The organism is uncultured Pontibacter sp. (genome assembly GCF_947502515.1).
Taxonomy (GTDB): domain Bacteria; phylum Bacteroidota; class Bacteroidia; order Cytophagales; family Hymenobacteraceae; genus Pontibacter.
Map to the genome: position 1 here is coordinate 1 of NZ_CANNAI010000008.1, position 57,671 is coordinate 57,671.

General features: G+C 52.7%; 47 protein-coding genes (1 of these 47 running past the window's edge). 27 read left to right on the forward strand and 20 right to left on the reverse strand.

Going from position 1 to position 57,671, the window contains the following annotated elements; translation table 11 throughout:
- Positions 1 to 4,049: InlB B-repeat-containing protein (locus Q1A54_RS17510; protein WP_299990705.1), on the reverse strand; the 4,049-nt coding region annotated here is incomplete at its 3' end.
- 799 nt (positions 4,050 to 4,848) lie between these two features.
- On the opposite strand from Q1A54_RS17510, the gene Q1A54_RS17515 reads away from it, so the two are divergent.
- Together Q1A54_RS17515 and dacB are read left to right on the forward strand one after the other, a co-directional pair.
- On the forward strand, positions 4,849 to 5,598 hold the full coding sequence (locus Q1A54_RS17515) for a hypothetical protein (protein WP_299990707.1): 750 nt from the start codon (positions 4,849 to 4,851) through the stop codon (positions 5,596 to 5,598).
- Positions 5,599 to 5,722: 124 nt separating this feature from the next.
- Complete coding sequence (gene dacB, locus Q1A54_RS17520; RefSeq protein ID WP_299990709.1) at positions 5,723 to 7,117, forward strand: D-alanyl-D-alanine carboxypeptidase/D-alanyl-D-alanine-endopeptidase; 1,395 nt, start codon at positions 5,723 to 5,725, stop codon at positions 7,115 to 7,117.
- Positions 7,118 to 7,211: 94 nt separating this feature from the next.
- On the opposite strand, the gene Q1A54_RS17525 is transcribed toward dacB, so the two are convergent.
- The gene (locus Q1A54_RS17525; RefSeq protein ID WP_007660316.1) at positions 7,212 to 7,550 is read right to left on the reverse strand and encodes a hypothetical protein; all 339 of its coding nucleotides are present in this window, start codon (positions 7,548 to 7,550) and stop codon (positions 7,212 to 7,214) included.
- A gap of 232 nt (positions 7,551 to 7,782) precedes the next feature.
- Here Q1A54_RS17525 and Q1A54_RS17530 point away from each other — a divergent pair, with 232 nt between their 5' ends.
- Together Q1A54_RS17530 and msrB are read left to right on the forward strand one after the other, a co-directional pair.
- Positions 7,783 to 8,208 (forward strand): DoxX family protein, encoded by a 426-nt coding sequence (locus tag Q1A54_RS17530; protein ID WP_196120428.1) that lies wholly within the window; start codon positions 7,783 to 7,785, stop codon positions 8,206 to 8,208.
- Between the two features lie 49 nt (positions 8,209 to 8,257).
- The gene (gene msrB, locus Q1A54_RS17535) at positions 8,258 to 8,716 is read left to right on the forward strand and encodes a peptide-methionine (R)-S-oxide reductase MsrB (protein ID WP_299990714.1); all 459 of its coding nucleotides are present in this window, start codon (positions 8,258 to 8,260) and stop codon (positions 8,714 to 8,716) included.
- 87 nt (positions 8,717 to 8,803) lie between these two features.
- Here the strand turns inward: msrB and Q1A54_RS17540 are convergent, their stop codons facing one another.
- The 6 genes from Q1A54_RS17540 to Q1A54_RS17565 all read right to left on the reverse strand — a co-directional run bounded on the left by Q1A54_RS17540 (position 8,804) and on the right by Q1A54_RS17565 (position 15,635).
- Positions 8,804 to 9,922, reverse strand: a complete 1,119-nt coding sequence (locus Q1A54_RS17540; protein ID WP_299990716.1) for a tetratricopeptide repeat protein — start codon at positions 9,920 to 9,922, stop codon at positions 8,804 to 8,806.
- Between the two features lie 68 nt (positions 9,923 to 9,990).
- A complete protein-coding gene (locus Q1A54_RS17545) occupies positions 9,991 to 10,452 on the reverse strand; it encodes a tellurite resistance TerB family protein (protein ID WP_299990718.1) in 462 nt (153 codons plus the stop codon).
- 80 nt (positions 10,453 to 10,532) lie between these two features.
- The gene (locus tag Q1A54_RS17550) at positions 10,533 to 11,336 is read right to left on the reverse strand and encodes an alpha/beta fold hydrolase (RefSeq protein ID WP_299990720.1); all 804 of its coding nucleotides are present in this window, start codon (positions 11,334 to 11,336) and stop codon (positions 10,533 to 10,535) included.
- A gap of 27 nt (positions 11,337 to 11,363) precedes the next feature.
- The gene (locus Q1A54_RS17555; protein WP_299990722.1) at positions 11,364 to 14,192 is read right to left on the reverse strand and encodes a cation-transporting P-type ATPase; all 2,829 of its coding nucleotides are present in this window, start codon (positions 14,190 to 14,192) and stop codon (positions 11,364 to 11,366) included.
- Between the two features lie 72 nt (positions 14,193 to 14,264).
- Positions 14,265 to 15,035, reverse strand: coding sequence for a glucose 1-dehydrogenase (locus Q1A54_RS17560; RefSeq protein ID WP_299990724.1), 771 nt, complete (start codon positions 15,033 to 15,035; stop codon positions 14,265 to 14,267).
- Between the two features lie 138 nt (positions 15,036 to 15,173).
- The gene (locus Q1A54_RS17565) at positions 15,174 to 15,635 is read right to left on the reverse strand and encodes a DUF2267 domain-containing protein (RefSeq protein WP_299990726.1); all 462 of its coding nucleotides are present in this window, start codon (positions 15,633 to 15,635) and stop codon (positions 15,174 to 15,176) included.
- 226 nt (positions 15,636 to 15,861) lie between these two features.
- Between Q1A54_RS17565 and yjjX the strand changes: the two genes are divergently transcribed.
- A complete protein-coding gene (yjjX, locus tag Q1A54_RS17570; protein WP_299990728.1) occupies positions 15,862 to 16,422 on the forward strand; it encodes an inosine/xanthosine triphosphatase in 561 nt (186 codons plus the stop codon).
- A gap of 8 nt (positions 16,423 to 16,430) precedes the next feature.
- Here yjjX and Q1A54_RS17575 read toward each other — a convergent pair whose 3' ends face one another.
- Together Q1A54_RS17575 and Q1A54_RS17580 are read right to left on the reverse strand one after the other, a co-directional pair.
- Positions 16,431 to 17,357 (reverse strand): gamma-glutamyl-gamma-aminobutyrate hydrolase family protein, encoded by a 927-nt coding sequence (locus Q1A54_RS17575; protein WP_299990730.1) that lies wholly within the window; start codon positions 17,355 to 17,357, stop codon positions 16,431 to 16,433.
- Positions 17,338 to 18,348 carry an amidoligase family protein gene (locus tag Q1A54_RS17580; RefSeq protein ID WP_299990732.1) on the reverse strand — a complete coding sequence of 337 codons (1,011 nt, stop codon included), beginning with the start codon at positions 18,346 to 18,348 and terminating at the stop codon, positions 17,338 to 17,340. Before Q1A54_RS17580 ends, Q1A54_RS17575 begins: the two co-directional genes overlap by 20 nt.
- A gap of 276 nt (positions 18,349 to 18,624) precedes the next feature.
- Here Q1A54_RS17580 and ggt point away from each other — a divergent pair, with 276 nt between their 5' ends.
- The 7 genes from ggt (at position 18,625) to Q1A54_RS17615 (ending at position 29,276) form a co-directional block, all read left to right on the forward strand.
- Positions 18,625 to 20,217: a gamma-glutamyltransferase gene (ggt, locus tag Q1A54_RS17585; RefSeq protein WP_299991012.1), complete on the forward strand. Its 1,593-nt coding sequence runs from the start codon at positions 18,625 to 18,627 to the stop codon at positions 20,215 to 20,217.
- Between the two features lie 255 nt (positions 20,218 to 20,472).
- Entirely contained in the window at positions 20,473 to 21,549 is a 1,077-nt protein-coding gene (locus tag Q1A54_RS17590; protein ID WP_299990734.1) for an efflux RND transporter periplasmic adaptor subunit, read from the forward strand.
- Between the two features lie 2 nt (positions 21,550 to 21,551).
- Complete coding sequence (locus Q1A54_RS17595) at positions 21,552 to 22,811, forward strand: FtsX-like permease family protein (protein ID WP_299990736.1); 1,260 nt, start codon at positions 21,552 to 21,554, stop codon at positions 22,809 to 22,811.
- 29 nt (positions 22,812 to 22,840) lie between these two features.
- Positions 22,841 to 23,521, forward strand: a complete 681-nt coding sequence (locus Q1A54_RS17600; protein WP_299991014.1) for an ABC transporter ATP-binding protein — start codon at positions 22,841 to 22,843, stop codon at positions 23,519 to 23,521.
- Between the two features lie 147 nt (positions 23,522 to 23,668).
- Complete coding sequence (locus Q1A54_RS17605; RefSeq protein WP_299990738.1) at positions 23,669 to 24,868, forward strand: anhydro-N-acetylmuramic acid kinase; 1,200 nt, start codon at positions 23,669 to 23,671, stop codon at positions 24,866 to 24,868.
- Positions 24,869 to 24,920: 52 nt separating this feature from the next.
- On the forward strand, positions 24,921 to 27,932 hold the full coding sequence (locus tag Q1A54_RS17610; protein ID WP_299990740.1) for a SusC/RagA family TonB-linked outer membrane protein: 3,012 nt from the start codon (positions 24,921 to 24,923) through the stop codon (positions 27,930 to 27,932).
- A 27-nt stretch (positions 27,933 to 27,959) separates the two neighbouring features.
- Complete coding sequence (locus tag Q1A54_RS17615) at positions 27,960 to 29,276, forward strand: RagB/SusD family nutrient uptake outer membrane protein (protein ID WP_299990742.1); 1,317 nt, start codon at positions 27,960 to 27,962, stop codon at positions 29,274 to 29,276.
- 85 nt (positions 29,277 to 29,361) lie between these two features.
- Here Q1A54_RS17615 and Q1A54_RS17620 read toward each other — a convergent pair whose 3' ends face one another.
- The gene (locus Q1A54_RS17620; protein ID WP_299990744.1) at positions 29,362 to 29,883 is read right to left on the reverse strand and encodes a hypothetical protein; all 522 of its coding nucleotides are present in this window, start codon (positions 29,881 to 29,883) and stop codon (positions 29,362 to 29,364) included.
- Between the two features lie 215 nt (positions 29,884 to 30,098).
- Between Q1A54_RS17620 and Q1A54_RS17625 the strand changes: the two genes are divergently transcribed.
- Complete coding sequence (locus tag Q1A54_RS17625) at positions 30,099 to 30,857, forward strand: hypothetical protein (protein ID WP_299990746.1); 759 nt, start codon at positions 30,099 to 30,101, stop codon at positions 30,855 to 30,857.
- Positions 30,858 to 30,869: 12 nt separating this feature from the next.
- Here Q1A54_RS17625 and uvrA read toward each other — a convergent pair whose 3' ends face one another.
- On the reverse strand, positions 30,870 to 33,413 hold the full coding sequence (uvrA, locus tag Q1A54_RS17630; protein ID WP_299990748.1) for an excinuclease ABC subunit UvrA: 2,544 nt from the start codon (positions 33,411 to 33,413) through the stop codon (positions 30,870 to 30,872).
- Between the two features lie 238 nt (positions 33,414 to 33,651).
- Here uvrA and Q1A54_RS17635 point away from each other — a divergent pair, with 238 nt between their 5' ends.
- The 3 genes from Q1A54_RS17635 (at position 33,652) to Q1A54_RS17645 (ending at position 35,736) form a co-directional block, all read left to right on the forward strand.
- Positions 33,652 to 33,831 carry a DUF1059 domain-containing protein gene (locus Q1A54_RS17635; protein ID WP_196120445.1) on the forward strand — a complete coding sequence of 60 codons (180 nt, stop codon included), beginning with the start codon at positions 33,652 to 33,654 and terminating at the stop codon, positions 33,829 to 33,831.
- A gap of 251 nt (positions 33,832 to 34,082) precedes the next feature.
- On the forward strand, positions 34,083 to 35,234 hold the full coding sequence (locus Q1A54_RS17640; protein WP_007654013.1) for a zinc-dependent alcohol dehydrogenase: 1,152 nt from the start codon (positions 34,083 to 34,085) through the stop codon (positions 35,232 to 35,234).
- Positions 35,235 to 35,247: 13 nt separating this feature from the next.
- A complete protein-coding gene (locus Q1A54_RS17645) occupies positions 35,248 to 35,736 on the forward strand; it encodes a hypothetical protein (protein ID WP_299990751.1) in 489 nt (162 codons plus the stop codon).
- Positions 35,737 to 35,798: 62 nt separating this feature from the next.
- Here the strand turns inward: Q1A54_RS17645 and Q1A54_RS17650 are convergent, their stop codons facing one another.
- The 6 genes from Q1A54_RS17650 to Q1A54_RS17675 form a co-directional block, all read right to left on the reverse strand.
- Positions 35,799 to 36,167, reverse strand: a complete 369-nt coding sequence (locus tag Q1A54_RS17650; RefSeq protein ID WP_299990753.1) for a hypothetical protein — start codon at positions 36,165 to 36,167, stop codon at positions 35,799 to 35,801.
- 86 nt (positions 36,168 to 36,253) lie between these two features.
- Positions 36,254 to 37,084: a hypothetical protein gene (locus Q1A54_RS17655; protein WP_299990755.1), complete on the reverse strand. Its 831-nt coding sequence runs from the start codon at positions 37,082 to 37,084 to the stop codon at positions 36,254 to 36,256.
- Positions 37,085 to 37,238: 154 nt separating this feature from the next.
- A complete protein-coding gene (locus Q1A54_RS17660) occupies positions 37,239 to 38,933 on the reverse strand; it encodes a L,D-transpeptidase family protein (RefSeq protein ID WP_299990757.1) in 1,695 nt (564 codons plus the stop codon).
- 57 nt (positions 38,934 to 38,990) lie between these two features.
- Positions 38,991 to 40,409 carry an efflux transporter outer membrane subunit gene (locus Q1A54_RS17665; RefSeq protein WP_299990759.1) on the reverse strand — a complete coding sequence of 473 codons (1,419 nt, stop codon included), beginning with the start codon at positions 40,407 to 40,409 and terminating at the stop codon, positions 38,991 to 38,993.
- Between the two features lie 10 nt (positions 40,410 to 40,419).
- Entirely contained in the window at positions 40,420 to 43,596 is a 3,177-nt protein-coding gene (locus Q1A54_RS17670) for an efflux RND transporter permease subunit (RefSeq protein WP_299990761.1), read from the reverse strand.
- Positions 43,597 to 43,625: 29 nt separating this feature from the next.
- Positions 43,626 to 44,768: an efflux RND transporter periplasmic adaptor subunit gene (locus Q1A54_RS17675; RefSeq protein WP_299990763.1), complete on the reverse strand. Its 1,143-nt coding sequence runs from the start codon at positions 44,766 to 44,768 to the stop codon at positions 43,626 to 43,628.
- A gap of 548 nt (positions 44,769 to 45,316) precedes the next feature.
- Here Q1A54_RS17675 and Q1A54_RS17680 point away from each other — a divergent pair.
- From Q1A54_RS17680 to Q1A54_RS17690, 3 genes are all read left to right on the forward strand, one after another.
- Positions 45,317 to 45,820: a hypothetical protein gene (locus Q1A54_RS17680; protein WP_299990765.1), complete on the forward strand. Its 504-nt coding sequence runs from the start codon at positions 45,317 to 45,319 to the stop codon at positions 45,818 to 45,820.
- 74 nt (positions 45,821 to 45,894) lie between these two features.
- On the forward strand, positions 45,895 to 46,617 hold the full coding sequence (locus Q1A54_RS17685) for a hypothetical protein (RefSeq protein ID WP_299990767.1): 723 nt from the start codon (positions 45,895 to 45,897) through the stop codon (positions 46,615 to 46,617).
- 268 nt (positions 46,618 to 46,885) lie between these two features.
- Complete coding sequence (locus Q1A54_RS17690) at positions 46,886 to 47,341, forward strand: PepSY-like domain-containing protein (protein ID WP_299990769.1); 456 nt, start codon at positions 46,886 to 46,888, stop codon at positions 47,339 to 47,341.
- A gap of 94 nt (positions 47,342 to 47,435) precedes the next feature.
- On the opposite strand, the gene Q1A54_RS17695 is transcribed toward Q1A54_RS17690, so the two are convergent.
- Positions 47,436 to 49,862, reverse strand: coding sequence for an outer membrane beta-barrel family protein (locus tag Q1A54_RS17695; RefSeq protein WP_299990771.1), 2,427 nt, complete (start codon positions 49,860 to 49,862; stop codon positions 47,436 to 47,438).
- Positions 49,863 to 50,174: 312 nt separating this feature from the next.
- Between Q1A54_RS17695 and Q1A54_RS17700 the strand changes: the two genes are divergently transcribed.
- The 8 genes from Q1A54_RS17700 to Q1A54_RS17735 all read left to right on the forward strand — a co-directional run bounded on the left by Q1A54_RS17700 (position 50,175) and on the right by Q1A54_RS17735 (position 57,117).
- The gene (locus tag Q1A54_RS17700; protein WP_299990773.1) at positions 50,175 to 50,651 is read left to right on the forward strand and encodes a DinB family protein; all 477 of its coding nucleotides are present in this window, start codon (positions 50,175 to 50,177) and stop codon (positions 50,649 to 50,651) included.
- A gap of 128 nt (positions 50,652 to 50,779) precedes the next feature.
- Positions 50,780 to 51,547: a DoxX family membrane protein gene (locus tag Q1A54_RS17705; protein ID WP_299990775.1), complete on the forward strand. Its 768-nt coding sequence runs from the start codon at positions 50,780 to 50,782 to the stop codon at positions 51,545 to 51,547.
- 106 nt (positions 51,548 to 51,653) lie between these two features.
- Positions 51,654 to 52,022, forward strand: coding sequence for a hypothetical protein (locus tag Q1A54_RS17710; protein ID WP_299990777.1), 369 nt, complete (start codon positions 51,654 to 51,656; stop codon positions 52,020 to 52,022).
- A gap of 99 nt (positions 52,023 to 52,121) precedes the next feature.
- Positions 52,122 to 53,483: an HTTM domain-containing protein gene (locus Q1A54_RS17715; protein WP_299990779.1), complete on the forward strand. Its 1,362-nt coding sequence runs from the start codon at positions 52,122 to 52,124 to the stop codon at positions 53,481 to 53,483.
- A 116-nt stretch (positions 53,484 to 53,599) separates the two neighbouring features.
- Positions 53,600 to 55,045 carry a S41 family peptidase gene (locus Q1A54_RS17720; RefSeq protein ID WP_299990780.1) on the forward strand — a complete coding sequence of 482 codons (1,446 nt, stop codon included), beginning with the start codon at positions 53,600 to 53,602 and terminating at the stop codon, positions 55,043 to 55,045.
- Between the two features lie 109 nt (positions 55,046 to 55,154).
- On the forward strand, positions 55,155 to 56,012 hold the full coding sequence (locus Q1A54_RS17725) for an alpha/beta hydrolase (protein ID WP_299990782.1): 858 nt from the start codon (positions 55,155 to 55,157) through the stop codon (positions 56,010 to 56,012).
- A gap of 122 nt (positions 56,013 to 56,134) precedes the next feature.
- A complete protein-coding gene (locus tag Q1A54_RS17730; RefSeq protein ID WP_299990784.1) occupies positions 56,135 to 56,752 on the forward strand; it encodes a hypothetical protein in 618 nt (205 codons plus the stop codon).
- Between the two features lie 92 nt (positions 56,753 to 56,844).
- Positions 56,845 to 57,117, forward strand: a complete 273-nt coding sequence (locus Q1A54_RS17735) for a hypothetical protein (RefSeq protein WP_299990786.1) — start codon at positions 56,845 to 56,847, stop codon at positions 57,115 to 57,117.
- 25 nt (positions 57,118 to 57,142) lie between these two features.
- Here the strand turns inward: Q1A54_RS17735 and Q1A54_RS17740 are convergent, their stop codons facing one another.
- On the reverse strand, positions 57,143 to 57,671 hold the 3' portion of the coding sequence (locus tag Q1A54_RS17740) for an NADP-dependent oxidoreductase (protein WP_299990788.1). 422 nt of this gene lie beyond the right edge of the window; the window shows 529 of its 951 coding nt (coding positions 423–951); its start codon lies beyond the right edge, outside the window; the stop codon is at positions 57,143 to 57,145.

Consider the following 57,671-nt stretch of genomic DNA (forward strand, 5'->3'; position numbering starts at 1 on the left):
AGCTGGGAGAGCACGATCGCCGAACCGTCCGCCAGCTGGAAGAGGTCCTGCTCGGTGTGGGCGCTCACCAGCGTGAAACTGGTCACCTGCGGGCCGCTGCCGGTGGCCTCGAAAGTGGCCGTCACCGACTTGCTGCGGTCCATGGTCAGCTGCAGTGGGTTTGTACTGCCGGAGGCGCCCCCGCTCCAGCCGGCGAATCGGAAGCCGGCTTGTGGTGTGGCTGTCAGGGTCACCACCGTCCCGGCCGCGTAGGCGTCCTGCTCTGGTGCTCTGGCCACCGTGCCGCCGCCCACCGTGCTCACCGACAGGGCATACTGCGTGCCAGGGCTCTCCCTGTCGACCACGGTGAAGGTGATGGTCAGGGGTGTTCCGGCCGTTCCGGTGCCGTTGCTTCCTGAGTACGGGGTGGCCCTGAGGGTGTAGGTTCCCGTTGCGGGCGGGTTCCAGTTGCCGTAGTAGTAGTTGCCGCGGCCGTCGTCACCGAAGAGGGCGTAGGGGGCTGCGTTGTCGGTGTAGTTCCTGAACTGGGCACCGGTGAGCTCGACCTTGACGCTGCCCACCGTCGAGGGCGAGGTGTTGGCGCGGATGTTGAGCTTGGTGCTCGAGAGCTGGGAGAGCACGATCGCCGAACCGTCCGCCAGCTGGAAGAGGTCCTGCTCGGTGTGGGCGCTCACCAGCGTGAAGCTGGTCACCTGCGGGCCAGGGGCAGGTATGGCCTCGAATGTAGCCGATACTTCTTTGTTGCTGTCCACGGTCAGTTTTAGGGGGCTTAGTGTGCTCATGGCATCACCCGTCCATCTCACGAAACGATATCCATTAGCTGGTGTTGCAGTGAGCGTGACTATGGTGCCGGCCTCGTAGGTAGCTGCCAAGGGATCAGCTGCAATGGAGCCTCCAGTTGGCTGCGTAATGGTTAAAGCGTACATAATTGGTGGGATGACCTCAAATGTAGCTGATACCGTCTTATCTGCATCCATGGTCACAGTTGTGGAGGTCTCTGTACCTGAAGCATCGCCTGTCCATCCAGTGAAGCGATAACCGCTAGCCGGGGTCGCTGTCAGCGTCACTACAGTGCCTGCTTCATGTGAAGGAGCACTTGGCTCTGCGGCGATGGATCCGTTTTCAGGCTGGGGCAGTGTCAAGGCATACATGGTTGGCGGTATGACTTCAAATGTAGCAGAGACAACCTTGTCAGTGTCCATAGTGACTGTCGTCGTGAGGTTTATGCCCGTAGCATCACCTTTCCAGCCAACGAAGCGGTAACCATCTGCTGGAGAAGCAGTCAGTGTAACCACAGTCCCAGCCACATAAGTAGGCGCGGACGGCACAGCCGAGATGGATCCATTATCAGGTTGGTTGATGCTCAAAGCATACATAATCGGAGGAATAGCCTCAAAAGTAGCCGAGATAGTTTTATGTGCGTCCATAGTTAACTGGAGCGGGTTTACGCTACCAGATGCATCACCGCCCCAACCGGTAAACCTGTAGCCATCTGCTGCCGTGGCCGTGAGCGTGACCACAGTGCCGGCTACATAAGTAGCTGCATTTGGCTCTGCGGCGATGGATCCATTCTCAGATTCAGTGAGTGTTAAGGTATACATAGTCGGCGGTATAAGCTCAAATGTTGCCGATACTGTTTTGTCTGAATCCATGGTCACTGTGGTGGAGAGTTCTGTGCCCGAGGCATCGTCTGACCAACTCACGAATTGATAGCCCTCAGCAGGAGTGGCGGTGAGTGTGACTACAGTACCGTCCTCGTAGGTAGCCGCGGAAGGCTCTGCGGAGATGGTGCCGTTGGCGGTCTGGGTGATGGTCAGGGCGTACATGGTCGGTGGGATGGCCTCGAAAGTAGCTGAGACAGCCTTGTCAGCACCCATGATTAAAGTCGTAGTAGGCTCAGTGCCTGTTGCGTCGCCTGTCCAGCTCACAAAGCGGAAGCCCGGATTTGGGGAAGCAGTGAGTGTAACCACGGTACCGGCCACATAGGTGGCTGCGGAGGGGGCAGCAGCAATCGAACCATTCTCAGGCTGGGTGATGGTCAGAGCAAACATGGTCGGAGGAATAACCTCAAAGGTGGCCGAAACGGTCTTGGCCGCGTCCATGGTCAGCTGCAGGGGGGTATCCGAGCCCTCAGCGTCACCGGTCCACCCGACAAAGCGGAAACCTGAGGCTGGGGTAGCCGTGAGCGTGACGGTGCTGCCGGCCGCGTAGGTGGCCGCAGCAGGCTCGGCGCTGATGGAGCCGTTCTCGGGCTGCGTCAGTGTCAGGGCGTACATGGTTGGCGGGATGGCCTCAAAAGTAGCCGAGACTGTCTTGTCAGCATCCATGGTGACGACAGTGGTAACAGAGTTACCCGAAACTGCGCCGTCCCAACCTACAAAGCGATAGCCGTTCGCTGGAGTTGCCGTCAGTATCACCATCGTGCCGTCTCTGTATTTGCCATCTTCGTTCGGTGCGGGACTCGTACTAATCGTGCCGTTACTAGGTGGTGTGATTGTCAGCGTATAGCTTGGAATCGGCTCAAAAGTAGCGGAGACTGTCTTGCTGGCGTCCATGGTCAGCTGCAGTGGGTTCTGGGTGCCCTCAGCGTCGCCCGTCCAGCTGGCGAATCGGAAGCCGTCGGCCGGCGTGGCAGTGAGTGTCACCACGGTGCCATGCGTGTACTTGCCGTTCAGGTCTGGTGCCGGATTGGCACTGATGGTTCCATTGGTAGGCTGTGTAATTGTAAGTGTGTAAGCATCGCTTACAACTACAGTAATCTCTTCTTCGGCATGCTGCGGAACAGCACCGTTATCAGCTAACCTGATTTTAAATTTATAGGTACCTGGTTCTGATGGCGTCCAGCTGAAAGTGCCGTTTATAGTACTAGTGCTTCTTGTAAAAACGTTTTCAGCTCCAGTATAATCACCCCCTGGTAAAGTCGTTACACTTATTGGTCCCTTATCTGTGGGGGCATCCACCAAAGAAAAAACTCTGGCTTGCTTCATAGGCTGCGAGCCTTGGCCTGCATTATTGATGTCGGTACCGGAAATCGAAAAAATAAGTGGTTCTCCTACAGCTGCCGTCTTGTTCCCAACCGGGCTTAATACAGGTGCAGCATTTACCGTAGTATTGAATACCTTATAATGACCGCTATTTTTATCATCACGGACTGCCATGTTAAAATTAAATCTTCCAACAGTTGCATCAGTAGGGGTCCAAGAGAAGTGGCCTTCCGGTGTAACAGTGGCGCCCGGTGGCACAACCTGTGTGCTAGAGTAGTTTGAAAGAGAGAAGAACAGCTGCTGAGCCGGTAGGTCGGGGTCAGTGGCTGTAGCGGTAAAAGTAAGTTCCTGGCCTACTGCAACAATTTGAGGTGCAGGTTGATTAACAACAGGAGGACGGTTTGCTTCCGTAACATTTATTTTGAATTGAACGGTATCGTCAAGAGCTCCGTCTGACACCCTGGCAGTTAACAGATAAACTCCTGGCCCCTGCTCTTCGGTCGGTGTCCAGGTGAATACTTTGGTGCTGGCATTAAAGACTGCACCTTCAGGTAAGTCTTCCATAGTGTATTGCAAGTTGCCTGCAGGCGTATCTCCATCGGTAGCATCGAAAGTAGCAGCAGGAAGTGTCAATGCTACCATTTCTGCATGGGTTCTATTGGGTATAGGCTTGAGTACTGGTGCACAGGCCACCCCAGGTGTTATGGATGAGGTAACTACTACTTCATCCGTGATGGTACATGAGCCACTGGTTACAGTAAGCACATATGTTCCCGGTACAGTAACAACCGGGTTTTTGGAACTACTGGTATAGCCACTCGGGCCGGTCCATCTAAAAAGCACCCCACTCTGAAAACCAGGGTTACCTATGGTCACGCTTGGAGTGGCGCAGGATAACTCCTTTGGATCTCCAGCTTCAGCATAAGGTATTGTAATATTTCTAAATGTGAAGCCTTTTGATGTTCCATTTCCGAACTCAGTTCTTCCAGCTAATGAAAACTGACCACCCTTCATACCCGGCACTATGCTGATAGTAGTAAGCGTAGGACCTACTATAACACTCATACGCTGACCAGTTGAGCTTATAGAGTCTTTACCGCCGACTATGTAAGAGTCCGTACTTGTTGTACTCAAAATCCACACATAATTCGTCACATCACCTGTCTGTACAGGAACAGAATAGGTGACAGGTGCGGTACCCAGACAAAGAGGCGAAGGGCCGGTGATTGTTTGAGCGAAACTAGTAGAGGGTTGTAATAGAATACTGGTTAATAGAAATAGGAAAATAGGAATCAAACGCCTACGTATTGATTCTAGCACTTGAAAAGTTATTCGTCGTCTGTTCATTTGAAATAATGCCATACCTTGCCGGAGCCCATCATAGTGAGTTCCTTTGGTCCGGACTTGAGAAGTAAATTTGACATTCATAATTTTGGCTTTTGGATTTTAGAAATTAATAATACAATTGACTGTCTAGGTATACTTAGACACAAAGAGCTGTTGAAATAAGCAAGGGAAGCAGTAATATGATTCAACAAATTTATTTTTTAATTTTTCCAATTAAGTCATACGTAGTTTATATGACTTTATCCTTTATGAATTATAAATATTTATATAATTACTGGTGGATGGACCTAAACAGGGGGTAAAAAAAGATGATTTGGAGGTGAGTGAATTAGCAGGAGGAGTGTAGAGTGGTTTCTGTTTAAATTAAATTATTATAAAAATGTGTAATTGAAATATCTGTTAAGTACTATATTTTTGATCATTGCTCAAGGGGTGGGGCGAATAGCTCAACTCTTATAAACATGAAACCGTTTGCTGCGTTATGAGAGGGAGAATTTTTAACCTAAATAATGAAGCAATGAACAGAGACTTTGATCGTAAGGATAACCGACGCAAAAACCACTATGCTGATTTCGACCAGTACGGCAACCCGCGTACCGGCAATACCAACAGCCTGTCCAGACGCGACCCGGAAGGCAGTAGCCGCGACCACAGCAGCGAGCACCGTAGCTATGACAGCCGGGACAGCCGCAGCCGCATGTCGTCCGACGCACGTGCCTACGGCGACTTCAGCGGGGGTACACGCTACGGCGAAGGTGGCAGCACCTACGGCGGAGGATCGGCTTACGGCGATTCGTATTACGGTATGTCGGGAAACGAAGGGCCGCGCTACCGCGATGCCGGCAGAAGTCGCTCAGGAGACGAACGGCACGGCTTCGATGACCGTGACCGGGATGACTACAGCCGCCAGAACTATGGCCGCTCAGGAGGCAACAACTACAGTGGCCGCATGAGCGACGATAGCGACACAGGCTACCGTGGCACAGGCTACATCTACGGCAGCCGTCCCGGCCCTGGCTCCACGTACAGTGACCGCGACCGCGACGATAGAGGCTATGACCGGGGCTACCGCGACTTTGGCAGCACTGGCTACGGCTCTACCGGCTACAACAACCGTGACGAAGACCGCATGCGTAGCATCTCCGGAAACTACAGAAATGAAGCTCGTAGGAACAGCGACTCGGATGACAATCGCCGCTACAACAGGGGAGGACATGACTGGAACTTCGATAGGAGAGACATTAACTACCGTGACTGGAATGACTAAGTCTGTTACCTTCAGGGTATAAACAGGCCATACATATTGCGCAGCCGCTTCTCCTGAGAGAGAAGCGGCTGCTTTATTTTGCAGATTATTGGGGATAGCCACCGAAAATGCTTATTTTTTGGCTATGAAACGTCCGATTACAAAAGCCGCCCTGCTGCTATCCTTTACGCTGGCGCATACCCTGGCCCTGGCCCAGACTACAACTGCTAAACTGACATCCGCCTTCCAGAAGTTTGAAGCCGACCCACAGCTGCAAAACGGCATCGCTTCGCTCTACGTCATCGATGCTAAAACGGGGCAGGTTGTGTTCGACCGCAATAGTAGGTTGGGACTTGCTCCGGCCTCCACTATGAAGATCATCACCAGCATCAGCGCTTACGAACTGCTGGGCAAAGATTACCGCTACGAAACGAAATTTGCCCTTCGCAAAACCGGTGATAACGCTTCGCTATTGATACAGCCAAGCGGCGACCCGACCTTCGGGAGCTGGCGCTGGCCCCTGACCAAAGAGGGTAACGTGCTGAAAGGGATTACACAGGCCCTGCAGCGCACAGGTATAAAATCGGTGGGAGAGGTAGTCGTAAGTAATGAAGGCTGGAACGAAGAAACTGTGCCCGATGGCTGGATGTGGCAGGATATTGCAAATTATTACGGTGCCGGTCCCGCCAAGCTCAACTGGCGCGAGAATCAATATGACGTCATCCTGAGATCAGGAAAGCAGATCGGCGACCCGGTGTCGATCGTGAAGACAGTGCCGAACCTCAATGGCTATACCTTGCGCTCCGAACTAACCTCTGCCGCAGCGGGTACAGGCGACAATGCCTATATCTACTTCCCGGTAGGTACCAGTGCAGCCGCCATCCGGGGAACTATACCTGTCAACGAAAGCAGCTTTAAAATATCCGGCGCATTGCCATCCGGTGCCAATCAGTTTGTGAGCATGCTGGCCGATACGCTCCGAACTTTAGGTATAGGTATGCCACAGCAGGCTGTGCTGCAGCACAACGGCACGCCGCAGCAGGGCTATACCTTGTTTCATACCGTCACTTCACCGCCCCTGGATAGTGTGGTGTACTGGTTCAACCGCAAGAGTGTGAACCTGTATGGCGAAGCGCTTGTGAAAACCATCGCTTACAAGAGCTACGGCACCAGCGATACCCGCAAAGGGCTGGAGCAGATCAGGCAGTACTGGAAAACGCAGGGTATAGTCGAAACCGAACTGGCCATGGTAGACGGCTCAGGCCTGTCGCCGCTCAACCGCGTGACCACTCATGCACAGGTACGGCTGCTGCAGCATGCCCGCCAGCAAAACTGGTACCCTGGTTTCTATGCCTCGTTGCCACAGTTCAACGGCATGAAAATGAAAAGCGGTACCATTCGTGGTGCGAAAGGCTTTACCGGTTACCACAAAGCGAAGGACGGACGCGAATATGTTTTTGCTTTCGTGGTGAATAACTACAACGGCTCGGCCTCAGCGCTGGTCAAAAAGATGTACCATGTGCTGGATGAATTGAAGTAAATGAGTCTGGTTGAAACACCTGAAAAGCAAAAGCCCCGGCACTAGATGCCGGGGCTTTTGCTTTGTGACCATTTAGTCCATTTTTTATTTAAAGCTAGTGTTTTTCGTTTCCGAGGCCTTCGTTGCTCTTGTGCCCCTTCAGGGTGCTGGCATTCGGCTGATTGTTTCGGAACTCCTTGTCGGTGCTGTCAGCACCACGGCTGGTGGTGGTAGGGTTGGCATTAGAGCCTTGCGGGCTGTTTTGCTCGTTCGGATTGTCTTTGCCATGCTTGGCACCTCCACTGCTGCCTTCACGGCTTGGCTTGTTTTCGCCGCGGGTATTGTCCGCTCCGCCTGCCACAGGGCCTGTCTGTTTGCCTTTACCCAGTCCGCTTACGCCTTCACCTTTTCTTGAATTCGGGTCTTCTGAAATATTTCTATTGTTGTCACTCATGGTTTGTTTTCTTTTAGATAGAACATATAAATCGACCGAGCGCCTGGGCTTCGGTCACTTAGTTGTACGAACTAGCCCCCTGAAAAGGTTGAGCAGGATACCTGCTATAGTCATTAAGCAACTCACCGGCAGGCAGGTATATTTTAACATTAAGCCCCAAAACACGTTAGCTCCTTTTGTAAGTGCTTGTTTAACAGCCTGCTAAGAAAGGCAGGTGTAAATCTCAATAACTATGGAAAGATTTCTAGGACCCTACAGCCCGCAGCTGTATGCCATACTGCGCATCGTTTCAGGTCTGATGTTTGCCATGCACGGCACTCAAAAGCTATTTGGCTGGCCAGGCGACGGCAATACAGTGGAGCTGGCTTCGATGATGGGGGTGGCCGGTATAGTCGAACTGGTTGCCGGACTCATGATCGCGTTTGGTTTCCTGACGGGCTGGGCTGCCTTTATTGCCAGTGGTCAGATGGCGGTGGCCTTCTTTACGGCTCACCTGCCCGAAGGCTGGAATCCGCTGCTCAACAACGGCGAAAAAGCCGTGCTTTACTGCTTTCTGTTTCTGTACATGGCTGCCCGTGGTTCGGGTATCTGGAGTATCGACGCTGCCATGGGAAGAGGTACGAGGCGAGATGCCGACAGGAAGCCCAGCTATACCTGACTGGTCAGAAACGGATTCCACTGGTCAGGTATAGCCGCGTATAAAGAACATGCTACGCTGGAAAGACATCATATACTACGCCAAATACGGCAATCCTGAACCTTACGAAAAAGTGGAAAAGACGGAGGAGGAGTGGAGGCAAGAGCTGACGGAAGCACAGTACCAGGTGCTCCGCCAGAAAGCAACCGAACCGCCCTACCGCAATGCCTACTGCCGCTCCTACGAGCCGGGAATCTATACCTGCGCAGGCTGTGGACAAATGCTGTTCAATGCTACAGAAAAGTACCACGCTATTTCCGGCTGGCCCAGTTTCACACAACCGGCCAGGCGGGGAGCTATCCGCTATACCTTCGACGACAGCCATCATATGCAACGCATTGAGGCGATCTGTAATGCGTGCGGAGGCCATCTGGGCCATGTCTTCAACGACGGGCCTGAACCGGGAGGACTGCGCTACTGCATCAACTCAGCGAGTATGGTCAGGCTGCAGGACAGCCGTGAGGAGTAGAAGCTTGCAGACGCTGGAGTATAAGCGGAAGCAGGCAGTGTAGGTATAGCTGGTTTTATGCCATCGCTATACCTGACCAATTATACCTTAATTGCACTTATTGTATTTCATCAGCTCTATGGCGTTGCGGTTGCCCAACTGGTGCGCTTTGGTTAGGTCGGTGCAGGCTTTGGCAGTTTGCTTCAGGGCCATATAGCAATAGCCGCGTCCCAGGTATGCGTCAGGTGATTTTGCATCCAGACTAAGGGCGCGTGTAAAGTCCTTTTCGCCACCGGCATAGTCTTTCACTTTGATTTTCAACTCACCACGTTTCGTATAGAACTCGGCGTTCTTGCTGTTAAGGCTGATTGCCTTGTTATAATCTGCCAGGGCTTCCTGCGTCTGGCCGGTTTGGGTATAAGCCATGGCGCGATTGGCGTAGGCCTCCGAACGGCTTTTATCCAGCGCAATTACTTTCGTCAGATCCTGTATGGCACCCGATGTGTTCCCGCGCATGTGACGGAGCAGGGCCCGGTTGAAGTAGGCATCAGCGTGTGCCGGATCCAGTTTAACTGTGGTGCTATAGTCTGCTTCTGCTGCCGTGTGCTGCGCCAGCTGTTCCAGTGTCAAAGCTCTGTAAAAGTAGGCTTCGGCCGAACCGGCGTTCAGCTGTATGGCCTTGTCAAAGTGCCGTTTAGCTGCTTCAAAGTCTCCGGCAACATCACTCAGCTTGCCCAGCTCAATGTGGGCTGGGGCAGAAGGGGCCAGTTCAATGCTTTTCAACAGGTGCTGTCGGGCGGGTGCTGTTTTGTTGTCGAGGAGCAGGGCCAGGGCGCACTGATAGTAGAGGGCTGCATCCTGGGGCGCGAGCCGGATCGCTTTGCCATAGTCATACTGAGCGCCTTCCATGTCCTTCAGGTGCACCTTCACCAGCGCCCTGTTACTGAAACCGTCTTTGCTCCCTGCATTGAGCAGCAAGGCCCGGTCGAGGTCTGTCAGAGCAGCTTCGTAGTTTTTGAGATTCAGGTATGCCAGTCCCCGGTTGTAAAAAGGCTCAAAAGTGAAGCTGTCACGGGTGATGACGATCGTGTAGGCGGCCACAGCCTCCTGGTAGCGACCGGCGTCAAAGTGCTGGTCTGCTAAAGTAAGCGGTGAGGGGCCCGGATCCTGGGCATTGGCCTGTATAACGGAAAACAGAAGAAAGAAGCTGAGTAGGATTCGTATCATGCACTGCATTTATAGTGCACAAAGTAACGAAAAGTGCCGTCAATTCAGCTGCAATTTTTGAACCTGCTTCAATTGCATTGTTTGTCTTTGTTGAGAACCAGAATCACCCTTACAATTTCCTGCGCTTTCTCCTCATCCAGATCAAGGGCGGAGTAAAGGTATTGTATCAGCTCTTCCTCCTTCTCGGTCACTACGCAGTCTGACAGCACCAGCTGGATGGTATGGGCAAACAGGGTGGGGCGGTTTTCCTCAGTTATAAAGTCCACGGAATTGTCGATCAGTACCTTGCTGCCAACCTGGGCGTGGGCATAGAATACGGATCTGCTGTAAGCCATGATGTCGTGCCCCTCAAACAGCTTTCTGTTGGCCAGGGTATGAGCCATCACATCCAGTTCTTCATCTGCTACATCATCGTCCACGGCTACGCAGGCGTGCATGATGGCGATCCAGGCTTCCTGTTCATTTTGTGGGGTGTAGGTATAGGAGTCGGGTACGTTGGTCCGACCTGTGGTGTTAAATACTCCTTCCATCTATTCTTTTATAGTTCAGTTATTGAGGTACTTGCTTGGTGATGCATTTGTTTTGTGCGGCTCTGTTTTGAGTAGCCAACTCAAGGCAGTTTTGCCAGTATGCGTTCCACCTCCCGTTTGTAGGCGGGATTCTCATTCATGCCATTGTGCCCCTGTCCTTTAAGCAGTACTAATCGGTCCGTTGGCTTCAGGTGTGCCTTCAGCTTTTCAGATGAGCCCGGGTAGATGATCTCGTCTATCATGCCGTGGAAGAGTGCAATAGGGGCCCGGACCTGTTGCACGAAGCGGTACGTATCAAACTTATACTTGAGCAGGAAGGCAGGCACAAAGGGATACAGGCTCTGCATCAGATCACCCAAACTATAATAAGGGGCCTGCAGGATCAGAAGCCGGGGCTTGTTTTCGGCTGCCAGTTTCGCCGCAGCGGCTGTCCCTATTGAATAACCAATTACCACGATCTGCTCTTCACTATACCTGTTTTTAAGGACATCGTAAGCGGCCTGCACGTCTGCATAAAACTGGGATTCACTGCTGATGCTGCCTTCGCTTTTGCCATACCCGCGGTAGTCCAGCACAAACACATCGTAATGCAGGTCAGTGTAAGTTTCATATACCCAGCCCCAGGAGTCCACCGAGCCGGCATTTCCGTGCAGGTAAAATACGAGTCCTTTCGAATCAGGAACTTTAAAAAGCACACCGTGCAGTTTGGTCCCATCACTGGCGGGTATAGTAAGCTCCTCAAACTCCTGCCTGAACCCAAAACGGTAATCAGCGGGTAGTTTTTCCGGAAAGAAGATCAGGTTCTCTTGCTGAAACGATAAAAAGCCCATAAGCAACAGGTATAGCGAAACCAGTAAAATCCCAATGCGAATCAAAGTCTTCAAAGGCTTTGGCTTAGGTATAGCGGCGGCCTATTTACTGGTCACCGCTTTTTCATTTCGTTTGTTGATGCTAAAACGGATGGTCTTCTCGATGGTCACAATGATCAGTAGTACCACACCGGCTCCAAAGATGCGCAGCAATTGCATTGCATCAAGTGGTGCAGAGCCAAACAGGGTGTTCATGATCGGTAGGTAAATGAACAGTGCCTGAAAGAAGAACATCGCCGCGATACCGTAATACACCCACATGTTACTGAAGAAGCCGATCTGGCGCATGGGCCGCACCAGGGAGCGGCAGCTCAGCAGGTAAAAAGACTCCAGCACCACAAACACCGTCGTAGACACAGTGCGGGCCTCTGCTACATCTGTGCCCAGTATACGGCGCTCGTACAGGTACAGGCCAAAGGCGGCGATCAGAAGGAGCGTGCCTACCAGCAAGGTGCGCATGATCAGGTCTTTGGTCAGAATGGGCTCGTTGGTTGGTCGAGGCGGACGGTCCATGATGCCCGGTTCCTTTGGCTCAAAGGCCAGCGTCAGGCCCAACAGTACGGCTGTGGTCATGTTGATCCAGAGCAACTGCACCGGCTGCACTGGCAGCTGCGTACCCAGGATCACAGCGGATAAGATCACAAGACCCTCACCGAGGTTGGTTGGCAGTGTCCAGACTATAAACTTGGTGAGGTTGTCGAATACGCTGCGGCCTTCCTCCACGGCACCTTCTATGGAAGAGAAGTTGTCGTCGGTGAGCACCATGTCCGATGCATCCTTGGCCACGTCGGTTCCGGTGATGCCCATGGCTATACCTATATTCGCCTGCTTCAGGGCCGGCCCGTCGTTCACGCCGTCACCGGTCATGGCCACCACATGGTCGCGGGCCTGCAGGGCTTTCACAAGCCGCAGCTTCTGGTCAGGAGCTACCCGGGCGAATACGGCTGTTTTTTCGGCTATCTCCTCCAGCTCCCGGTCCTCGATCTGCTGCAGTTCCTTTCCGGTGATAGCCTTGAGCCTGCCGTTTTCACGGGTGCCTTCCAACCCGATCTGGCTGGCGATAGCAGAGGCTGTTGCGGCGTGGTCACCGGTGATCATCTTCACGTCTATACCTGCCTGCTGGCAAAGTTTAACTGCCTCCACGGCTTCCTTGCGCGGCGGGTCTATCATACCCTGCAACCCGATAAACACCAGGCCGGAGCGTATGTGATCGTGGTCTATACTGTTAAGTTCTTCTGCTTCAGCCATGCCAAAGGCCAGCACGCGCAGGCCTTCACCAGCCATTTGCTCTACCTGCTTGTTGATGCCTTCCGTGTCCAGGCGACCGGTCTGTCCATCGGGCAGCAGCATGCTTTCGCTTCTTTCCAGCACGGCTTCCACGGAGCCTTTCAGGTAGATGACGCGTCGCTCACCTTCGTGCAGGGTGGCCATATACTGGTGCTCTGATTCAAAAGGGATGGCATCTTTGCGGGGCATTTTCTGCTCCAGTTCGCCTCGCTCAAAGCCGGCTTTCTGCGCGGCTACCACCAGTGCTCCCTCGGTCGGGTCGCCTTCGATGGTCCACTGACCTTCTTTCTCTTTTACTGAACTGTCGTTGCAGAGCAGGCCCGCTATAAGTAGTTGCTCCAGCGCCTTGTTCGTGTTCAGGTCCACCTGCTGTTCTCCTTCCTGTACCTGCCCTTCCGGGCGATAGCCTAGTCCGCTCACGGCGTATACCTTGTCTCCGGCCACGATCTGCTGCACGGTCATTTGGTTTTCAGTGAGCGTGCCGGTCTTGTCGGAGCAGATCACGTTGGTGCTGCCCAGTGTCTCCACCGCCACCAGTTTGCGGATGATCGCCCTTCGTTTGGCCATCTTGGAAACGCCCAGTGCCAGCATGATGGTAACAGCCACAGGCAGGCCTTCGGGTATGGCACCTACTGCGAGTGCCACAGCCACCATAAAGGTATCGCCCCAGTCAGCTCCGCGGGTAGTCTCTACAACAAATACCGCTGCGGCCAGCCCCAGGATAACCCAGAGCAGGAGGTGGCTGAATTCCTTGATCTTCTTGGTGAGCGGCGTTTCCAGGGTTTGCGCACTCGAGATCGACTCCTGTATTTTGCCTACTTCGGTCTTGTCGCCCGTGCTCACCACCACACCGGTTGCCTGCCCATAGGTCACGACTGTGGAGGCGAAGCCCATCGAGAAGCGGTCGCCAAGCACATCATCAACCGCTACAGGTGCTGCGTTCTTTTCAACCGCCACGGATTCTCCGGTCAGTGCTGATTCATCCACTTTGATGTCGCGCACGTGTACCAGCCGCACATCAGCCGGAAACTTGTCGCCGGACTGTACCTGCACGATGTCACCGGGGACCAACTCCTGTGCGTTAATGTTTTGTTTTTTGCCATCGCGGACCACCTGTGCCTTGGCCGTCATGCTGCGGGACAGCGCATCGATGGCAGCAAGCGCCTTGGATTCCTGTATGTACCCAATGATGGCATTGACGAATACAACCCCGAAGATCACAGCTGAGTCTATGTACTCTTCCAGCAGCAGGGTGACTACCGTGGCGACCAGCAGGATGTAGATCAGCGGCTGGTGAAATTGCAGCATAAAGCGCACAAAGGCACTCTGCTGCTTTTTGGGCGTCATTACATTGCGTCCGTATTGCTCCTGCCGCTTCTGTACTTCATTTTCCGTCAGTCCTTTTTTGGGTGATACCTCCAGCAGCTCAAGCGCCTCCTGTGCGCCAAGGCTATGCCAGTCCATATGCTGGTCAGGGTTTAGCGGGCTTTTGCTTACTCTTTTCTGCTCTGTTACACTCATAGTCAGTTTGAAGATCGTGTTGATGCAGCCAGCGGAGGAATTCCTTTTCTCCGCTGGCTGCACGTTTAATTCCAATACAAGGTGAGTATCTGAATTAAAATAACGCTTGCTCTCGCTTTGTTGTCATACGGGGAATTACTGGGTGAGGTAGGCTCCATCCACAGCATAGTAGGCACCTGTCACAAAGGAGGCTTTGTCAGAACTGAGCCAGATCACCAGTTCTGCGACCTCTTCGGGCTCTCCCAGGCGACCGATCGGATGCTTGCCTGCCAGGAACTGTAACACTTCTTCGGTCATACCGGCATCGGTCAGCAGCGGCGTTTTGATGAAGGCAGGTCCGATGGCGTTGATACGTATTCCCTTGGCCGCATACTCAATGCCGCCATTCTTGGTGAGCCCCACTACACCGTGTTTGGCGGCCACGTAGGCGGCGGAGTTTGCAAATCCCACCTGACCCAGGATAGAAGAATTGTTCACAATAGCACCACCGCCCTGCTGCAGCATCTGCCTGATTTGAAAATGCATGCAGTAAAAAACGCTGTTCAGGTTCACATTTATGACTTTGTTCCAGCCTTCGATGCTCATCTCCCCGATTGGGTTGGCCTCACCGCCTATACCTGCGTTGTTGAAGGCAATGTCCAGCCGGCCAAATTTCTCCACGGCCTGCTGGACCATGCTCTCGCAATCTTCCGGCTTCGAAACATCACCCAGCACAAAGATGGCTTCTCCGCCCTGGTCTTCTATCTCCCGCACTACCTGCATGCCCGGTTCTTCGTGAATATCGGACACAACTACTGTGGCCCCTTCCCTGGCGTAGAGGATCGCACTGGATTTGCCGATGCCCGAGGAACCGCCGGTTACAAGGGCTACTTTGCCTGACAATTGTCTTTGTGATGCTGCTGCCATTCTTTTCAGAGTTTTGAGTTTTGATCTTATTGGGTTGAGTACAAAATTCTACATCAGGCCCAAGCAAAAGAATGACCTCGGTCACCATTAAAACCATTAGTTGTCAGTGCTGGGCCCTGTTGATCTAGTAGGTATACCTTAGCCGCGGTGGCGCTCAGGCGCTGCCGGAAACAGCGGCTTTATGTCTTCTGGCATCTGTGTTGCAATATGCTGCAGCTGGCCTTCGGTGAGGTAGCGCATGCTCAGTGAAGTCAGCACCATGGTGATCAGGTCCTCTGTGGACTGTGACCAGTCGAATTCCTGCTCCCCGTGCCTGGCCTGTTCCTGCTTCACGGCATCTTTAAACCCTTCCACGTTCTCGAACTGCAGCGGCTGCTCACGGTACTGCCAGTGTTCTGTGTAGATGGCCTTCAGGAACATCGGCAACTGCGACAGCACATGAAAAGACTCACTGATGGCGATTCTGTCCCGAATCGTGTGCAGGACCGCTCTCAGCAGAATGTAAGTCTGTCCCTTTTCTTCCGGATGCCCCAGGTCTGCGGCCAGCTGGTTGATGTACCCATTACCTTCCTGCGCGAATTTTTCAAAATAGTTTGCCATAGCTGTACATAGTTTTATGGTAGCGAAATAGATTTTGCCGGAGGCCTATGTAATTGCTAACGCGTAGTAAATGAGGATGTTTGGTAGAGAGGAGAACTATGCATTATACCTATATAAAGCTCTTTGAGTAGCGACGGGTGCTGTTAGCCGCTCAGCGAAGAATAGATGATTTTTACTTCTGCATTCACTTCACTTCCTTTGTAGCCGAGCAAGTATCATGTACCTGATGAGCAAAACCGAGCAAACCATTGTCGTCTCTTCACGCAATCCCGTCAAAGTAGAGGCTGCCCTCCGGGGCTTCCGCAAAATGTTTCCAGGTGTGCACTTTGAGGCCATACCTGTGTCGGTGCCCTCTGGTGTCGCAGACCAACCCATGACAGACCAGGAGACCCTGACAGGCGCCCAGAACAGAGTAAACAATGCCTGTGCGGCACACCCGGAAGCTGATTATTGGATAGGTATAGAAGGCGGAGTGGAGGCGCATGAGGACGAACTGGCTGCTTTTGCCTGGGTGGTGGTGCGCTCGGCCACGGGTATAGGTAAGGCCAGGTCCGCTGCTTTTTACCTGCCGGGTATCGTAGCTGATTTGGTAGGGCAGGGGATGGAACTGGGCGTAGCGGATGATCTGGTGTTCAACAAATCCAACTCAAAGCACGCATCCGGGGCCATCGGGCTGCTTACTGACAATGCGGTAGACAGGGCGCAACTCTACGAACAAGCCGTCGCGCTGGCACTGGTACGCTTCAAGAACGAAGCGCTATACCTGCAGAAATCGCTGGAACAATAGCCCTACCGCTAGGGTTGAGTATCATCGCACTGCTGTTCCAACTGCTTTTCGGCTTCCAGGGCAGGCTGTGACATGGCAACCTGCAGATCGTGCTCCTCGATCTGCTGATTAACGAGCCTGGCCTGCTGAACCAGTCCTTTGAATAAACGACGGTGTGAGCGACTCTGCGGCAAGTACTCCGGATGCCATTGCACACCGATCATGAACTCCTGCTCCTGGTGTTCTATACCTTGTACGACCTTGTTGGGCTCACGGGCCACAATATTCACGAATTCTCCCGCTTCTTTTACCGCCTGGTTGTGCAGCGCATTCACGCGAAGTCGCTGCGTCCCCAGCACCTGTGCGAGCTTACTCCCTTCTTTTATGTGCACTTTTTTCACCGGAAACACACTCGCCGGATTGGGCTCTTCGAGGTAAAAGGTGTTGATGTCCTGGTATAGGGTGCCCCGGAAGTAAACGTTCATCAATTGCGCCCCCCGGCAGATGCCCATCACAGGCAGACCCTTTTGAACGGCCTGATCCAGCAACTGCAGTTCCAGTTGGTCGCGGGCACGGTCCAATCCGAAGGAAAGCTTTCGGCTCAGCAGCTTGCGCAGCAGAAAAACGGCCGGATAATAGACCCAACTCACAAAGCGACCCACCCGCTGGAAAATGTTCTTGCGCGGGTGCTGGAGGGTACGCTGCAGGTACTCATCCATCACATGCTCCTGTTCATAGATGGAGGGGTCCACATCAGCGCCTCCGCCTATGATCAGTCCCTGAAGGCCATCAGCGGTGCGGGGCCTGGAAGGCGTGATGCGCACGGGCCGGCCCCCGGCAATAAGTACCGAGAGTGCCGTGAAGAACCAGGCGGCCCCGCCTCCCTTGTCTGGTCCGGTAATGCCAATGGTCGGTCTGCCGCGGTGTATTTTATTTTTAGATTTTAGGATAGCCATTCCGTATTCTTTTGATCCATTTGGTTTCAAAACCTAACAGGGTGTTGGCTTTGAGGTAGCAGTATTCTTTGCTGAGATGCTCTACCATACCCGGGTCGCTTGCCAGTTCCTCCACCCGTACCCAGATGTTCCATTCCTGTGCCAGCGTCCAGTCCGGCTGCGCAATCGAACTGTTAGGCAGTCTATAATGAAAGGCACTGCGGGCCTTTACCTTGCCGAGCCTGGTAAACTGCATCAGCAGGTCCTCTCTGAGGTAGGCCAGCAGCGGGTACAAGTCCAGCGGGCGGTTCCGGTCGGGGTTGTAGGTATGGTAATCTATGATAAACCCATCCAGATCAGGGGCGTAGCCCGGGTTCAGCACAAGGGTCACATATTCGATCGGGTAAGGAGCGATAAAGGGGCTGATCTGCCTTGCCAGGTCGGTCCGGCCTTCTTCCAGCAGCCAGGGGTATAGCAGCAGGAAAGCGCGCAGGTAGGTCAGCAGCGTACCGACATCCTGACGGGGAACCTCCACATTGATGTGAGTGCCGAAGGCGTTGGTGAGGAAAGACTGGGTTCCCTCGGCATGAAGCTGGTAGAGGGCCTCCCGCAGCTTTTCTATTTCCGCGAGCTCTGTGCAGGGAATGGGCGGACAGGCTATCTCGTTCGGAAACACCTTGCCGACCAGGTTACGGAGCGTTTCCTCTACCTCATCTTCCAGGGTACCATTCCCGATTTTGACATCCTCGAGGCGCAGATTGAAGGTCTCAAACACTTTTTTGTAGCGTTTCTCCGTTAGCAGCGTCAGGTCAAACTCAATCGTGAAATCACCGAGTCTTGTGTCAGTTACCTTTTGCCTGAAGCGGTTTTCCTTTTGTATAATCCCCCCATACAGCTCCTGAACTAACTGCGCAGAGTCTTCTATGCTCACATTGGTATACTCCAGCTCAAAGCCCACGGTGCGTAGCGCTCCTTTTTCATTGTGCAGTATGGGAGGATGTTTGAATACCATAAGTAAGATTCCTGATAAGTTAATAAAAACGGCTATACAGGTATACGGTTCGGATGCACCTCTTGCAGCCAGAGATAATCGACCCAAGCAGCCTACAGCCATATCTGCTTCAAAACCCGATGCGATGCAATCAGGTAAAGAATAGGATTCATACACTGAACTAAAGAAAGAGCAGGCTTGACATTCATCAGGATCACCCTAATTCTTGCAATCATCAGTTTCTCGGGCTGCGCTGGCTGGGATACGAACGAAACCGGACTAGTAACTGAAAATGCCATGGTGGTGACAGCGCATCCGCTGGCTTCAGAAGTGGGTGCCGAGATACTGCGGCGTGGCGGCAATGCCGTGGATGCAGCGGTGGCGGTGCAGTTTGCCCTGGCGGTGGTATACCCTGATGCCGGGAACATTGGTGGTGGTGGCTTCCTGGTGCTGCGGCAGCAGGATGGGAGCGTAGCTGCACTGGATTACCGGGAAAAAGCACCCGGCAAAGCACACCGTGACATGTACCTGGATGCGCAGGGAAGAGTCTTAACGGAGCTGAGCTTCAAGGGGCATCTGGCAGCGGGCGTACCCGGCACAGTCGACGGTATGGTGCAGCTGCACCAGAAGTATGGCAGCATGCCTTGGACTGAGCTAGTACAACCGGCGGTGGAGCTGGCCGCCAAAGGCTTTCCCCTGACCCGAAAAGAGGCAAAGAAGCTGAACGACGAACAAAGCGATTTTATAAAGTACAATACCCTGCGGCCGGCATTCATTCTCCAGGATCGCTGGCGGGAGGGGGATACGCTACGGCTCAGAGACCTGGCCTATACCTTAGCGCGCATCCGGGACCAGGGAAGAGCAGGCTTTTATGAAGGCGAAACAGCAGCACTCATTGTGGCAGAAATGGAACGAGGCGGAGGCATCATCTCAAAAGAGGACCTGGCCGCTTACAGTTCCGTCTGGCGGGAGCCGCTGCGTGGTCAGGTGGGCGATTATCAGGTCATCTCGATGCCGCCTCCCTCCAGCGGGGGCATTGCCCTGCTGCAGCTGCTGAACATTGCTCAAAATTACCCACTGAAAGACTGGGGCTGGAACTCTGCTCAGACCGCACACCTGATGGTGGAGGCAGAGCGAAGGGTATACGCTGACCGTGCCCGTCATGTGGGTGACCCGGGCTACTATGATGTTCCGGTGGCAGGCCTGCTGGACTCCGTCTATATCCGAGGCCGGATGCAGGGCATGTCGCTGGGCAGAGCCACCGACAGCGATGCAGTGGCAGCAGGTGCTCTGGCGCCTCCCGAAAGTCCGAACACCACGCACTATTCTATCGTCGATGCGCAAGGCAATGCCATTTCGGTGACCACAACGCTCAACAGCAGCTTTGGCTCCAAGGTGTTTGTGGCTGGCGCTGGCTTTCTGCTCAACAACGAGATGGACGATTTCAGCGTGAAGCCAGGACACCCGAACAGCTACGGCCTGGTGGGAGGGGAGGCAAATGCCATCGCGCCCGGCAAGCGCATGCTTAGCTCCATGACACCCACCATACTCGAAAAGAACGGTCAACTCCACCTGATCATCGGCAGTATGGGCGGCTCCACCATCATCACCACCGTGTACCAGATCATCCTGAACGTGACAGTGCATGACATGCCGATGCAGGGGGCCGTAAACGCCGGTCGCTTTCACCACCAGTGGAAACCCGACTGGATACTCTGTGAGTGGGGAGCACTGGGCTTTGGCACCGGATTGAAGATGTGGTGGAAAGGACACAGAATTGCCCCTAAATCAGGAGGAATAGGCAGGGCGGCAGGTATACTGATGCGCCCGGATGGCAGATTGGAGGGCGGGGCTGACCCCAGAGGGGATGATGCGGCGGCTGGTTTTTGAGTATCCTTATCTGTCAAAAAGAGACGCTAAAAGCAGGGCTGTCAGGAGATGGAGCGGGTAGCAGTTTTTTTGAGATAATTTTGAATTAATCTGGCTGACCGGAGTGCATTGCTCTTCTGAATGCCTTACATTTGAAGCGTAACACGAGCCTGTTAAGATAGGCCGGGGATGCGCTTGCAGCGGTCACTATTCTGCTTTCTGGTGAAGTGTGAGTCCGCCTGCAACTATGTCCGCTACGCACAAAGAATCAAGACAATGAAACGGTACTTTCAACTGGCCTTTCTGTTGGTCTGCCTTGCCTCCTGCGGCGGGGAAAGGGAAACGACTCAGCCCACGGTGGAGGATATTACAGAGTCTGTCTACGCATCGGGTGTGGTGAAGAGCCGCAACCAGTACCAGGTATACCCGGTGGTGAGCGGCATTATTGAAGAGATACTGGTAACCGAGGGAGACACCGTGCAGCAGGGGGAGGTGCTGGTGCGCATCGGCAACGAGGCCGCCCGGCTGAGTACCGAAAACGCCCGCCTGGCCGCCGAGTATGCCCGTGTGAACGCCAATGCTGAAAAACTGGCCGAGCTACAGGAAAATATCGAACTGGCCCGTAGTCGCATGCGCAACGATTCCCTGCTGCTTGTGCGCCAGCGCAACCTGTGGGCCAGCCAGATCGGCACCCGGGTGGAACTGGAGCAACGGGAGCTGGCTTATAAGAACTCTGCTACAGCCTACCGTTCTGCCCGTCTCCGCTACAACGACCTCAAAAGGCAGCTAGATTTTGCTGCGCGTCAGTCACAGAAAAATCTGCAGATCAGTCAGAGCCAAAGCAGCGACTTCACTGTGCGCAGCGAGACCAACGGCAAGGTATACAGCATGCTGCGCGAGAAAGGAGAACTGGTGAGTCCGCAGGTGCCTATTGCCGTGCTGGGCGATGCCGAGGAGTTTATTCTCGAGCTGCAGGTGGATGAATACGACATTGCCCGTGTGAAGCCCGGACAACAGGTGCTGCTCAACCTCGACAGCTACCGCGGGCAGGTGTTTGAGGGGCGTATCACCAAAATAAACCCGGCCATGAACGAGCGCACCCGGTCCTTTACCGTGGAGGCTGAATTTGTGACCATGCCTGATGCGCTCTACCCCAACCTGACCACAGAGGCGAACATCGTCATTCAGGCTAAAAAGGATGCCCTCACCATACCCCGCGACTACCTGGTGGACGGTGCCTATGTGCTGAGAGAAAAAGACGAGCGGGTACCGGTGAAGACCGGCCTGAAAGACTACCAAAAGGTGGAGATAGTAGAAGGGTTGTCAAGAGAAGATGTGATCGTGAAGCCTTAGCGATGAATTTCAGACTGATATTCAGTATTGCAAAATCCATGCTGCTGGCCCGCTGGCGGCAGACGCTGGTGGCTGCCGTGGGTGTGACTTTCAGCATTGCCATGTTTGTGACGCTGCTTGGATTTATGAACGGCCTCAACGACATGCTCGACAGCCTGATCCTGAACCGTACCCCACATGTTCGGCTCTACAACGAGATCAAGCCCAGCGAAAACCAGCCGGTGAATGAAGTCGACCAATACAAGAACTCCTACAACTTTATCAGTTCTGTGAAGGCAGGCATTACCCGGCAGGAGATCTACAACAGCGGCCCTATCCTGCAAACCGTGAAAGCCGATGAGCGGGTACTTGGCGCTACTCCCAAGCTGCTGGCCCAGGTCTTTTACAATGAAGGCACCATTGATATCACCGGCGTGATCAACGGGATAGATGTGGAGGAGGAAAGCCGCCTGTTCAATTTTCAGGAATACGTAACATCCGGCGATGCCATCGATGCAAAAAACGTAGCCAACAGCATCATACTCGGCAAAGGTCTGGCAGAAATACTGGTAGCTGATATAGGTGATGTGGTGCAGGTGACCACGGCACAAGGGGAGCGCTTTCCGCTGAAAGTGGTGGGCTACTTCCAGTCAGGTATACAGGAGATCGACAAGGTGCAGAGCTATGCTTCCATCGCTACGACTCAAAAGCTGCTGGGCAAGCCTGCCAACTACATGACCGACATCCAGGTGAAACTGCATGACCTGGAGCAGGCTCCGGCCGTGGCCCGCGAGTATGCGCAGCTTTTTAGGGTCGATGCTGAGGACATTCAGACGGCCAACGCCCAGTTTGAAACAGGGAGCAACGTACGCTCGCTCATATCCTATGCCGTGGGTGTGACGCTGCTGATCGTGGCGGGCTTCGGCATTTTCAATATTCTCAACATGATGATCTACGAGAAGATGGACTCCATTGCCATACTGAAGGCCACTGGCTTTTCTGGTCGGGATGTGAACCTGGTCTTTCTGGTGATTGCCATGAGCATTGGTTTGTTCGGTGGCATGATGGGACTGCTGTTCGGATTCATATTCTCAGCGATTATCGACAGCATCCCTTTCAACACCTCTGCATTGCCTACCATCACCACATATCCGGTTAATTACGACCTGATTTACTATTTCATTGGTGGGTCCTTTTCGCTCATCACAACATACTTTGCCGGCTTTTTCCCGGCCCGCAAGGCAAGCAAGGTAGACCCGGTTGAGATCATCAGAGGCAAATAGGTATAGGCATGAAAGGCAGAGACGAAAACATGCAGGAAGTCATACTCGAAGCAAGGAATATCAACAAAGCGTTTCATGACCCTGTGACGGTGCAGGTGCTGCGCGATATCACTTTTACGGTAAACAAAGGAGAGTTTGTGTCGGTGATCGGAAAGTCAGGTTGCGGCAAGTCCACACTACTCTACATCCTCTCCACCATGGATACCGACTATACCGGCGAGTTGTACATCGACAATGAACTCATGTCAGGCCGCCCGGACCCTGAGCTGGCTCGTATCCGAAACGAGAAGATCGGCTTTGTTTTCCAGTTTCACTACCTGCTCAACGAGTTCACGGTGCTGCGCAACGTCATGCTGCCCGGCCTGAAGCTGGGTAGGTATAGCGAGCAGGAGGTAGAGCACCGCGCCATGGAGCGGCTTAAAATGCTGGGGATAGACCAACTTGCCAAACAGTCGGCCTACCGCATTTCGGGAGGGGAAAAGCAGCGGGTAGCCATTGCCCGGGCTCTCATCAACGATCCGCACATCATCATGGGCGACGAGCCTACCGGTAACCTCGACAAGCGTAACAGCGACATCGTTTTCAATATTTTCAAGGAACTCACCGAAGAACATAACCAAACCCTGCTCATCGTGACCCACGATCCTGAGTTCGCCGAAAACACGCACCGTATCATTGAAATGGAGGACGGGCGGATTATCCGGAGTTAAGAAAACAGGTCAGAGCAATAGCCTCTTTGTGAACTTCTGCATGATTATGCTGAAATTCGCTCCCATATATATTACCCAAGCCTTATACATTTCGTATGAAGAATCTATGGTTCTTTAGGCTGCTTACACCCTTAGATTAAATTAATTATGAACAAAATGCTGAAGCGGCTTTTCGAAGTTGCTGATAAAGAGAAAAGAACCATTATTGGCCTAATGTCAGGTACTTCCTTGGACGGCCTCGATATTGCACTCTGTGAGTTTGAGGAGAGTGGTACTCAAACCCGCATGAAGCTGCGTGAATTTGTAACCATGCCCTACGATGAAACTTTTAAACGGGAAGTAAAGGCAGTCTTTTCTAAAAGGGAAGTTGACCTGGAGCGGGTTTGCCTGCTGAACGCCTACATCGGGCGCTTCCACGCCGACCTCATCAACAAAAGCCTGCAGACGTGGGGAGTGGAATCTGCTGAGGTAGACGTGATTGCCAGTCACGGACAAACCATTTACCACGCACCGGCTTCGCTACATGGTGTAGCAGGCATGCCAGATGCGACACTTCAGATCGGCGATGGCGATCATATCGCGATGGGCACAGGCATCATCACCCTAAGCGACTTCCGGCAAAAGCATGTGGCGGCAGGAGGAGAGGGCGCCCCACTGGCGGTGTACGGAGACTACCTGCTCTTCTCGGAACAGGACCAGAACCGGATCATGCTCAACATCGGAGGTATAGCCAACTTCACGTTTCTCCCAGGCGACTTGGAAACGAGTCGTATCTTCTCGACCGACGTAGGACCTGGCAACACGCTGATGGACGCCTATGTGCAGCAGCAATTTCCTGGCACCTACTACGATGCCGACTCCGCCATCGCACAGAAAGGTACTTATAACCAGGCGCTGGTGGCATCTCTCCTCTACCATCCCTTCTTTGAGCAGGACTTTCCTAAAACGACCGGCCCCGAACTGTTCAACCTGTCATACCTGGCAGAGGCACAGCGCAGATCCGATACGGAGCACCTGTCCCCGGAAGATGTGATGGCGAGCCTGAACCGGTTTTCGGCAGTGGCCATTAGTGGAGCGCTGACACGTTCACTCGGTGATGCTGATTTTGAAATTTTCCTGAGTGGCGGCGGTATGCACAATCCACTGCTTATACAGAACATTAAGGCGCTGTTGCCAGGTGCTACTGTGCGTGACACAGCCGAGCTGGGCGTATCGCCGGATGCAAAAGAGGCAGTGCTGTTTGCCACCCTGGCCAACGAGTGCCTGGTGGGAGAGCCTATTCAGTTCGGTCCGGGTAAGAGGCGGGTGCCATCTGTGCTGATGGGGAAAATCAGTTTGCCAGAGTAAATTCTGAACATCAATACATCATAATTATACACAGTACAAAATAAGAGGCACTATGAGAAAAATTTACATGATTGGGAGGGCCTCCGGAAAGGCTATCCTACTGTGTTTCCTCCTGTTGGTTGCTGCCTGTCAGCTGGCCATCGCCCAGGGTACACGCTACACCATTACGGGTACCGTAACCGATGCCCGCACCAAGTCACCGCTGCCAGGCGTGGTGGTGAAGTTCCAGAACAACAACATCGCCACGGCCACCGATGCAAACGGGGAGTACAACCTGCCAGCAGCTCTACCCCCGGGTAGTTATCAGCTCACGTTCTCGTTCATAGGTTTCAGACCGGAAGTGCGCCCCATTACCCTTGGCGATCAGCAAACGGTACAGGTAGACGTGCAGATTCGGGAGGATATTGTGGGTTTGGATGAAGTAGTAGTGACAGGAACATCAGTAGCAACCAGCAAAAAACAGTTGGGCAATGCGATTTCCACCGTCTCCGCTGCCTCACTCGAGAATAGCGTAGCCACTTCCGTGGATCAGGCCCTGGCAGGTAAAGTGGCCGGTGCGCAGATCAGTCAGAACTCCGGTAACCCGGCCGGTGGTATTTCCGTGCGTCTGCGGGGTACCAGTACTGTGGTAGGTTCCGGTGACCCGCTTTACATTGTTGACGGGGTGATCATCAACAACAGCTCACCAGAACTGATCGACCTGGGAGGTTATGCTCAGAACAGATTGGTGGATATCAACCCAAATGATATTGAACGCATTGAGATTCTAAAGGGAGCCGCAGCAGCTGCTATTTATGGATCTCGGGCCAGTAACGGGGTGGTGCAGATTTTTACGAAGCGCGGTGTGGAAGGAGCACCTAAAATTGCAGTTTCTACCCAATTTCGGGTGAACAGAGTACGTAAGACACTCGATTACAACCAGTACCCTTTCCGTTTTGTAAACAATATCGCCTCCGATCTTACCCAGGAGCCAGTTACGCGGTATGACTTCCAGGACATGATCTTCCGGACAGCTTTGGGCACTGAGAACAATGTGTCTATTTCAGGAGGCAGTGCAAATACACAGTACTACATGAGTGCGAATTTCCTTAGCAACCAGGGTATAGTCGACAATACTACTTTTAAGCGGGGAGGAGCTCGTTTGCGATTAGATCAAACGATAAATAACTGGGTGTCCGTTTCATTAGGAGCCAATTACATACTCAGTGACAGCGAAGAGATTCCAAACGGTGGCTTGAGCGAAGCATATGGTGCCCTGACAGGGTTCATTTTTAGTAACAACTTCATCAACCCGGAGCCAGTTAATGGTATTTACCCTTCTACAGCGCCTACGGCCATCCTGCGCCGTACCAATCCCCTGGAAGCGATCAACCGCTTTGACTTTGGACAGCGCACCACTCGCTTTATTGGTGACTTTCAGCTAAATCTTACGCCAATCAATGGTTTGAGTATCAACTATGTTGTTGGTTACGACAACTCCACCCAGATTGCAACAGGCTTTATACCAGTTGGCAACACGACCCCTTCCTATGATGCGGGTTACTCACGCCGAGCCGACCGCACTTCTTATCTGCTCAACAATGACCTGAATGTATCATACCGCACTTTCCTGACCGACTGGCTGGAATCCACAACTGGTATAGGAGGTACAGTTCAGACGGAACAGCACTACACGACAGGTATAACAGGTACACAATTAGGTCCTATTACACGCACCAGTACAAGCGGTGCAACTGTGGTTTCGAATGATATCCGAGAGGATATTAATATCATGGGATTTTTCGCCCAGCAGACCTTTGGCTTAGGCGACCGTTTCTTCCTGACGGGTGCAGGCCGTTATGATGTGTCTTCGGTGTTTGGAGAAGAAGACAGGTGGCAGTTCTATCCGAAAATAAGCGGAAGTTACCTCGTTTCGAATGAGAGTTTCTGGCAGGGGCTCAGTGACATTATTCCCATATTCAAATTGCGCGCATCTTACGGTCAAGCTGGAAACCTCACGGCGATCAGAGCCTTTGACCGCTATACCAATTACAACCCTGTTTCATTGCCGGGTCTCCCTGGTGTTGTACCGTCTACCCAATTGGGTAATGCAGGTATAAAACCAGAGCGACAGGTCGAAACAGAATTCGGCGCCGATATGAGTTTTCTGGATGGCAGACTAGGGCTGGAGTTTTCTGTCTATAAAAAAGATGTGAAAGACCTGCTGCTATTCATTGGTTTGACGCCTTCTTCCGGCTTCCTGAACCAATACGCTAACATTGGCACGATGACGAACAGAGGCTTTGAACTGATGCTTACAGGCGCACCTATTCAGACGGAGCGTGTACGCTGGACCTCGACCCTGATCTACTCCCGCAACCGAAACGAAGTGAACGATATACCTGGTGGTGTGTTGCCATTCCCGGGTGGTTTCGGGCAGGTGGCGGCTGTTGACGGTTATCCGCTTGGCTCCTTTTATAGCACCTATTTCGCCCGAAATCCGGATGGTACGCTGCTGCTGACCCCCACCGGTCTGCCACAGCCTGAGCGTGCAGGACGCAACCCCGAAAACGGGCAGCCCATCGGCGCCACAGTTCCTAAAGTGATCGGGGACCCTAACCCCGACTGGACAGGCTCGTGGGTGAACGACATCTCAGTGGGTGAGCGCCTGTCATTCCGCACCCAGTTTGATGCGGTTTACGGTTTCGATGTGTTCAATTTCACGCGCCGCGTGGGTGAGCGCGACCTGTATGGTGGACTCGCCGGTTATGAGCCGGAGCTAAGAGGAGAAGTACCGAAAGGAACCTCTGCTGCGCTGTTCGGGATATTTGAGAATTACATAGAAGACGGCTCCTTTATCAAATTGAGAGAGGTGTCAGTGGCTTACAGCTTCAAGCCAGCCTTCCTGGGAGGTAATAACGTGCGGCTCAGCCTGGCTGGGCGTAACCTGTTCTCGATTGACGACTACAGTGGCTATGACCCGGAAATAAATGCCGCCGGTCAGACCAACGCCGTGAGGGGCTTTGACTTCGTGGAGGTACCGATCCCCAGAACCTATGCACTGGGACTCAACTTTACCTTCTAATTCTTCTTCAACCTAATGAAAAACAACATGAAAAATATAGCTTCATACTTAAAAGCAGGTTTGCTCTCGGGTTGCCTGCTGCTGTCGAGCGGTTGTGAGCTGGATATACCCAATCCCAACGCTGCCAGTGACATCGAAGTACTAAACTCCCGCGAAGGTATTATCGCCCTTAGTGTGGGGATGCGTCAGTTTTACTCAACATCAGGGCTAGAAGCAGCTTTGCTCTACCCGGGTGTGACAGGCCGGGAGATGAAAGGGGTGGCCACTTTTACAAACGTGCTTGAACTGGAGGCTGGCGGATCTGCCCTGCCAACATTCAATGGCAATGTGCTGGGACTCTGGTCACGCATGCAGCGTGTGATGGTTATGAGTGAGCAGATACTGGAGAATGCTCCCAATATACCAACTCTGACAGGAGGGACGCTGAGCGGTGTGATGGCGCATGCGCACCTGTTCAATGCCATGGCGCTCGGCAACCTGATCAACGCATTTGAGCAGGCAAACCTGGAAACCAGCCGAACTGATCGAGTAACTTTCAGCTCGAGAGCTGAGGTATTGGCAGCCGCCATCGCGCACCTGAACGAAGGCATCGCCCTGATAGAGGCCACACCTCCGTCGCCAGAGTTCGCATCACAGGTAACGGGTACTGCTTTCGACTTGCGCAATACCTTGTATGCGTACAATGCAAGGTATAACCTTTATGCCGGTAATTATGATGCGGCCATTTCCAATGCCGATAAAGTAGACCTGTCCAGGCGCTCTGAATTTGTGTACAGCACCTTGAGTCCAAACCCAGTTTACAACACTGTTTTTATACTGGGCTATTTCAGACCACGTGATCAGTTCGGCTTGCCTGATGCGCTGTTTGAAGAAGGAGATGATCGGTACCCGTTTTACATGACAGAGCCGGGTGCTGATGTGTTAGGAGACCGGGTGATGACTCTGGCTGGTTTTTTCAACACGCAAACTTCCAGCATTCCAGCATACCTGCCAGACGAGATGAAATTGATCAAAGCTGAAGCGCTCCTGCGCAACAATGGATCTTTGGACGAAGCGCTTACGCTGATCAACCAGGTGCGTACGCAGACTTCCGGAGACCCCTTTGGTGTGCATGCCGGATTGCCGGCTTACAGTGTTCCGGTGACAAGAGAGGCTTTGCTGTTGGAGGTATACAAGCAGCGCTCGGCAGAGCTATACCTGAGCGGGCAGAAGTGGGAAGACAGCCGGCGTTTCAATCGTCCGGGGCCACCCGATAATTTGTCGGAACGCAACCGCAATTTCTATCCGTATCCGGATCAGGAGCGACGCAACAACCCGAACACACCGGACGACCCTGCTATTTAAAACATGGCGCTATACCTGTTTCTAATAAAACAAAAACCTCTACTGTTGCAGCAGTAGAGGTTTTTTAATTGATTAATGTCTGTATTTAAGACTTATGCTGTTGAACCAACTCCTCCTCAATGGCAGGGCTCAGCACCAGCACGAGGTGTTCGGCAAAGGCAGCATTCTCGATTTGCTTGTCACTCATTAATGCGATCAACCCAACCGGCTCACTGTCCTCTGACAGGAAAATGCTGCCCAGGTAGCTGTCGATATTTAACTCCTGTAGCTCCATGTCGCGCGGAAAGTAGCGCTGCACATTATTGGGATAGTAGCAGAAACGCTGGGTCATGACAGCATCGCAAGGAGAGTATTGCAGGGGGTAGGTGATATTGGGCTGCTGCTCCCCATCTTTGAGAAATACGTTTGTTATGACATGACTGCCATCAAAACTTAAGCTGCCGATCAGTACATACTGTACCTGTGTGTATGCTGCTATAAAGTCTGCGGCCTGCTGCAGGAAAGACTCGTCGCGCGGCTGCGTGGTAAGCGAGATAGCGGATTCCAGTATCCGGTGCTCATCTTCCCCAAGCGCATAATTCCAATGATGCACGAACCTGTATTCCATCGCACAAAGTAAAAAAAGTAATAATTTACAAATTTATACATTTATACGATATCAGTCCAATAGGTTAAATATCAATTTGGTAAGTACTTATGGTGATGTGTGAATAAATTGATCGGATCAAAGCATTAGATTTTTACAATACTATGTATTCGCTCTGTAAACACTAACTTTGCAATCACATTATGATTTTCCAGTAAATCATCACGCAGTCAGGAATGAAAAGAACACTTCTCAATAGATCTGGTAGTAAAGTTATATTTTTCTTTTTCACGCTGGTATTCAGCAGCCAGGCAATGGCGCAGGTAAACTACAAGGGCGGCTCGAATGTGCAGCTACTCTATGGCCGGGATCTGAATCAGTCCGGGCAGCTCGCCACCGTCACACTGGAACACTTTGGTGATCTGGGTGCTTTGGAGCAGTTTGGATTTGCCGATCTCTTCAATAATGCCAGCCTGGCCGCCCCAAACCTATACCTGGAGTGGTATCCTAAACTGAGTCTGAGCCGAGCCTCAGGGCGTAGTATAGGTATAGGCCCGATTAGCGATGTGCTGGTAGGAGGCGGTATCAACGTGCTGTTCGGTGGCGAGGAGGATTTTTTTGTCTACACGGCAGGTCCGGCTTTTAAATTCCGCTTGCCCGGCCAGGGACTGTTGCAACTGGAAACCTACTACTACAAGCAGCACGGAAGTGAGTACAGCGGTACGTACCAATTCACGCCCAGCTGGGACATTCCTATCCCGCTTTCAGAGCGTCTGCGCTTCCGTTTCAGGGGCTTCATGGATTTTATTGGCGACCGCGGTCCGGGCACCACACAGTACCTGACGCAGCCACAGCTTCATGTGGACTTAGGCAATTTCTGGGACAAACCCGGCAAGGTATACGTCGGCTCGGAGTGGCGCTACTGGCGCAATGTAGTAGGTATAGCGGGACTGGATGAGTCGATCCTGCAGGCAAATCTTCTGTTCGCTTTATAAGAGTTCGATTAATTACCGCTTTGACAGCGCCTTCAAAAAGGGCGCTGTTTTGCTTTCCTTTGATTTGGCGATAAGGGCAGGAGGTCCTGCAGCGACAATGTTGCCACCTTCTTCACCGGCACCCGGCCCAATGTCGATCACCCAGTCGCTGGCGGCTACTACCCGCATGTCGTGTTCTACCACAATTACCGTGTTGCCGGCGTCTACCAGATGGTGGAGCTGGGTCATCAGCTTGTCAACATCTGCAGGGTGCAGACCAGTAGTGGGTTCGTCCAGAATGTACAGGGAATTGCCACGCTGAGAGCGCTGCAGTTCGGTGGCCAGTTTGATGCGCTGCGCCTCACCGCCAGACAGCTCAGTGGCTGGCTGCCCGAGTCGCAAATAGCCCAGGCCCACCTCGCGGAGCATGGTGAGTGCACGGTGTACGGCTGGTTCTTCATCAAAAAACTCCCAGGCCGTATCCACTGTCATATCAAGCACTTCGGCGATGTTCTTGTCACGATAGGTCACTTCCAGGGTTTTGGCATTGTAGCGTGCGCCGTGACAAACGGGGCAGGGGGCGTATACGCTCGGCAGAAACAGCAGCTCCACCATCACAAAGCCTTCTCCCTGACAATTCTCGCAGCGACCTTTGGCAACATTAAAGGAAAAACGCCCGGCATCGTAGCGACGCTTTTTGGCCAGCGGCGTGCTGGCGAAAAGCTTACGGACATGATCAAACAAGCCGGTATAAGTAGCCATGTTAGAGCGAGGTGTTCTACCAATGGGCTTCTGGTCTACGGGCACCAGCCGTTTGATCTCCTCCATACCTGCTGTGATGTGGCCTCCGGTCGTAACAGATATGTCACGCTCTAATTCGTTGCCTTCCTCTTCCTCGACAGGGAGTTGATGCCCCAGGTGAGCGGCCACCAGCTCCACCAGTACCTGGCTCACCAGGCTGGACTTGCCTGAGCCCGATACACCGGTCACGGCTGTGAAGACCCCAAGCGGAAATTCAGCAGATAGACTGTGCAGGTTGTTCCGGCTCACATCGCTAAGCTTGAGCCAGCCTTTTGGAACACGCGGATCGGAGTCGAATCCTTTTGCTTCTCCAAATAAATACTCGCCTGTACGGGATGCTTCTATCTGGCGAAGGCCTGCAGTCGGACCGCTGTACAGGATTTCGCCACCTTTCTCTCCGGCAGCAGGGCCCACGTCCACGATCCAGTCGGCATGCCGAATCACGGCCAGGTCGTGCTCGACGATAAAAAGTGAATTGCCTGCTTTTTTGAGTCCGTCGAGCGCCCGGAGTAGTGCTACCTTGTCGGCGGGATGCAGACCGGCGGAAGGTTCGTCGAGCACATAGACCACCCCGAAAAGGTGTGAGTAAAGCTGGGTGGCCAGGCGCAGGCGCTGTAGTTCGCCCGGGGAGAGGGTAGGGGTGCTGCGCTCCAGTGACAAATAGCCCAAACCCAGGTCCAGTAGCACCTCTATGCGGGCGCACAGGTCATCGGCAATGCGCTTGGCTACGATGGCCTGCTCCGGGTGCTCAGCCTCGGTGCGGGCATGCCCAGGCTCGGTGCCCTGCGCAAAAGGTTTCAGCACAGCCTGCACCCGTTTCAGCGGCAGCCGCGAAAGCTCTGTGATATCGTAGCCGGCAAACTTGACGGACAATGACTCCGGCCGCAGGCGCTTGCCCTGGCAGGTGGGGCAGTCGGTGCTCAGCATGTACTGCATTACCCGCTTCTTCATAAGCGGACTGTTGGTGTTGGCGAAGGTATGGAACACGTGCCGGCGGGCGCTGGTAAAGGTGCCCATGTAATTAGGCTCTTCCTTACGCTTGAGGGCGCGGCGTGTCTCTTCGGGGGTATAGCCAGGGTATACCGGCACGACAGGCTGCTCGTCTGTAAACAGGATCCAGTCGCGGTCTTTCTGCGGCAACTCACGCCAGGGCTTGTCCACGTCGAAACCCATCGTTACCAGGATGTCGCGCTGGTTTTGTCCGCCCCAGGCAGTGGGCCAGGCAGCGATCGCCCGCTCCCGAATGGTAAGAGAGTCATCCGGCACCATCGATTTTTCGGTGACATCATACATGCGCCCCAGACCGTGGCAGGTAGGGCAGGCTCCCTCGGCAGTGTTGGGAGAGAACGCTTCGGCATAGATAATGGACTGCCCCTCCGGGTAGTCGCCAGCCCGGGAGTAGAGCATGCGCAGCAGGTTGGAGAGTGTCGTGACGCTGCCGACCGAGGAGCGGGTAGTGGGCGTGCCGCGTTGCTGTTGCAAAGCAACGGCAGGAGGCAGCCCGTCAATGGCATCCACTTCCGGCACGGCCATCTGGTGAAACAGGCGGCGGGCATAAGGCGAGACAGACTCCAGGTAGCGACGCTGCGCTTCGGCATACAGTGTTCCAAAGGCCAGACTCGACTTACCAGAACCTGACACGCCGGTAAACACAACCAGTGCATCTCTGGGTATCGACAGATTGATGTTCTTGAGGTTGTGCTCCCGCGCTCCGCGTACTTCTACAAATCCCTTGAACTGCTCTGTTTTAGTCTGATCTTGTTTTGGTGTAACCATATGCTGTGCTGTAAACTGCCTTGCTGCGAAGGTATAGCATCCCGTCGCAAAACAAAATTGTTGAGTGTACGCACGAATTGGCTTTAGGTAAGATATAGCTACTGCCCAGGCTTTTGATTATAGTCGTATCAAATACCTTTTGTCGGTTATAACTTATTGCAAAACAAGCAGGTATAAACTAATTGAACCATTTAAGGCAGATGCGATCTCAACAGTTCTGACACTAAACCAATACAACATGAAAACACTAAAATGCAGGGATGTCGGCTTCGATTGTGATGCCGAGGTAAGGGCTAACAGCGAGCAGGAAGTGCTGGCTCAGGCCGGAAAACATGCACACGATGTGCACCACGTAGATGTGACACCTGAGATGGCCGAGCAGATCAAAACCAAGATCAGAGACGACGGCAGACAGTAATATTACCCATGTAAGAACGTTTTATTTTCAGTATGGCACAGGCAATCGCTTGTGCCATTTTTGTGGCCGGTTATAATCCATTGCGTTGGTTCTAATTTGATAAGTATAAAAGCATAGGTATATAGGTATTCCTTTTAAAAATCCAATTTTCGTAACCATTAAGGTATAGAGTAGTATTTATTTAAACATCATTCCGAAGCCTGCACAGGCAGAAGAGAAACACAATTTGAATACAAACTGAAAACAAACTTATGCTGGCAATGAACTATCGCGGGCCGCAACGGGTCCGCATTGACGAAAAACCAGAGCCCAAGATTCTGCATCCCCAGGATGCCATCGTGCGTGTGACGCGCTCCTGCATCTGCGGCTCTGACCTCCACCTCTACAATGGCAACGTACCCGATACCCGTGTGGGGATGACCTTCGGACACGAATTTATAGGCGAAGTAACTGAGATAGGCTCTGAAGTGCAGAAGCTGAAAGTAGGCGACATGGTGATCGTGCCCTTTAATATCGCCTGTGGCAAATGTCATTTCTGTAAGCAGGGTCTGTTCGGCAACTGCCACGAATCCAACTCGCAGGCTACCGCTGTTGGCGGTATCTTTGGTTACTCACACACAGCAGGTGGCTATGATGGCGGACAGGCCGAGTATGTGCGCGTACCCTATGCGGATGTAGGACCAACTGTTATACCACCAGGGATGGATCCGGACGATGCCGTGCTGCTGACCGACGTGGTGCCAACCGGTTACCAGGCTGCAGAAATGGGCGGTATTCAGAAAGGCGATACAGTGGTCATCTTTGGCGCTGGCCCTATTGGTATTATGGCGGCACGTTGCTCCTGGCTCTTTGGGGCTGGCCGCGTGATCGTGATCGACAAACTGGAATACCGACTGGAGTTTGTGCGCAACTACGCCAACTGCGAGGCTTACAATTATGAAGAAATGGATGATCCGGTGGTGTTCGTGAAGAAGACCACGGACTGGATGGGGGCGGACGTGTGCATCGATGCCGTAGGTGCCGAAGCAAGCGGTAACCTGATGCAAACCATCACAGGTCGCAAGCTACTGTTACAGGCTGGTTCTGCAACTGCAGTTCACTGGGCTGTGAACTCGCTCAAGAAAGGTGGTATCTTGTCAATTGTCGGGGTGTATGGCCCTACGGATAACCTCGTGCCAATTGGTAATGTGGTGAACAAAGGCATCACGATACGGGCGAACCAGGCCTCTGTGAAACGTCTGCTGCCGAAACTGATCGACCATGTGCAGAATGGCGTTATCAACCCGAAACCACTGATCACACACCGTGTACCACTGGAGGACGTGGCCGATGCTTACCACATTTTCTCAGAGAAACTGGATAATTGCATTAAGCCCGTACTTATTCCACCATCAGCCAGATAGAAAGGAGACAATCATGGAAAATAAGACACCAAAAGACTATTCACATATAAAAGACTGGGGTATCGATGCCGATCCGAAAAACGATCCGACCTACCCCATGAAACACCGTACCGACGCGGAGCAGGAAGGCTACAGCTGGGATCGTCCGACGCAGCAGGACATCAACATTGAAGTGCTGCATTCTAACGAGCGCCCTAACGTGACAGCCGTGTTCGGCACTTCCATGCCACCAAGCGGCCTCAGCGGTATGATCCGGCGCTTTGCTTTCAAGCATAGCGAGAACAGTTACCTGCACTGGCTGCCACTGCTGATGGCAGACCGCGTAAATGTAGTGGAAGGCGTGATCGAGGACTTCTCAAAAGGTACTGTGCCCAACATATTTGCCGAAAAAGGTTGGAAGGCTGACTGGGAACACAATCGCAGTGGCCTGATCCAGAAAGTAGGGGTGCTGGCACTGGTTACTACCGCTGCCGTCGTGCTCCTGACGCGCAAAAAGGATTAGCTGAAGGGTTAGACAATAGCCAAGAAGAAAGGCAGCTACCGCATGGTAGCTGCCTTTCTATTTTAGCCGGTAACCGGAAGCTGTACCTGCCCGAGCGCATCGATGATCTCTGCTGCTTTGTCCGGACTGTACTGACTTCGGATCGCGTCTTCGTTTATGACAAAAGCGGGAGCAGCGGGGTCGCCGTCAATGGTATATACCTTGTCTGTTAGCTGTTCAGCATCATGGTTTGTATCCTGAACGACCTGACTGATAAGTGACTTGGCACGAGAGTCAAAGGCTGTCCAGATGAGGCGCTCCGGATTTTTACCTTCCTTAAATTTGTCTGGAAACCGGCTCTGCGCTTCCTCTTCAATTGCTTGCGGGTCTAATTCATTTATTTCACATACCTGCTCGAACACAGCCATCTCTCTGTTGATCTGATCTTCCATGGTTTTCTTTTATTGATTGGTCTACTTACGTAAAGGAGCCATGGAGAGTCGGAACCAAAGGGTGGAAGGGCACAACAATATACTCCTTAATCCCACTCTACTATGTCGTCATCCTCTTCATCGTCCTCAAGGTATGGCTCATCTGCATCCCAGTCGTCTTCTTCCCAATCATCGGTTACGTATACCTCGTCCACCATGTCGTCGGCTGTATCCTCCGCTTCTTCTGTCTCACTGTAGTCGGCATTATTTTGTAGAAAATCCTGCAGCAAAGGTATAGCCGCAAAACCTGCCTCGGTGAGGCCGATCAGTTCGCCGCGTTGCAGAAAGCGGTTGGCGTCGAGCAGTACCTCGTAAATGGGCGTATGGATGTGTTTCGGGATCTTGAACAGCCTTGGGTCACGCTTGTCGAAAGGGGTGGGTACAGAAGAAGTATACAGGTATGGCAGCAAGGTTTTAGAACAGCTGATGGCGATGCGATCGATGCGGTGCTGCAGAAAATACTCCTGCAGACGGCCATTGATGTTCTCAAAAAACTCGGCGGTTTCCCCCAGCCGCACCCGCGATCCTGCCCGTGATTTGCCTTTTGTTTTGAGGTACTTAATCTGACTTTTGCCCTGTTTCTTGCGCACCATATAGGAGCGAAACACTTTATGGTTGAGACAGCGGCCATTCTCAAAATAACCCATGGCGCAGCTGCCCGACTGGATCAGCAGGATGACGTAGTTTATTTTTACTTCAGGATTTTCTGTGCCTGGAGCGGGCTTGGTGATGGGCAAACGGAAGTAAGCCAATTCATCATTCGTATTGCCCAGCAGGGCCAGCCGGTGCTTTTCCGGATCATAAATCGTCTGGCAGTCCGCGTCCTGTATGATACGGAGCAGTTCGGCGGCTTTATCTTTTGGTATAAATCTGTTCATATCTTGTTGCAGTGGCCAGGTATAATATAGCCGGCGTTAACACGGCAATGCGAGTCGTAAATATAAACCAATATATTTCCAGGCTGCGTGATATTATTTCTGTAGCCTGCAATCATTACTTTCAGTATTGCTTTGATGGATAAGCTGGAGCGTATCAGAAGAGCTGTTGAGCCAGCGCCTTGTCGTGGTTGTACAGGTCATCTCTGAAATGAACTGTGCCATCCTCCTCAACCCATGCTGTGAAATACACCAAGTATACCGGCACATTCTGTTTCAGATTCACATTGATTTCCTCACGTCCATTCATGGCGCTCCGAACGCGGCTTTTGTCCCAGCCAGGGTTATGCTGGAGCAGGTAGGTAGCCAGTTCGGTAGGTTTTTCTACACGCACACAGCCATGGCTGAAATCGCGGTCTGTTTCATCAAACAAATGGTTGGCCGGTGTATCGTGCAGGTATACGGAGTACTCGTTCGGGAACATAAACTTCACGCGGCCCAATGAGTTGTTTGGCCCCGGGCGTTGCCTGATGCGGTACTCAAAGTTGTGACGTGTCATATTCGCCCAGTCCACCCGGGATACAGGTACTCGTCTGGCGTTAGAACCAAAACTGGTGACCATCTCCATGTTCTGTGTCTCCAGCCAATTCCTGTTGCGTAACAGTTTAGGCTTAATGTCGGCTTCTACAATGCTGTTGGGTACATTCCAGTAGGGAGCAAACACCAGGTACTGTATCTCGTGGCTGAACACAGGAGTAGAGTGCATTGTTTTTCCGACTACAGCACGCATGCGCATCACTTCCTCGCCGTCTTCCATGACGTATACCTTAAAGGCCGGAATGTTCACCATCACATAGCGCTGCGGGCCCTCCTCGGGTTCCAGACGTTTCGGTAGCCAACGCCAGCGCTCCATGTTCAGCACGAGCTGGTCAATGCGCTCCTCAATGCCAACATTAAGAGCCTGATAGGTCTGCGGCCCCACAACACCGTCTACCAACAAACCGTGTCGTTTCTGAAATGCCTCCACGGCTTCTTTTAGCTGCTCGTCATACACATACGCAGCGCTATCCTGCGTCCTGATCTGTTGGTCAGGTAAAAGGCGTTTTCGGAGCGATAGGACCACCTCTGCTGTGTCTTGCAGTTGCACCAGGCCCTGCTCTTCAACCTTTGGCCAGCCGCCCTGTTCCTGTATCTGCTGGTACTGTACCAATACCTCCCGCAGCTTCTGATAGCCTTCGTGCAGTGCCTCAAATTCGTAATAAGGGTAGGTGCTTTCTCTTTCCTGCAGGATAGTCTGAAGTGCTTTGTGCAGCTTGATCTTGTTCTTTTCTATTCCCCATTTGATAGCGGAGTGCTTGTGCGGGTTAACCGTTCCTGTATAAAAGTCAGCGGCATAATTAAAGTAAGAGGCCGTTAGTGCCAGGTCAATTTCCTGCTGCTTTCGTGTATCAGGCGAACGCATATCCTGTAATTCTCTATACATCGCCTGCAGGTCCTTCACCTGATAATCACTGGGGTCCAGGCCTTCGCGATGTGTTTTTACGAGCACCTGGATCAGTTTCTCTGCCTGTGGTACCAGTTTATCTCCTTTAAACCAGGCCAGTTTGTAGTCCCGGTCCTGGTAAAACTGCTCTACCAGTTGCAGGTGGTGCCTGAACTCCTCTTCATTGCTGATGTACTCGTTTACAAATGAGCTGTCAAGCCGCGGGATATTGGTGTCAGGTGTATCGGAGGTAAGATGACGGGCAGAGCTTTGAGGCAGCATCTGAGCCGTAGCCAGGATTGGCAGGAATAGCAGTACAAGGTATAGCGTTAATCGTTGTAAAGTGGAATGCATATAAGTGTCTTTCATTTGTTCTTTCTGTATAAGTTCGGTAGCATTGAATACCCCGGCACATCAAATCAAAAATTACTCCCATCCGCCACCCAGGGAGCGGTAGAGGTCGATCACAGCCATAAAAAGCTCTTTTCGGGCATTGGCCTTGCCAAGCTCCGCTTCCAGCACACTGCCCTGCGCCGTGATCACCTCCAGGTAAGAAGCATAGCCGGCCATGAACAGATCGTTGGAGGTGCTGACAGCACTTGTCAGTACCTCTGCTTCCTGCTCCCGCAAGGTATAGGCCTGCCTGTAGTTCTCCAGTTTCTGCAGGTTGGTGACTACTTCCTGGTAGCCGCTCAGGATGCTTTTCTGATAGGCGTGGAAAGCCTCCTGGTTCAGGGCTGCGCTGCGGTCGAAATCGGTGCGGATCTGGCGCTGTTGAAAAATGGGAGCAGTCAGACCACCTAAAAAGCCAAACACCAGTGACTGCGGCGTGTTGAATAGGGAGGGAAGATGCCTGGTATGAAAACCAGCATAAGGCGTAATGGTAAAAGCCGGTAGGAAGGCTGCCCGGGCGGAGGCTACATCAGCTTTGGCGGCCAGCAACTGCAGTTCTGCCTGGCGTATATCGGGCCGACGCAGCAGCAGGTCAGAGGGCACGCCGGCTTCTACTACCTCCGGCAGGTGCTGCGTCATGATCGACTCACCCCGCGCAATAGGCTGCGGAAAACGGCCCAGCAGCAGGTTCAGTTGGTTTTCCGCTTCCACAATCTGCTGCCGTTTTTCGAAGCCACGGCTCTGGGTACGGAGTAGCTGCGCATGAAACTGCTGTACAGCCAACTCGGTTGCGCGGCCACCTATTTTCTGTATCCGGATAATCTCCAGGGCATTTTCCTGCAGCTCAATGTTCCGCTCAATAGTCTCGAGCTCGTTATCCAGGGCAAGCAGATCGTAGTACAGCCGGGCCACCTCGGCTACAAGCGAAGTGGTCAGCAGATGCTGCCCTTGTTCTGAGGCCATGAAGCGGAGATAGGCGGCTTTTTTCTGGTTTTTCAATCGGCCCCATAGGTCGACCTCCCAAGTGCTTTGCAGACCTAGAAAATGGTTTTGAGTTTGCGTAACGGTATTGCGGTCGCCGTAGATGGTGCCGTTGAGCTGGTTATTGTAAATGTTCCCCGACCGGGCCCTGAAGCGGGCATCGAGGGAGGGTAGCATCCGGCCGCTGGCAGCAACATAATTTGCCCTGGCCACTTCGATGCGCTGCACTGCCATCAGCAGGTCCTGGTTGTTCTCCAGCGCCTGATCGATCAACTGCACCAGGTGTGGGTCATTGAAAAATTCTCTCCAGGAAATGTTGCCCAGGCTGGTGGAATCGCTGCGCTCGTCAAAGGAGGCAGGCATTTCGGACAGAGTAGGCAGCTCTGGTGGGGCTGCCACCTTGCAACTGCTTACCAAAGCCAGTAGCAGGAAAAAGAGAAGACATTTATAAGTAGATGTTGGTGATAACATAGTCAATAACTTAGTTTTGGGAAACAGACATTTCCATTTCTTCTGTGACCGGATCTGGCAGTCGCTGCTTGTCCTTCTTTTTAGGTATCATGCTGGCAAATAATACATAGAGGCCCGGTATAAGAAAAACCCCCACAATCGTCCCGACGATCATACCTCCGGCCGCTGCCGTACCGATGGACCTGTTGCCCAAGGCGCCGGCTCCGGTAGCCATACACAGCGGTATCAGACCAGCAGTAAAGGCAAAGGAAGTCATCAGCACGGGGCGTAGCCTGGCGGTAGCGCCCTCTACTGCCGCCTGCAGCACCGACTTTCCTTCCTGCCGCCTTTGCACGGCAAACTCCACAATCAGGATGGCGTTTTTACCCAGCAAACCAATGAGCATGATCAGGGCCACCTGCGCATAAATATTGTTCTGCAGCCCCAGCACATACAGGCCCACGAAGGCACCGAATATACCGGCAGGCAGCGATAGGATGACCGGCAGTGGCAGCAGGAAGCTTTCGTACTGGGCGGCCAGAAGCAGGTAGACAAAAGCGAGGCAGATCAGGAAAATGAAAATGGCCTGGTCGCCGGAAAGTACTTCCTGGCGGGTCATGCCATACCAGTCGTAGGTATAGCCGCGGGGCAGTGTTTCGGCCGCTACCCGCTCAATGGCGGCAATAGCGTCACCGCTGCTGTAGCCGGGTGCAGGGCCTCCCTTTACTTTGGCTGAGGTATACATGTTGTGGCGCGAGAGCTGTTCAGGTCCGTAGATGCGCTCCATGCTGATGAAGGTGGAGTAAGGGACCATCTCTCCCTGATCGTTTTTCACCTGCAGCTTCAGCACGTCTTCCGGTCGCGTACGGTAGCGGGGATCTGCCTGCACCATCACATCGTACATCTGCTCGAATCGCACAAAATCTGATACATACAAACCTCCGACCAAGGTCTGTAGCGTACCCATCGCCTGTTTGATGGTCACGCCCTTTTTAGCAGCCATATCCTGGTCCACATGGATCATGTACTGTGGAAAGTTCGGGTCAAATTCTGCTCCGGCGTAACTGATTTCCGGGGCCGCTTTCAAGGCAGCTACAAACTTTTTCGTCACCTCGTCCATCCGCTGCAGATTGCCACTGCCCGTGCGGTCGAGCACCTTCATCTGAAAACCGCTGGAGTTACCGAAGCCAGGTACGGTAGGGGGCATGAAAAACTCGATCTGCGCATCGGTGATGTGCCTGGTTCTTTCCTCAAGTCTCCGAATCGTTTCGTGAATCGGTATGTCACGTTTATTCCACTCCTTCAGGTTAACCATAGCCATACCATAAGAGGCTCCCGACAGACCGGTGGAAAGGCTGTAGCCGGCCAAAGAAGAAAAGGATTCTACCTCGTCCATACCTGACACGGATTGGTTGACAAAGTCCAGCACGCGCTCGGTACGCTCTACTGTGGCACCTGCCGGAGTGGTGATGTCTACATACACCACACTCTGGTCTTCCGTCGGGATAAAGCCTGTAGGCAAAATACTGTTGATGCCCCAGGTCGCTGCGAAAAACAAGAGCAGCAGGGCCACCGTGATCAGCCTGCGCCCGGCCATGAAAGAGATGCTGTTGCTATACTTCCGGGCAAAGGCTTCATAGGCATTGTTGAACTTGCCAAAGAAGCGCTGCATCAGGCTCTTTTTTTTCTTTTGAGAATGATGTGTGTTGCGCAGCATAATGGCGCAGAGGGCGGGGGTAAGGGTAAGCGCGTTAACGCCTGATATCGCGATGGCAATGGCCAGCGTAAGCGAGAACTGGCGATAGAATATCCCGACAGGTCCTGACATAAAAGCAACAGGTATAAACACGGCCGACATCACGAGCGTAATGGCGATAATGGCGCCGCCAATCTCATGCATGGCGGCAAAAGTGGCCTCCCGTGGCGGCAGTCCTTCGTTTTCCATTTTGGCGTGCACTGCCTCCACCACCACAATGGCATTATCTACCACAATACCGATTGCCAGCACCAGGGCAAAGAGCGTGAGCAGGTTGAGTGAGAAGCCCATCAGTCCCATAAAGAAGAGTGTACCGATCAGGGCCACTGGGGCGGCCAATGTAGGTATGAGGGTGGAACGGAAATCCTGCAGGAAGAGGAACACCACCAGGAAAACCAACACGAAAGCTTCGAGCAGCGTCATCAGTACGTTCTTGATCGAGGCATCGAGGAAGCGCGAAACGTCATAGGTGATCTTGTAGTCCATGCCGGGCGGGAATGTGCTGGATTTGAGCTCTACCATTCGCTCCTTTACCCGGTTGATCACGTCGCGCGCATTTGAGCCGGGCCGCTGGATGATCATGATGGAGGCGGCTGGCTGTCCGTCAGTTTTGGAAATACGGCCATAGTTGAGGTTACCCAGTTCCACATCGGCCACATCCCGCAGCCGGAGTACCGAGCCATCTTCATTCGCCCGGATCACCAGTTTCTGGTACTGCTCCGGCTCGAAGAACTTACCGGTATAGCGCAGCACATACTGCAGCATCTGGGGTGTTTTGCCGGAGCTTTCACCTACCTGTCCGGGAGCGGCTTCTATGTTCTGGTTTTGGATAGCCTGAATGACGTCGTCGGTGGATACTTTGTAGGCCGTCATGCGGTCAGGTTTGAGCCATATCCGCATCGAGTAATCCTTGGTGCTCATGATCTCCGCAAAGCCCACACCGTCTACCCGTCGCAGTTCCTGCAGAATGTTAAGATCGGCAAAGTTGTAGATAAACTTCTCGTCCAGTTCCGTATCCTCGCTGGTGACGTTAATGTAAAGGAGCAAACCTTCCACCTCTTTTTCTGTGCTCACACCCGCCTTCACTACTTCTTCGGGCAGGTCATTCACGACAGTCGATACACGGTTCTGTACCTCTACGGCAGCCATATCCGGGTCTGTTCCTGACTCAAAATATACCTTGATGCTGGACGTGCCCCTGTTGCTGGATACCGAGGACATGTAGGTCATACCGGGCACCCCATTTATGGCTTTCTCGAGCGGTGAGGTAACTGTGTTGGCTACCACATTGGCATTGGCTCCCCTGAATTTGGCACGTACCGAGACAGAAGGCGGGGCAATATCCGGGAAAAGCGCAATCGGTAAGGTATAGAAGGCCAGTACCCCCAGCAGCGTGATCAGCAGGGAGATAACCAGTGAGAGAATAGGTCTGCGTATAAAAATATCAAACATGTGTTCGTGTTAAGTCTGTCCGTTCTTCATTAAAGGGTTCTGGCAAGCAGGCTGTCCATGCCTACTAGGTTCGGCTTGATTTGCATGCCGGGCTCCACATTCTGTATACCTTCCAGCACGATCCTGTCGCCCGGTTTCAGGCCTGACTCGGCAATGTAAAAGGAAGAGAAGCGGGTGCGGGGCACGAAGCTGCGCATGCTCACCTGGTTCAGGGAGTCCACCAGGAAAACATAGTTCTTGTCCTGTAGCTCAAACACAGCTTTTTGGGGTACCAGCACGGCGTCTTCCACTGCGTTGGAGAGCACAATGTTACCGGTGGCGCCATGCTTCAGGAGTTTGTCCGGGTTGGGGAAGCGGGCCCTGAAGGCGATGGAACCGGTGCCTGACTTAAACTCACTTTCCACCGTTTCGATTTTCCCTTCGTGCTGGTAGGGGGTACCGTCTGCCAGCACCAGTTTCACGTTATTGTTATTTCGGTTGGGGTTATCTTCTTTTGTTTTGATGTACTGCAGGTACTCGTTTTCCGAAACATTGAAGTACACAAATATGGCGTTGATATTAGAGGCGGTCGTGAGGAGAGTTCCCTGTTCAATCAGACTTCCCATGCGGTGCGGAATACGGTCGATGATGCCATCGAAAGGGGCTCTGATGCTGGTATAAGACAATCTGATGGCGGCGTTCTGGGCGGAAGAGCGGGCAGCTCTGATGCGGGAGTTGGCAGCTTCGAGTTTGGCCTGTGCTACGTCTATCTCTGTTTTGGAAATCACGTTCTTCTCAACCAGGAGCCGAAGCCTGTCTATCTCCAGCTTTACGCCCTTTGCTTCTGCCAATGCACTTTGCAGGTTGGCCTGGGCCTTGGCGTGTTCCTCCTTGTATTCATCGTCGCTGATCTGAAACAGCAGCTGGCCTTTCTTCACTTCCTGCCCTTCATCTACCAGCACCTTCTCCAGAAAACCCGGCACACGCGCCCGCAGTTCTACATTCTGCACTGCCTGTATATCGGCCACATACTCGTGGTGCAGCACTGTGTCTTTTGAAATGATCTGGATAACTGGCAGCTCCTGCTTTGCTTTTGTTTCGTCGGCCGCCTGGCTGTTGGCCGAACATGCGGACAGTATGCCTGCGCTGATAATGGAGAGAAAATAAGATATGACCTTTCGCGTATTATTCATGGTTTAGTGACACGGTTTCCTATTTGGCAGAGGAGGCCGCGTCAAAACACAATAGAGGTCAATCCAGGAGATAGGTGCTACCAGAGCGGTAAAAAATCATATTGGAGCTACGCAGGTATAGCATCAGGCGCTCGTGTGGTTGTAATATAATTTTGTTAAGGTCTGGATTGACTCAATAAAATAATCAGCCAACCTCTTCATACCAGAAATATTAAAGAGATATTAAAATTAACGGCCTTTTTGCCTCAAATGTTTACCTTTTTTAATATGATTTTCTAAATGAATGATTTTATGATAAAAGCATATTAATGGTATTAATTTTATATATGCCAGTTGTTTTAGAAGATATGCTATCGGTAGCTTATACCTGTTTTATTATATCTTGATAAAGTGCCAGCTGGCTTGTGACTTTAAGGGTTAATTCCGCTAAAATCCGATTCGCTGTTGGTCCATTCAAAAACCAATCGATATTTAATGAAATATAGTGCCAATTAGATGCTTCTTTCCGTATGACAGCATGAAGTGATAGAAAACAGAACGTGCTACACATGAGATGGACGATATGCCTGGTATTGCTCCTCTGTTCCTGCGCTACCCAGCGGCAGGACAGCGCTCCTGTCGCCTCTAAGCCAGGTCTTCCCAAGCTCTATGCCCCGGCAGTATACGCCAAGCCTGATCTCGGTTCACAACGGCTCCAAATACAAACTGGTGGAGCTGGTGTACTGAAAGAGCAGCTTGCAGGAGCAGAGCAGCATGCCGGACCGGATGCTTCCGCTCGCGTAGTAGGAGCTTACCCTGTATACAAGGAGATCTTCCGTACCCAAACCTTATACCTGCCTGACACGGTTGCACTTGACTCTTTACACCGTGAACTGCAGATCGAGCAACTGGCCAACCAGGCCATTCGCAAAAGATTGAAGTCTACTGAAGGCGAACGCGATTACTGGCAGGAGAAGAACGAGCAGAAATTCTGGACCCTGATCGCCATGGCTGTCTTTGCCTTTCTTTACATCCTGTTCCGGCTGCTGGCTTCCCGTATCAAAGAATCCTGAGGCATTGCTGCATAACCGTATACCGCTACCCTCGTTTAAAAAAGGAAGTATCATGTTAAAACAGACAAAAAACTATGAACAGACGAGACAGAGATCGCTACGATTACGACAACTATGACCGGGACTACGGCAGTGGCGCCGGTTATAATCGCAACGATGAGCACTACCACAGTGCCCGCAACCTCACCAATGAATTTGAACAGGAGTATCGCAGCCACCACCGTGGCATAGATGATGACCGCTACGGCCGGGGCAGCAGTCGCGATGACAGACGACAGAGCTACCACGAAGGGAACATGGGCGATGCGTATGAGCGTATGCGCGACAGGAGAGGTTCCGACCGCAGCGATTCCAGCTTCCAGATGAACCGTGGAGACCGCGATATGGGCAACCGCACCTACGAAAACCGCTATCGCAGCCAGGGTTGGTCTGACTCGGATTCTTATGGCAGCTCAGGCAGGTATAGCCAGAGAGATAATGACTACAACCGTGACATGGATAGCCGCGACCGGTTCAGAAGCCAGGGCAGCAGCGACCGTATGGGACAGGGGCGCAGCACCCGCATGAGCCAGGATGACTTGCGCGAAGGCTACGGTATTTCGGACTACAGCCAAATGCGCCAGTCTGAAATCCGCTCCAGCAGAGGCATTCCAAATGCGGGTATCACCAGCAGCTTCGAAGATGATTACGGCACCGACTTTGACCGTGACCGCAACTATGGCGTTTCGTCCGGCAATTTCGGAGGCTATGGCGCACAGCGAGGTGGTTACAGACGCGACCGAAACGACCGCTATTAATAGATTTGGCTTAAAAACAGCAATGATACAGCAGCCGCTCCCCTAAGGAGAGCGGCTGCTGCTTTTTGGTAATATTGGTTAACTAACTTGTACTGTGTTTCGATAATAGGCAATTAACCAGCTCATTTTAGAACATTCTGGTAGGAGGGTGGTATAAGAAAAGGGGATTTCCAGGGTTGATATATTCTGTTAAGTAAGCGTATGCGAACACAGAATATATCAACCTGTTTATCTTTTAAACCAATTATAACCTAAACGAAGAAGAGCTATGAAAAAGTTAGTTTTAACCCTGGCGCTGGGATTCGGTATGAGTACCGCCGTATTTGCCCAGGATAATGTGCCGGAACGTGTAAAGACAAGTTTTAACAACAGCTACGCCCAGGCTAGCGATGTAGAATGGAAAGCAAAAGATGATACCTATTATGCCAAGTTCGAGATGAACGGCACCGACCACTGGATCATGTACAATGCCGACGGTACCATCAAAAAGCAGGGCCGTGAAATTGAAGTAAACCAGCTGCCTCAGGCAGTGCGAAACACCATTAGCCAGCAGTACGCCAACCGTACCATTGAGAAGGCCAAGACAGTAGAGAAAGACGGCCAGACCAGGTATATGGCTAAGTTGGAAGGCGATGATGAAGACCTGAAAGTGGTGTTCAACGCCGATGGTAGCGTAGAAAAAGAAAAGGATAAAGACAAAGACAAGAACAAGCGCAAATACTAAGGTATAGGCGCAGTCTATAACACAGAAAAGGGCAACCCGGATGGGCTGCCCTTTTTTATGCCAAAATTTTGCAGGCTATACCTGATGATAGGTACTAGCGGCCACCCTTGTCGTCGTTGTTGATCTTTTTGCTGCGCTTGCCGCCGTTGGTGTTCATCTGCCCGAAGCGCCACTCAAAGGACAAGCGTACCGAGCGGTTGAAGTTGAACGAGCGGGACTCGTAAGCAAAGGTAGGGTCGTTGCGCTGACCGATCTGCTTGATGCTGCGGTTGAATGGGTTGTTCACACCCAGTGTGACGCTGGCCTTCTTATCCAAGAACTCACGCTTGGCCGCAAAGCCGTACCAGTGCCAGCCTGAGTTGCTGCTCTGCAGGTTCAGCCAGCCGGAGCTGTAGTTGCCGTAAGCCTGGAAAGAGTAGTCCTTCGGCAGTTTGTAGGTGGTGTTCATATTCATGCTCCACACCAGTCCGGAGTTGCTCAGGTTGCGTGCCGGACTTTCTACATCAAGGTAACGCAGGTCAGAGCCGCCGCTCATGTTCCAGTTCTTGTTCAGCTGACCTGACAGGTTCAGGTTTACTCCATAGATCTTGCGTTGCGCCACGTTTTGGGGCGACAGAATTGATACGCCGTTTTCATCAACCTGCGACAGGTACTCAATCGCATTGTCGGTATAGCGCCAGTAGAGCGCCGTGTTGATGTTAAGCCCTTTATCGGTGCTCATGCTATGTCCTAGTTCTACGGCGTGGTTCAGTTCAGGGTCCAGGTAAGGGTTGCCGGTGCGCAGGTTCAGTGTATCGCTGGCATCTACCCAGGGGTTGAGGTACCAAATGAGCGGCCGTTGGATGCGCTGGGTATAGCTGGCTTTCAGGGTATGCGCCTTTATACCTTTCGACACCGAGATGCTCGGTATCAGGTTGGTGTACTCGTTGCTCATTTTGGTTTTAGTACTTTCAAAATCACCTGAGATATCGGTGTGCTCCAGGCGGGCACCTGCTTTGATGTTCCACTTCGATTTGGTACTCAGGTGCAGGGAGGTATAGCCGGAATATACCCGCTGAAAGTAATTGAAATCGTTGGACTGGCTTGGGTCAGGCTCCAGCGGACTCACCCCGTCCAGCGACTGCAATACCCTGAATTCACTGCCGATATCGCGGCGGATGGCCTTGGCACCCACTTCCAGTTTCAGACTGGTGGTGTCGCGGAGGCCGTTCAACTTAAAAGGATGGGTATAGTCCGTTTGCAGGGTGTATTCCTTGTTCCGGCTGAAGTTCTTGCTTTGCTGCCGGAAGGTGAGCTCGTCACCGGAGGTATAGTTCTCGGCCTCGTACTCGTAGTTGTCAGGCATGCGGCTGTACTGCGACAGGATGGAGAGCTCCTGCTCCGGTTTAAAAGTTTTGGTATAGCCTAGGTCCAGCTGTCCGTTGCCGTAGGGGTTTGTGTAGCTCCTTTCTGATCGGAAATTTTGGAGCAGGTTGCCATTCGCATCACGGAGCCTGTTCAGAATGGTATTGTCGTTCGGGAAATCTCCACCCCATACGTTGGCCGAAAAGTTAATGCGGCTTGTGGAGTCCGGGTCGTAGTCGATGCTCATTTCGCCGTTGCCTCCAAAACCGGTGTTATCTGCCCAGGTAGTTTGCTCGAAAACAGAAACAGGCTCCCCGTTTACCAGGTTGGTGCGCGTACTCTCCATGCTGTATTTGTTACGGTACTGATAGCCACTAGCCGAAAGAGAAATGCCGAGTTTCTTTTTGCGATAGTTCAGGTTAGTGCCCAGATAGCGGTTCAGGTTGCCGGTGGTCACGTTGGTGGAGCCATTGAAGCCCTGCAGGCCCTTTTTGGTGATGATGTTGATGACACCGGCCGAGCCTTCCGCATCGTAACGGGCGCCCGGACTTGTGATCACCTCCACCGACTTGATGTTATCGGCGGGCATCTGGCGAAGCGCCTCGGCCAGGTTGCGGGCCATCATGCCGGAAGGCTTGCCATTCACGAGTACCTTGATGTTGCTGTTGCCGCGCATCTGCACGTTGCCGTCGAGGTCTACGGTGAGAGTAGGCACTTTACGCAGTACGTCCGCCGCGTTGCCCCCAGCGTTGGAGACATCCTTTTCAGCATTGTACACCAACTTGTCGCCTTTATCTTCCACCAACGCTTTCATGGCCGTTACCTCCACCGCGGCCAGCATTTTGCTGTCAGAGTTGAGTGGAACCTTGCCGAGTTGTAGGTCAGGACGCTCGGCTGTCAGTGTGATCGGGAGTTTTTTAGGGCGGTATCCCAGGAAAGTAAGCTCCAGGGTATAGCTGCCCAGGGGCAGGTTGGCCAACTCAAATTTGCCGTCACCGTCTGCGGCGGTTCCAGATATAAGTTTGTCGCCGTTTTTGAGTACGGCATTGGCATAGCCGATGGGGGCTGCGGTCAGTGAGTCGCTGAGCACACCGCTCAATTTGCCCGGATGGGCCATCTGTGCCATCGTGCCATTACCAATCAGCAGCAAGAGCATTAAAGTAAATAACTGTTTCATAATTTTATTTTGTGAGGATAGAGTAGGTTAATTATGGCAAACAGAACCCCGGGTAAAGCCAGAAGCTATACCTGCAGGTGGGTGAATAAGTGTTGAATTGGTGTTTTACTGATGCGAATTTGAACTATAGATGTAGTGCTTATGCCAATGGTTGCCTCTGCGCCTCAAATATTTTTTATTTTTTTCCAGGATGTTGCTCAGTGCCTTCTTAAACGAGGTATAGCAGGGGAGCCAAACCCAGATCGCTAGGGCCTGCTGCACCCATCTCAACCCGGGACAGGTATAGCAGTATGAGCTTGTAAAAAGAAACCGATGAAACAGGAAAAACAATTGCGCGATCACCTGGAAAAACTGATGCGGATGGGACAGGCCTATCGACCGATGGATGAGCTGCTGCAGGGGCTAAACCTAACGGAAGCCGGGCGGCAGGTAGAGGAACTGCCCTATACCATCTGGCAATTGCTGGAGCACCTGCGCTTCGCCCAGCAAGACATCCTGGACTTTTGCCGCAACCCCGATTACCAGGAACCCGACTGGCCCGACGATTACTGGCCCGCCGACGTAACTCCAGCCGATCAGCAAACCCTGGACCAGACCCTGCAGGCAATAAACCGGGACCTTGAAGCGATGGTACAGCTGGTGCAGGATACCGAAAACGATCTCTTTGAACCCATACCGCATGGCAACGGACAGACGCTCCTGCGCGAAGCCATGCTGGTGGCCGAGCACAATGCCTATCATTTTGGCCAGATCGTGGTGCTGCGGCGCCTGCTGGGTGCTGATCTATAGGGAGAGGAGGTGCAGCTTATGTTAGCCGTTTTATTCGGGGTGTTGGTCTAATAGATTTTCATCTGAAAGCTGGATTTTTATACTTGAGTATTAAATTGATACCCATTGTAAACCAGCTGTTTAATGCCATGCTTCAAAACAAAGACATCCTGCTGCTCCTGATCCGGCTCTTTCTGGGCTATATCTTTTTTTCGTCTGGTATCTGCAAACTGACGGGTGGAGAATTCGGTCAGCTGATCGGGCCGCCCTGGCTCGAGGAGCAACTGGCGCAGTACGGGCTAGGGCTGTTTGCCAAAGTAGTGGCGGTGAGTCAGGTGCTGTGCGGGACGCTGCTGCTTTCTCAGCGCTTCAGTTTGCTCGGAGCCATTATGCTGGTGCCCATGAACGTGGCCATACTCGCCGTGACTGTTTCGCAGCAGTGGGCCGGCACGCCCTATGTCAATACGGTGATGCTGTTGCTAAACCTGACGCTGTTGTTACTGGAGCGGGACAAATTCCGCTTTCTTTGGCAGGCCAATCGGAGTTATCAGATCAGCCCCTCTGTGACAGACGCCATAGGCCAGAACCTGTACAGCTGGCTGGGGATTGGCCTTTGTCTGCTGACCCTGGCGGCGGCTCCTTTCAATATCTTTTTGACTAATGCATTTGCCTTACCGGCTTTCGCTGCTTTTGCCGCTACGCTGCTGCGCAGTGAGCTGGTCGTTAAGCTCGACAGAGTGTTGCTGGCATTGCCTTTTGTAGCCATGACTTTTGTCACGATGGGCCTTCGAATTCCACACGTGCTTTGGGGCTTAGGAGGCGTGCTGCTGCTCGAAGGGCTGCTACTAATGGTGCGGCTATACCTGGGCAGAAGGCAGCAACGCGGTACGGTAGAAGCTGCCGCCCTGGCGGGTTAAAAAGAAGCGGCGGCTATACCTTTACAGCAGGTATAGGCAGCTTTCATCCTGCACGTCTCCTCCTAAATTTCATCCGTAAAATAAGAGGAGGAAGGGGCGTTAAAAAATGGAACAGATCCAGCAAGAGGAGCTTGAGATACGAAACCACAAACTGCTGCTCATCAAAGTAGTGCATACCCTGGTGTGGGTGTTCTACAATGTCGTGATCTTTTACCTGCTCTATGCCGTCATCGCGAACCGGATCGACAAGTGGGTCTGGATCTGCCTGGGCCTGATCGTGCTGGAGGGACTTGTGCTGCTGGTGTTCAACAAAATGTGTCCCATTACCGTCGTGGCCCGGCACTACTCCGACTCAACCAAAGATAATTTCGATATTTTTCTGCCTAACTGGCTGGCCAGGTATAATAAAGCGATCTATACCACAATCGTTCTCATCAGTGTGCTTATATTAGCCTACCGTTTGGTGAAGGAGTAATTGGAGAGAGCGTGGCTATACCTGGAGCAGGTAAGCTGTGCGGAAAGCGGTGGTTATTTGCAACCCGGCTTCCTCAGAAGTCATACATCCTGAATCGCTATGCAGCAGCTCATCAAGCCGATCGGCATTTACCCGCTGGTTTACTTCCGCATCCTGTTCGGGTTGCTGATGTTCTGCGAAGGTATAGGTGCCGTGCTCATCAACTGGGTGCAGGAGCACTACGTGGAGCCGACCATCCATTTCAACTACATCGGGCTGGAGTGGATCAGGCCGCTGGCCGGCAATGGCATGGTATACCTGTACCTGTTCATGGCGCTGCTGGGCTTCCTGATCATGGTGGGCTGGCGCTATAAGCTCACTTCCTTTCTGTTTTTCCTGCTCTTCGGCTACAGCTTTTTCAGCGAAAAGACGCATTACCTCAACCACCACTACCTCATCTGGCTGATCAGCGGACTGATGGTGACCCTACCCGCCCATCGCAAATACTCCCTGGATGTGCGCAGGCAACCGGAGCTGGAAACAGAGGTGGCCCCGCAGTGGACGCTCTGGCTCTTCCGGGCGCAGCTGGTGCTGGTGTACTTTTACGCCGGTGTGGCCAAACTGCAACCCGACTGGTTGGCCGCAAAATCCATGAGCATCTGGATGTCCGCCAAAACACACTTCTACGTGATAGGTCCCTACCTGAACACCCCGGCTATGATACAACTGGTAGTGTGGGGAGGGCTTTTCTTTGACTTCCTGATCGGCTTTGCCCTACTCTGGCCGCGCACCCGGATGGTGGCTTTCTGGGTGGCCTTCGCTTTTCACATTTTCAATTCGGCGGTGTTTCATGTGGGGGTTTTTCCTTACTTCATGATCGCGGCCAATGTGCTGTTCTTTAGCCCGGAGCAGATTGCCCGCTGGTTTTTCCGGAAAAGGATCTCCCCCGAACTCCTGCAGCATGCTCCGCTCAAACAGCCCCGCTGGCAGCTTCGGCTGGGGGCGCAGTTCTGTGTGCTATACCTGAGCTTCCAATTGCTCTTTCCACTGCGGCACTTCTTTATTCCCGGCGACGTGAACTGGACCGAAGAAGGGCACCGTTTCTCCTGGCGCATGATGCTGCGCACCAAGCGCGGGCACGTATACTACCAGGTAAAAGACCCGGCCACAGAGCAAGTGCTATACGTTTCTCCAAACGACTACCTGGTGCGGGAGCAGCTGAAGGAACTGCCCAAGCACCCGGATATGATCTGGCAGTTTGCGCAGTTCCTGAAACTGGAATATCAAAAGAAAGGGATTGCCAATCCGGAAGTATATGCCATCTCCCATATCAGTCTCAATGGCTATCCGCCGCACCCCATCGTAGACCCTACCGTGGATCTGGCGGCTATACCTTATACCTGGGGAGCCAAAAGCTGGGTGACGCCACGGCCCGAGGCAGACGGTTGGCCCTGGGTAAAGCAGATCATTTCAGAGAAGTGATCAGCTATACCTGTTTTGCAGAATACCACTGTTATTTATGGGATAATCTATAAATCTGTTTAGCTTTCAGTCTCGGAAGGAGGGAGGGACAGCAAATAAACCACAGAAAAAGCAGCATGAAAAGCAATTTGTATCGAAAACCCATCCAGCTTCTGCTGTTCTTTTTGATGCTGTCAGCACCCGGACGCACGATTGCGCAGCACAAGCCGATCATGTTTGCCGCAACGGATGTGAAAGCCGATATGGCCTATGCTTACGAAACGCTGCAAAAGGCCCATTTCAACCTCTACGCCTATGTGAGCAAGCGAGACTATGACGCTGCCTATGACGATTTAGTGAAGTCGATCCGCAAAGACTCCCTCAGCATGCTCGAGACGACGATGATGATGCAGCGGCTACTGGCGATCGGCAACGTAGGGCATTGCGAGGTGGATTTCCCGGCCGCATCTTATATCACTTACGCCACGCAGGGCGGCACCGTGCTTCCGCTCGAGTTGGCCTTTGAAGATGGCAAAACCTTTGTTCGCAAAAGCTATGTGCCGGATTCCAGCGTGAGAGCAGGGGACCAACTGCTGCAGCTCAACGGCAAACCAATCCGGAAAATAAAAGCTGCGATCCATCCCTACCTGTCAGCCGAGCGGCCCTACTTCAAAGATGCCAAACTCGAGTTCTGGTCTTTTCCCCGCTACTACTGGGCCGTGTTCGGGCAGCAGGAGGCCTTTAAAGTAAAAGTGAAGCATGCGGACGGGAAGCGCAGCGCCCATACCCTGGAGCCGATCACCGTGATGGGTTACGAGGCAAGCCGGGGAGGCGAGATCCTGAAAAACGAGCGCTCCTTCAGGTATATCGATGATGTTGCCTACCTGCATCCTGGCCCTTTCAGCTCAGCGGAGCCGGACGGGGAGGCGCAATTCAAGGCCTTTATCGACAGCGCTTTTGTGGACATCAACACCCGCCAGGCCCGCTACCTGATCCTGGACCTGCGTAACAATGCCGGTGGGCACAATACCTTCAGCGATTACCTCATCGCCTATTTTGCAGACAAGCCTTTCCGCTGGTTCTCCGACTTCACCGTCAAAACTAGTAAGGTACTCAAAACCCAGACCCGCAAACAGTTCCCAAAGGCTATACCTGACGACTATACCCGCCAGATCCTGGAGACTCCTGATGGCGAGACCTTTGCCTACGCTCAAACCATGCAGCAGCCTATGCCGGAGAACAGGCGGTTCAAGGACAAGGTATACGTGCTTGTCAACCGCCAATCCTACTCCATGGCGGCGGTGAGTGGAGCGCTCATACAGGACTATGGTTTTGGCGAGATCGTGGGAGAGGAGACCGGCGACACACCAACCCTCTATGCCGCGCAATTCAGCTTTCAGCTGCCCCGCACCAGCGTGGAGCTCAAGGTACCGAAAGGCTACATCGTGCGACCAAACGGTGACGAAAAACTGGCAGGCCTCATACCGGATCATCTTGTGCGCGACCACCTGCTCGACGAAGATGACGAAGTACTGCGCTATACCCTGGACAAACTGATCAGGCCGCTACAGGCAAAGCAATAACATCAGCCTATACCTGGAAATTCAGGACCAGTGATACCAGTTCACGGAACCAATTGCTTAGGCAACGGTAAACAAAAGGAGTGATCTCTGAACAAAAGACTCCATGCCTATGACCAAGTTGCAACACCGCTATTTTGATTTACCGGATGTGCGCCTGCATGCCGTGCGGGCAGGAGACGAGACTGGCGAGACACTTCTGTTTCTGCATGGCTTTCCGGAGCATTGGTATGGCTGGCACCGGCAGCTCGACTTTTTTGCAGCAGCCGGCTACGATGTGGTAGCGCCTGATCAGCGCGGCTATAATTTGAGCAGCAAGCCCAAAGCGGTAGAAGCCTATACCTTGGACAAACTCACCGGCGACATCGTGCGGCTTATCAGTCAGCTGGGCAAGGAGCAGGTGGTACTGGTGGGACACGACTGGGGCGGCCTAGTGGCCTGGACACTGGCCATGCATTTTCCGCACCTGCTCCGCAAACTTGTCATTCTGAACATACCCCATCCGGCCATCATGCAGGAGCACCTCCGGAGAAATCCGAAGCAGATGCTCCGCAGCTGGTATGCCGCCTTCTTTCAGCTGCCCCTGCTCCCCGAGCAGGCAGCACAGGCTTTCGACTTTAAAGCGCTGTCGCAGGCCATGACCGGCACCTCCAGACCTCACACTTTTTCAGAAGAGGACCTGGCCATTTACAAAGAGGGCTGGCAGCAGCCTAACGCCCTCACCAGTATGATCAACTGGTACCGGGCCTTCAAACACAATCACCTCGACCTTAGCAGTAAAATAGAAGTACCCACCTTCATGATCTGGGGCAAAGAAGACACAGCACTAGGCGTTGAGATGGCCGAGCCTAGCATTGCTCTTTGTCCGAAGGGCAGGCTGGTGTTTCTGGACGAGGCAACACACTGGCTGCACCACGAGCAGCCGGACAGGGTGAACCAGGAGATATTGACATTTCTAAGGAGCAATTGATAATCCTGGCAGGAGATATACCTTGTTGTTAATTGGTGAAAGTGGTTGATTATCAGGTGAAAGTGTGCTTTGTTTATACCTGGTGCCGTATAAATAAGGTGGTGATTTTAAAAGAGCATGCTATGAAAAAAATGTTACGAACCTGGGGGCTACTGGCCTTCGCTTGCTTATGGAGCCTGACGGCCTGTGAGGAAAAGGACAGCGCCGATCCTGCTGTCGATCTCTCGTTCACATCCGCTGAATTCCTGCTGGATGATCTGGATGCCTTATCAAAGCCGCATCTGCGGGACGGCTGTGATAAAAAACAATTCAACATCCATACAGTGGCAACCGCTCAGACCGAACGGCACACACTCGCATACATTCTGCCGATGCTGCAACTGCAGGCAACCCAGGCGGGCAGTATCCGGGATTATGCCCAGGAGCACCAGCGTACTACTGCTAACCCCCGCGGCAGCATCAGTATCATTCACCAGGAAATCCTGATGAAAGCCAATGCCGAGCGCGACATCCTCCTGAAAGCCTATAATGATAACCGCATCAGCTTTGCACAGCTTGAAGAAAGGCTACAGGTACTGCACGACCGGGTAGAAGCGGAGCTTCGTAACCATGAAAGAAAACAGGAGCACATGCAGGTGCTGCGCAGTCAGCGGTCAGCGCTTTTCCAAAACATCGAATCCGTGCTGGACCGTGAGCAGCTGCACCAGTGGACTAGCTGGAGGCGCAGTATTCCGTCGTAAGTTACTGCAATGCACTAAACAAAAAACGCTCACAGCTGCTAGCAGTTGTGAGCGTTTTTTACATACCTTGAAGCATCATGTGATTTAATGCTATGTCCTCAGCCTACAAACCCATCGACCAAAATTACCGCGAGCTGCTCGAAGCACTGGTGGCCAAACGGGCCGCCACCCGGCTGCAGTTCTACTCCGATATCGGCGAGTTTCTGACGCTGCACGCTACCTTGAAAGAGCTTGCGCAACGCGGAGAAGAAGAGTACCTGGTACTGACCACCGGCGAAGAGATCCGGCTCGACCGCATTGTGCGGGTTGATGACAAACCTGCGCCGGGTTACGATGAAAGTTTCTTTCAGTGTGACGTCCGCTAGTGCTGCTCTCAGGTGCGTCTGTACCTTAAGGCACGAGCACGATTTTACCACGGGTGTGCTGCGTCTGAATCTGGTTCAGAGCCTCGACTGTATCTGCTAAGGTATAGGTTTGGCTCACGTGCACCTTCAATTTACCAGACTCGGCATACTCCCGTAGTTTGTCCAGCTGGCTGGCGTTCGGCTCCACAAACACATACTGGAAATCAATAGCAGGATCGAGTCCCTCCCCATGATGCAGGATAGAAACAAGCTTGCCCTTTGGCTTCAGGGCGGCGAGGCTCTGTTGCAGGGTGTCGCCGCTGGCGCAGTCAAAGATCAGGTCCACGCCATCCGGAGCGACCTCTTTGGCAGCTGCGCCCACATCCTGGTCTTTGTAATCGATCGTAAAATCGGCCCCCAGCTCTTTCATAAAAGCATGATTCTTTTCGCTGGCTACCCCGATCACGGTGGCGCCACGTGCTTTGGCAAGCTGTATACCTAAGCTGCCCACACCACCGGATCCGCCCAGTATCAGCACCGTCTGGTTCTCCTGCAAATTGCCCGCATCAAACATC

Bases quoted from the DNA above. Each gene is read 5' to 3' on its own strand.
- Q1A54_RS17615 (WP_299990742.1), top strand. From the start codon at position 27,960: ATGAAAAATATAGCTTCATACTTAAAAGCAGGTTTGCTCTCGGGTTGC.
- Q1A54_RS17665 (WP_299990759.1), bottom strand. From the start codon at position 40,409: ATGTTATCACCAACATCTACTTATAAATGTCTTCTCTTTTTCCTGCTA.
- msrB (WP_299990714.1), top strand. From the start codon at position 8,258: ATGCTACGCTGGAAAGACATCATATACTACGCCAAATACGGCAATCCT.
- Q1A54_RS17625 (WP_299990746.1), top strand. From the start codon at position 30,099: ATGAAAAGAACACTTCTCAATAGATCTGGTAGTAAAGTTATATTTTTC.
- Q1A54_RS17655 (WP_299990755.1), bottom strand. From the start codon at position 37,084: ATGAACAGATTTATACCAAAAGATAAAGCCGCCGAACTGCTCCGTATC.
- ggt (WP_299991012.1), top strand. From the start codon at position 18,625: ATGGTGGTGACAGCGCATCCGCTGGCTTCAGAAGTGGGTGCCGAGATA.
- Q1A54_RS17525 (WP_007660316.1), bottom strand. From the start codon at position 7,550: ATGAGTGACAACAATAGAAATATTTCAGAAGACCCGAATTCAAGAAAA.
- Q1A54_RS17590 (WP_299990734.1), top strand. From the start codon at position 20,473: ATGAAACGGTACTTTCAACTGGCCTTTCTGTTGGTCTGCCTTGCCTCC.
- Q1A54_RS17600 (WP_299991014.1), top strand. From the start codon at position 22,841: ATGCAGGAAGTCATACTCGAAGCAAGGAATATCAACAAAGCGTTTCAT.
- Q1A54_RS17725 (WP_299990782.1), top strand. From the start codon at position 55,155: ATGACCAAGTTGCAACACCGCTATTTTGATTTACCGGATGTGCGCCTG.
- dacB (WP_299990709.1), top strand. From the start codon at position 5,723: ATGAAACGTCCGATTACAAAAGCCGCCCTGCTGCTATCCTTTACGCTG.
- Q1A54_RS17540 (WP_299990716.1), bottom strand. From the start codon at position 9,922: ATGATACGAATCCTACTCAGCTTCTTTCTTCTGTTTTCCGTTATACAG.
- Q1A54_RS17710 (WP_299990777.1), top strand. From the start codon at position 51,654: ATGGAACAGATCCAGCAAGAGGAGCTTGAGATACGAAACCACAAACTG.
- Q1A54_RS17670 (WP_299990761.1), bottom strand. From the start codon at position 43,596: ATGTTTGATATTTTTATACGCAGACCTATTCTCTCACTGGTTATCTCC.
- Q1A54_RS17695 (WP_299990771.1), bottom strand. From the start codon at position 49,862: ATGAAACAGTTATTTACTTTAATGCTCTTGCTGCTGATTGGTAATGGC.
- Q1A54_RS17680 (WP_299990765.1), top strand. From the start codon at position 45,317: ATGAGATGGACGATATGCCTGGTATTGCTCCTCTGTTCCTGCGCTACC.
- Q1A54_RS17715 (WP_299990779.1), top strand. From the start codon at position 52,122: ATGCAGCAGCTCATCAAGCCGATCGGCATTTACCCGCTGGTTTACTTC.
- Q1A54_RS17690 (WP_299990769.1), top strand. From the start codon at position 46,886: ATGAAAAAGTTAGTTTTAACCCTGGCGCTGGGATTCGGTATGAGTACC.
- Q1A54_RS17605 (WP_299990738.1), top strand. From the start codon at position 23,669: ATGAACAAAATGCTGAAGCGGCTTTTCGAAGTTGCTGATAAAGAGAAA.
- Q1A54_RS17575 (WP_299990730.1), bottom strand. From the start codon at position 17,357: ATGGCTATCCTAAAATCTAAAAATAAAATACACCGCGGCAGACCGACC.
- Q1A54_RS17735 (WP_299990786.1), top strand. From the start codon at position 56,845: ATGTCCTCAGCCTACAAACCCATCGACCAAAATTACCGCGAGCTGCTC.
- Q1A54_RS17720 (WP_299990780.1), top strand. From the start codon at position 53,600: ATGAAAAGCAATTTGTATCGAAAACCCATCCAGCTTCTGCTGTTCTTT.
- Q1A54_RS17685 (WP_299990767.1), top strand. From the start codon at position 45,895: ATGAACAGACGAGACAGAGATCGCTACGATTACGACAACTATGACCGG.
- Q1A54_RS17660 (WP_299990757.1), bottom strand. From the start codon at position 38,933: ATGAAAGACACTTATATGCATTCCACTTTACAACGATTAACGCTATAC.
- Q1A54_RS17565 (WP_299990726.1), bottom strand. From the start codon at position 15,635: ATGGCAAACTATTTTGAAAAATTCGCGCAGGAAGGTAATGGGTACATC.
- Q1A54_RS17700 (WP_299990773.1), top strand. From the start codon at position 50,175: ATGAAACAGGAAAAACAATTGCGCGATCACCTGGAAAAACTGATGCGG.
- Q1A54_RS17635 (WP_196120445.1), top strand. From the start codon at position 33,652: ATGAAAACACTAAAATGCAGGGATGTCGGCTTCGATTGTGATGCCGAG.
- Q1A54_RS17730 (WP_299990784.1), top strand. From the start codon at position 56,135: ATGAAAAAAATGTTACGAACCTGGGGGCTACTGGCCTTCGCTTGCTTA.
- yjjX (WP_299990728.1), top strand. From the start codon at position 15,862: ATGAGCAAAACCGAGCAAACCATTGTCGTCTCTTCACGCAATCCCGTC.
- Q1A54_RS17620 (WP_299990744.1), bottom strand. From the start codon at position 29,883: ATGGAATACAGGTTCGTGCATCATTGGAATTATGCGCTTGGGGAAGAT.
- Q1A54_RS17705 (WP_299990775.1), top strand. From the start codon at position 50,780: ATGCTTCAAAACAAAGACATCCTGCTGCTCCTGATCCGGCTCTTTCTG.
- Q1A54_RS17515 (WP_299990707.1), top strand. From the start codon at position 4,849: ATGAACAGAGACTTTGATCGTAAGGATAACCGACGCAAAAACCACTAT.
- uvrA (WP_299990748.1), bottom strand. From the start codon at position 33,413: ATGGTTACACCAAAACAAGATCAGACTAAAACAGAGCAGTTCAAGGGA.
- Q1A54_RS17530 (WP_196120428.1), top strand. From the start codon at position 7,783: ATGGAAAGATTTCTAGGACCCTACAGCCCGCAGCTGTATGCCATACTG.
- Q1A54_RS17545 (WP_299990718.1), bottom strand. From the start codon at position 10,452: ATGGAAGGAGTATTTAACACCACAGGTCGGACCAACGTACCCGACTCC.
- Q1A54_RS17645 (WP_299990751.1), top strand. From the start codon at position 35,248: ATGGAAAATAAGACACCAAAAGACTATTCACATATAAAAGACTGGGGT.
- Q1A54_RS17650 (WP_299990753.1), bottom strand. From the start codon at position 36,167: ATGGAAGATCAGATCAACAGAGAGATGGCTGTGTTCGAGCAGGTATGT.
- Q1A54_RS17595 (WP_299990736.1), top strand. From the start codon at position 21,552: ATGAATTTCAGACTGATATTCAGTATTGCAAAATCCATGCTGCTGGCC.
- Q1A54_RS17560 (WP_299990724.1), bottom strand. From the start codon at position 15,035: ATGGCAGCAGCATCACAAAGACAATTGTCAGGCAAAGTAGCCCTTGTA.
- Q1A54_RS17675 (WP_299990763.1), bottom strand. From the start codon at position 44,768: ATGAATAATACGCGAAAGGTCATATCTTATTTTCTCTCCATTATCAGC.
- Q1A54_RS17640 (WP_007654013.1), top strand. From the start codon at position 34,083: ATGCTGGCAATGAACTATCGCGGGCCGCAACGGGTCCGCATTGACGAA.
- Q1A54_RS17610 (WP_299990740.1), top strand. From the start codon at position 24,921: ATGAGAAAAATTTACATGATTGGGAGGGCCTCCGGAAAGGCTATCCTA.
- Q1A54_RS17580 (WP_299990732.1), bottom strand. From the start codon at position 18,348: ATGGTATTCAAACATCCTCCCATACTGCACAATGAAAAAGGAGCGCTA.